This window comes from Streptomyces sp. NPDC005533, assembly GCF_042871845.1.
GTDB lineage: Bacteria > Actinomycetota > Actinomycetes > Streptomycetales > Streptomycetaceae > Streptomyces.
On record NZ_JBIAJH010000018.1, the window covers coordinates 100,125 to 157,795 of the forward strand.

The window sequence follows — 57,671 nt, forward strand, 5'->3', positions numbered from 1 at the left end:
GGGGGGGTGGGTGGGGGGGGGAGCCCCGCGGGGGTGCAACGCCCCGCCCGCGGCGGGGGCCCCCCCCCCCCCCGGGGCGGCGCCGGCGGCCCCCCCCGGGCGCGCGCCCGCCCCCACCACTCCCACCGCCCCCGCCGAAGCCGCCCCCGACCGGTCCCCCGAGGCGGTCATGCAGGTCGTCCTGGAGATCGTCCACACCCGGACCGGCTATCCCCTGGACATGCTCGACCCCGGCCTGGACCTGGAGGCGGACCTCTCCATCGACTCCATCAAGCGCGTGGAGATCATCGGCGCCCTGGCCGACCGGATCGGCCTCCCCCAGGACCCGGGCGGCTCGGCCGAGTCCGCGGTCGAGGAGCTGTCCCGGATCAAGACCCTGCGCGCCATAGTCGACTGGATCACCGCGCACACCACCCCTCAGCCGGCCCCACACGCGCACCCGCACCCGACCCCCGAACCCCCGACACCCACACCCACACCCACACCCCCACCGTCACTCACCCGCCTCCGTGTGGAGACGGCACCCGCCCCCGTACCCACCCCCGCCCCCGACCCGGAGGCCCTCCACGGCCTGCGGATCGGTGTGGTCGACGACGGCCAGGGCCTCGCGGGAGCGCTGTCCACGGCGCTGCGGGCGTACGGGGCCGCGCCGCAGCCCCTCACCGAACCCGAGCCCGGATTCGACGGCATCGTCGACCTGACCGCCCTGCGGGCCGGCTCGGAGCCCGTCCTGCCCCAGCTCTTCCCCGCCCTGCGCCGCACCCTGACGGGCGGGACGCCCCGGCTGCTGCTCGTCACCGCACCCGGCACCCCCGCTGCCGGCCTGCACGGATTCGCCCGCAGCGCCGCCCTCGAATTCCCCGGCGCACTCGTCCGCGCGGTGGACGTCCACCCCAAGGAGGCTCCCGAGCAGATCGCCGCGCAGCTCCTGGCGGAACTGTGCTGCGACACATCCCACTCGTCCGTCGGCTACACCCCCGAGGGCGCCCGCACCACCCGCACACCGGTCCCGGCCCCGCTCCCGGCGACCGAGGGCACCGCGCGGCCCCTCGGCGCCGACTCCGTGGTCCTGCTCACCGGTGGAGCCCGCGGCATCACCGCCCGCACCGCCCTGGCCCTGGCCCGGACCACGGGATGCCACATCGAACTCGTGGGCCGCACCCCCGAACCCGACCCCGCCCCGGACGAGTTCGCCCAGGCCCAGGACCGCGTCGCCCTCCGCGCCGCCCTGATCGCCGCGGGGCTCCGTACCCCGGCCGAGATCGAGGCCGCGGCCTCGCGGATCCTCGCCGGGCGCGAGGTGCGCGCCACCCTGTCCGCGCTCACCGCGGCGGCCGCCTCCGTCCGCTACCACTGCGCGGACGTCACCGACGAGCGGGCCGTCCGGGCCGTCGTGGCCGACGTACGGGAGCGCCACGGCCGGCTCGACGGCATCGTGCACGGCGCCGGCGTCCTGCGCGACGGGCTGCTGGCCGACAAGCAACCGGCCGACTTCACGGACGTGTTCACCACGAAGGTGTCCGGAGCCCGGCACCTGGCCGCCGCGGCTGCCGAGCACGGCCCGGTGCCCGCCCCCCGCTTCCTGGCCCTGTTCGGGAGCGTGGCCGGGGTCTACGGCAACCGCGGCCAGACCGACTACGCCGCCGCCAACGACGCCCTCGACGGCCTCGCGCACACCTGGGCGGAGTCCTTCCCGGGCCGGGTGCTGTCGGTCGACTGGGGCCCCTGGGCCGCGGAGGCGGGCGGGATGGTCACCCCCGAACTGGAGCGTGCGTACGCCCGGCGGGGCATCCCGCTGATCGATCCGGCGGCCGGCACCGCCGCGTTCCTGGCCGAACTGTCGCACGGGACCGACGTACAGGTGGTCCTCATGGCAGCGGAACCGACCGGAACGGCGGGGACGGCTGAGACGGCGACGGCACGGGAGGACGGAGGCGATGAGTAGCCGCCGCGACACCGCCCCCCGCCCCACCGACGCCGCCATCGTCGGCATGGGCGCGGTCTTCCCGGGCGCCCCCGACCTGGCCGCGTACCGCCGCAACCTCCTCGCCGGTACGGACTCCATCGGCGAGGTGCCGCCGGGCCGCTGGGACCCCGAGGTGTACTACGACCCCGCTGCCGGGGGACCCGCCGGCGGACCTCCCGCCGGTGACCGCTTCTACTGCCGCAGGGGCGGCTTCGTCGACGGCCTCGCCGCCTTCGACCCGACCCGTTTCGGGATCATGCCGGCCGCCGTGGAGGGCGCCGAGCCGGATCAGATGCTGGCCCTGCACGCCACGGCGGAGGCGATCGCCGACGCGGGCGGCGAGGACCGGCTGCCGGCCGACCGTTCGCGGATCGGGGTGGTGCTGGGGCGCGGCGGCTTCATGGGCGTGGCCACCGCACGCCTCGACCAGCGGGTGCGCACCGCACACCAGTTGGCGCAGACCCTGCGGGAGCTGGCGCCGGAGCTGGACGAGCGGCGGATCGCGGCGGTGCGCTCGGCCTTCCAGGACGCGCTGGGGCCGGAGCGGCCGGACGCCTCGATCGGGCTGGTGCCGAGCTTCACGGCCGCCCGGACCGCGAACCGGCTGGACTTCCGCGGCCCCGCCTACACGCTCGACGCGGCCTGCGCCTCCTCCCTGCTGGCGGTGGACCAGGCGGTGGGGCTGCTGGCGACGGACCGCTGCGACGCGGTGGTCGCGGGGGCGGTGCACCACTGCCACATCGCGACGCTGTGGAGCGTGTTCACGCAGCTGCGGGCGCTCAGCCCGAGCGAGCGGATCCGGCCCTTCGACCGCCGGGCCGACGGGACCCTGCTGTCCGAGGGGACCGGGGTGGTGCTGCTGAAGCGGCTGGCGGACGCGCAGCGGGACGGCGACCGCGTGTACGCGGTGATCCGCGGGACGGGCGTGGCCGGCGACGGCCGGGCGGCGAGCCTGATGAGCCCCCTGGTCGCGGGCCAGGTGCAGGCCCTGGAGCGGGCCTGGCGCGAGGCGGGGCTGGATCCGCGGGCGCCGGGAGCGCTGGGCCTGCTGGAGGCGCACGGGACGGGCACCCCGGTCGGCGACGCGGCCGAACTGGACACCCTGGCACAGGTGTTCGGGCCGCCGCGGCCGGGCGGCGGGCGCGGCATCGGCTTCGGTTCGGTGAAGTCGATGCTCGGGCACACCATGCAGGCCTCGGGCATGGCCGGGCTGATCAAGGCCGCGCTGGCCGTGCACGAAGGGGTGCTGCCGCCGACGCTGCACCTGGAAGAGCCGCACGCGGACCTGGCCCGGACCCGGATGCGGCCGGTGCGGGAGGCGGAGCCGTGGGAGCGCGGGCCGCAGCCGCGCCGGGCCGGGGTCAACGCGTTCGGGTTCGGCGGGATCAACGCGCACGTGGTCCTGGAGGAGGCTCCGGCGGCCGCGCGCCCGCCGCTTCCGGTGCGGCGGTTCCTGCCGCTGGGGGCCGCGGCCGCGCCGGTGGGGCCGGCCGCGCGCGCCGACGTACTGCTGATCGGCGCGGACACACCGGCGGAGCTGTCGGCCCGGCTGGCGTCCGCTTCGGCGGCCTCCGCTTCCCCGGCCTCGGGCGGCGACGGCCCCTGCCGGGTCGCGGTGGTCGGGCCGACGCCGCAGCGGCTCGCGCTCGCCGCGAAGGTGGTCGCGCGGGGCCGGCCGTGGCGGGGGCGCGGCGACGTGTGGTTCACACCGGAGCCGCTGGGCGGCCGGGTGGCGTTCCTGTTCCCGGGCCTGGAGCCGGAGTTCGCGCCCGTGGTCGACGACGTGGCGGACCGGCTCGCGCTGGAGCCGCCCCGGCTCACCCGGGGCGCGACCCTCGTGGAACGGGCCCTGGACGCGATCGCGACGGGCCGCTTCTTCGCCGAGGTGCTGCCCGGGCTCGGCATCGAGGCCGATGTGCTGGCGGGCCACAGCCTGGGCGAGTGGGCGGCGATGGTGGCCGCCGGAATGTATCCGCAGGAGGCCGCCGACGCCTTTCTCGACTCGCTGCGCCCGGACGACCTACGGGTGCCGGACCTCGTGTACGCGGCGCTGGGCTGCGGTGCCCGGCGGGCCGAGGCCGCGCTGCACGGCCTGGACGCGGTGGTGGTCAGCCACGACAACTGCCCGCACCAGTCGGTGGTCTGCGGCGATCCGGACCAGGTGGCCGCGGTGGTGGAGCGGTTGCGCTCCGACGGGGTGCTCGGCCAGGAGCTGCCGTTCCGTTCGGGCTTCCACACCCCCATGTGGGAGCCGTACCTCGGCCAGGTCCGCGCCGCCTTCGGCCGGCTGCCGCTGCGGGCCGGCTCCCTCCCCGTGTGGTCGGCGACGACGTGCGCGCCGTTCCCGTCCGCGCCGCGGGAGGTGCGGGAGCTGGTGGTCCGGCACCTGCTGGAGCCGGTCCGATTCCGCGAGTTGACGCTGCGGCTGTACGAGGACGAGGGCGTGCGCACCTTCGTCACGCTGGGGCCGGGCAGCCTGCCCGGCTTCGTCGAGGACACCCTGCGCGAGCGTCCCCATCTCTCGGTCTCCACCTCCTCCCCCCGCCTGGCCGGCCTGGCGGCGCTGAGCCGCACCTGCGCGGCGCTCTGGGCCGAGGGCCACGCCCCCCGCTGGGGGCTCCTGGCCGACGCGGCCCCGGCGGCCGGTTCGACGCCGCGCCCCGGCCGGGCCGCGCCGCGGCCGGCAGCCGCCGGACCGGGGCTCCGCGTGCCGCTGGACCTCGGGTCCGCGCTGGTCCGCCTGGGCGAGGCGGCCCGTACCTCGCTGACCGGCCTCCTCACCCCGACCGTCGCCCCGGCCGTCACCCCGGGCGCCGCCCCGGCGCCGCCCGCCGGCCCGGCGGCGGGAGCGGTCCGGCCGGTGCTGCTGTCCGCCCTGGACGCGGTGCTGGCCGATGCCGGCTCGGCCGCCAGGGCCGTCACCGACGCCTGGTCGTCCCGTGCCGAGGCGCCCGGCCACGGCGCTCCGGGTCCGGGAGGGGCCACGGGCAAGGAGCTCCTGCGGCTCTCGCTCGCCGCGCTGCCCTCCGTACGCGACCACTGCGTGTACCTGCAGCCCGACGGGTGGCCGGAGGACTCCGACCGGTTCCCCGTCGTGCCCATGACCACCATGCTGGAGCTGGCCGCCGACGCCGCGCTGCGGCACGCCCCGCCGGGTCTCGCCGTCGTCGGCTACGAGGACGTACGGGCCCTGCGGTGGCTCGCCGTCGAGCCGGCCGTCGACGTCGAGGTCCGCGTGCGCGGCGACGGGCCCGGCCGCTCGCACGTCGCCCTCGGCGCGTACGCCTCGGTGGTCGTGCTGCTCGGCGAGCGGTACGGGGAGCCGCCCGCACCCGACGACACTCCGCTGCGCGACCCCGGGCCCGCGCCCGTCAGCGCCGCGGCCCTCTACCGGGACCGGTGGATGTTCCACGGGCCGCGCTTCGCCGGGGTGCACGAGGTGCGGACGGTCGGCTCGGACGGCATCCACGGCGTGCTGCGCGCCCTGCCCGACCAGGGGGCGCTCCTCGACGCCGCCGGGCAGCTCTTCGGGCATTGGATGCAGCTGCGGCTCCCCGTGGACCGGCTGGTCTTCCCGGCCACCGTGGACCGCGTCCGGTTCTTCGGGCCGCCGCCGCAGCCGCGGGAGCTGGTCACCGCCACCGCCCGGATCCGCGAGGTGCGCGACGTCACCGTGCGCGGTGACCTCGAACTGCGCCGGGCCTCCGGCGGGGTGTGGGCCCGGATCGACGGGTGGACGTACCGCCGGTTCGGCGCCGACGAGCGGGTCTGGCCGATGAAGTTCACCCCGGAGGTCTGCGGGATCGGCGAACCCCGACCCGAGGGCTGGTGCCTGGCCCGGCGCCGCTGGACGGACCCCGCCTCGCAGGAGCTGGTGATGCGCCGCTACCTGGGCGCCGCCGAGCGGGCCGCCTACGAGCGGCTCTCGCCGCGGGCCCGCGCGCCCTGGCTGCTGGGCCGGATCGCCGCCAAGGACGCGCTGCGCGGGCTCCTGTGGGACGGCGGAGCCGGGCCGGTGTTCCCGGCGGAGGTGCCCATCGGGAACGACGCGGCCGGCCGGCCCCTCGCCGAGGGCCCGCTGGCCCGGGGACACCGGCTGTCGATCGCCCACAAGGACCGGATCGCGGTCGCCCTCGCCGACCCGGCGCGGGAGGTCGGCATCGACGTGGAGCCGGTGACCGCCGACCCGGACGCGCTGCTCCGGATCGCCCTCCGGCCGGAGGAACTCCGCCTCGCCGAAGGGCTGGCCGCCCGCGGAGGCGCGGGGCTGCCGGCCGCGCTGACCGCCCTGTGGTGCGCCAAGGAGGCCGCCGCCAAGGCCGAGGGCAGCGGGCTGGGCGGCCGGCCGCGGGACTGGCGGGTGGCCGGCGACCCGGATTCCGGCGGCCTGCTCGTGACGTCCCCGGACGGGCGCGCGTACCCGGTCCGTACGACCCTGCTCGGCCCCGCGTTCACCGGCATCCCGTCGGCCGACCCGTCCGCCGGGCCGCCGCCCGACCACGTCGTCGCCTGGACCGCCCACCCGACCGCCCCCTCCCCCGTCCCCTTCCACCTCACGGAGAACCGTCATGGCAACTGACATCCTCGCCGAGATCACGGGCATGCTCGTGGAGATCGTCGGCGACGAACACCTCCTCGCGGAGGAGGTCACGATGAAGACGACGTTCAACGAGGACCTGGCCCTGGAGAGCATCGAGTTCGTGGCCCTCGCCGAGCTGCTCCACCACCGCTACGGCGCCGAGGTGGACCTGATGGGCTTCCTGGCGGAGAAGGACATGGACGCGATCCTGGCCATGTCCGTGGGTGAGCTCGTCACCCACATCGGCCGGATCACGCACGCCTCCCTGGCCCGGGCCTCGGCGGGGACCTCGCCCGCGTCGGCCGGCTGAGCCCGCCATGGCCGTCGTCCTCGCCAACTCCCTGCGCTTCCACGTCCAGCGGCTCCCGGCCGCCGACGGAGCCGACGCCCCGGACCGCCCCGTCGTGGTGTTCCTGCACGGGCTGGTCGTCGACAACCTCTCCTCCTTCTACTGCCCGCTGGCCGTACCGGTGGCCCGGTCCGGGCACGAGGCCGTCCTCTACGACCTGCGCGGCCACGGCCGGACCGAGCGCCCGGCCGCCGGCTACGACAGCCGCACCGCCGTACGGGACCTCTTCGCGCTGCTCGGCGCGCTGGGCCTCGGGCAGCGCCCGGTCCATCTGGTCGGCAACAGCTACGGCGGGACCCTGGCCCTGCACGCCGCCCTGGCCCGGCCCGACCTCGTCGCCGGGCTCACCCTCCTCGAACCGCCGCTCGGCGGGGCGTGGGTGGAGAACATGGTCGACACCCTGTCGGCGGCCGCGCTCGGCCTGGAGGACAGCCCGGTCCCCGCCGAACTGCTCACCCTGCGCCTGCGCAAGGCCGCCAACCTGACGGCCATCGCCGACGCCCTCCTCAACCGCACCTCGCTCATCGACGACATCGCCGCGAGCCGCACCTTCACCCCGGCCGACTACGCCCGGCTGCGCTGCCCGGTCCTGACCGTCTGCGGCGAGCACTCCGAACTGGTGCCGGGCGCGCGGGAGCTGGCCCGCCACGCCCCGCGGGGCTCGCTGCGGATCCTGCCGGGCCTGGGACACGACGTGCTCAAGGAGAGCAGCGGGGTCCTGCGGGAGTCCGTCCTGACCCATCTCGACGCGACGGCAGCGCAGGCCGCGCAGGCCACGGCAGCGGAGGCTGCGGCGCCGCCGCGGGCGGGAGCGCTGGTCCGGTGAAGGTGCTGTTCACCGTGCCCCCGCTGGCCGGGCACGTCAATCCGACCGTGGCCGTCGGGGCCGAACTGGCCGCCCGCGGGCACGAGATCGCCTGGGCGGGGCCGGCCTCGGCGCTGACCCGGCTGCTGCCGGCGCAGGCCCGGATCCTGCCGGCCGGCGAGGAGGCGGGCGGCGGGTACGCGGCGCTGCACGAGCGCTGGCGCGACCTGCGCGGGGTGGGGGCGCTGCGGTTCCTGTGGGAGGAGGCGCTGGTGCCGCTGGCCCGGGCGATGGTGCCGGGGGTGGAACGGGCCGTCCGCGCCTTCGGGCCGGACGTGCTGGTCGCCGACCAGCAGGCGCTGGCCGGCCCCCTGGTCGCCCGGCGGCTCGGCGTCCCGTGGGTGACCTCCGCGAGCACCTCGGCCGAACTCACCAGACCCTTCGCGGACTTCCCGAAGATCGGTGAGTGGGTGGCCGGGCAGATCTCCGGCCTGCTCGCGGAGTTCGGTGACGCGGCGACGGAGTCGGCCGGCTGGGACCCGCGGTTCTCGGAGCGGCTGGTCCTGGTCTTCTCCACGCCCGAACTCGTGGGAACGGCCGGGGACTTCCCGGCGCACCACGCCTACGTCGGGCCGGCCTTCGGGGCCCGGCCGGCCTCCCCCGGATTCCCCTGGCAGCGGCTGGACCCGGCGCGGCGGCGGGTGCTGGTGTCGCTGGGCACCCTCAACCAGGAGGCCGGCGCCCGCTTCTACGGCGCGGTGCTGGGAGCCGCCGAACGGCTCGCCGAGGAGGTCCAGTTCGTGCTGGCGGCGCCTGCGGCGCTGATCGGGCCGGTGCCCGGCCACGTGCTGCTCCAGGAGAGCGTCCCGCAGCTGGAGCTGCTGCCGCACCTGGACGCGGTCGTCTGCCACGCCGGTCACAACACCGTCTGCGAGGCCCTGGCGCACGGGCTGCCGCTCGTCGTCGCCCCGATCCGGGACGACCAGCCGATCGTGGCCGAGCAGGTGGTCGGTGCCGGAGCCGGAATCCGGGTGCGGTTCGGCAGGACCCGGGCCGAGGAACTGCGCGACGCCCTCACGGCCGTGCTGGACGACCCCGGCCCCCGCCGGGCCGCCCGGCGGATCCAGGCCTCATTCGCCGCGGCGGGCGGGGCCGCCGCCGCGGCCGACCGGTTGGAGAAGCTGCCATGACGCCACCCCCGATCCCCCGGGTCCGGTGGACCTCCGCGCTGTTGCTGACCGCGCTTGCCGCCGGCACCGTGCGCGCCGGGCGCCGATTGCGGGCCATCCCGGTGCTGCCCGTGACCCCGCCCGCGGCGGCCGGCATACCGCGGCCCGCCGGGTGGCGGCTGCTCACCGCCCGCGGTGTCGAGCCCGACGCGGCCACCTTCCTCGCCGCCTGCGCCCACGCCGAAGCGGAGGGTCTGCGGGTGCTGGACCTGCTGCCCGCGGACCTGCCCGCCGAGCGGGCCCTGGGGCTGCTGCGGCTGGTCGACCCCGCCCGGTACCGGTGGGACCGGCTCGGCGAGGGGCGAGGGGCCGGCTTCGCCGTGCTCGTCGCCGAGGACGTGCTGGCGCGGGCCGAGGTGGATCCGGTCGGGCCGCGCCCGGATCCGGCGGAACTCCTGGCTCTGACGCGCCGGTTGAAGGAGTACGCCGCCGACGCGACGGGCCTGGCCATCGCCCCCGGCCTGAGCTGCGGCGGACCCGCTGAGCCCGGGGGGCCCGCGCGGGTCGCCGAGCTGCGGGCCCAGGGGCTGCCGCCGGGGGCGCTGGCCGCCGCGCAGCTCGGCGGGCTGGCCCTGCTGGCGGGGGCCGCGCTGCGCCAGGGCCGGTGGGGGGCGGCCGCGGCCGGGCTGTACTGGCTCCAGCCGTACCTCGCCCTGGGCGGTCCCGGCTCCCCGCTGCGGCCCGCCGGTCTGGCCCGGGCCACCGCGGCCCGGCCGTTGCGCTCCCTCGGCGCGGCCCTGCGTACGGCAGCGGCCGCCGGCGGGGGCGGATCGGGCGAGGACCGCGCGCGGGACACCGCCCGCGCCGCCGCCTACCGGGCCGAACTGGCCTCGGGTGCGGCGCGGTTCCTCGAACCGCGCCGCCCGGACTGCCCGTGGTGCGGCTCCGGCCGCCTCACCGTCCGGGTCAGGGTGCCCGACCTGCTCCAGGGCAAGCCCGGCCTGTTCACGCTGGAGCAGTGCGGGGCCTGCGGGCACGTCTTCCAGAACCCCCGACTGACCCTGGAAGGGCTGGACTTCTACTACCGCGACTTCTACGACGGGCGCGGCGGCGAGGGCGCGGGCACGGTCTTCGGAAGGCTGGGCGCCGCCTACCGGGGGCGCGCCGAGATGCTCCTCCCGCACGCCGATCCGGAGTCCTGGCTCGATGTCGGCACCGGGCACGGGCACTTCTGCAACGCGGCGCGGGCCGTCTGGCCGCGGACCCGGTTCGACGGACTGGACATGGGCGACGGGGTCCGCGGGGCGGAGCGCCGCGGCTGGATGGAGACCGGATACCAGGGGCAGTTCCCGGAGTTCGCGGCGAAGCTGGCGGGCCAGTACGAGGTGGTCAGCATGTACCACTACCTGGAGCACACCCGGGATCCGCTCGCGGAACTGGACGCGGCGGCCGCCGTGCTGGCCCCCGGCGGATTCCTGACCATCGAGCTGCCCGACCCGGAGTCACGGATGGCGCGGCTGCTCGGCCCGCTGTGGCTGCCCTGGTTCCAGCCCCAGCACCAGCACCTGATGCCCGCCGCGAACCTGCGCGAGGCGCTGGCCGACCGGGGGTTCACCGTCCTCGCCGAGGAGCACGGACCGGCCCACCAGGGGAACGACTTCTTCGGCGCGGTGGCGCTCGCGGCGACGGGGCTGGCCCCGGACCCGGACCGGCCGTGGGGTCCCCCGGCCACGGCCGGCGCGCGGGCCCGCGCCCACGCCGTTCGGCTGGCCGCCCTGCCGGCCTTCGCGGGCGCGGCGGTACTCGACGCCCTGCGCACGGCGGCGGCCCACCGCACGGACGGCGGCAACGCCTTCCGGATGCTGGCCCGCAAGGACGTGTCGTGAAGCGCGCGGAGGCGCCGGGGCCGCGCACCGGGGCGGGCGAGCCGGACACCGGGCCCGGCACGGACCGGGCCGCAGTCAATTCCGTCGGCCCCGCCAGCGGGGAGCCCGTCGGCCCCGCGGGAGGCGACCTGGCTCGGCGGGCCACCGTGGATCCGTTGTTCCGGCTCGTCGCGTACGCCTTGGAGGCCGCGCACGGCCGGCCGCCCGGCGCCGTGTGGAGCGCCCCGTACGCCTTCCACCTGGGCTCCCCCGGGCTCGTCGCGGCGGCCGGCTGGCCGACGGCCGCCGCCGCGGCCCCGCGCTCCGACGGCCTGGTGCGGCTCAGCTCCCTCGCCCACCCGGCGGAGAGCTGCGATCTGCCGCTGACGCTGTCCGGGCCGCCGCCCGCCGCCCCCGACTGGGCGGTGCGGCCGTACGCGGTGCTGCGGGCGCTGGCCCGCGCCGGCCACGGCCGCGGCGGGTCGGACCTGCACGTGCAGGGCTCGCTCACGGGGGCCGCCGGGCTGGCCACGGCGGAACCCGTCGAGTGCGCGGTGGCGCTGGCGGTGGCCGACGTACACACGGCGGCGGGTGTGGGCCCGGACCGTGCGGAACTGGCCGGGATGCTGGCCGGCGCGCTGCCGGACGGGGACGACGGGCTGCGCCGGGCGGTGCTCTTCGCCCGGCCCGGCCGGGCCCTGCATGTGGGTCCGGAGCCCCGCCGGCGGCAGCGGTACGTGACCTTCGACCCGGCGGCGTCGGGAGACCGGCTGGTGCTGGTCGCCGTGCGCGGCGAGGCCGCGGACCGGCCGCGGGAGCTGGCCCGGGCCGTGGCCTGCGCCCGGCGGGCCGGTGCGCTCAGCGCGTGGCAGCCCGGGCCGCGCCCGGGGCGGAGCGTGCTGGTCCTGCTGCCCCGGGCACGACTGACGGCGGTACGGGCCGCGGTCGCGGAGGACTTCCGCGCCCGCGGCATGCCCGTACCGCGCTTCCTGAACATCGCCGTGGCCGGTGCGGCGCGGCGCGAGGAATGACACCGGGTCGCCGGACCCACGACAGGGAGGAACACCCATGCCCACCCCCTCACCCTCACCCAGGGCCGAGCTCAGACGCCGGGCCCGCTGGTCGGCGCTCGTGGCCGGGCTCGGCGCGCTCGGCCTGCTGGGTGCCTTCACCGTGGCCAACTCCCAGGCCGCGGAGAGCGGTGCGGCCGCTCCTGCGGCGGCGGCCGCGGCCGCGCTGCCGACCTACGACCACGTGGTCGTCGTCGTGTACGAGAACAAGCAGTACGGGGAGATCATCGGCAGCGCGAACGCCCCGTACGTCAACCAGCTGGCCGACGGCGGCGCGAGCCTGACCGGCATGAAGGCGCTCACCCACCCCAGCCAGCCGAACTACTTCAACCTCTTCTCCGGTGCCACGCAGGGCATCACGGGCGACGGCTGCTACACCCCGCAGTCGATGACGGCGCCCAACCTCGGCCAGGAGCTGATCGCCGCGGGCAAGACCTTCGCGACGTACAACGAGGACCTGCCGAGCGAGGGGTCCACGGCCTGCACGAACGGCCAGTACGCGCAGAAGCACAACCCGTGGTTCGCCTTCAAGAACGTGCCGCTGAACACCGGGAAGACCTGGACGCAGTTCCCGCAGAACAACTTCGCGGCGCTGCCGCACCTCTCCTTCGTGGTCCCCAACCAGTGCAACGACATGCACTCGTGCTCGGTGAGCACCGGGGACACCTGGACGCGGAACAACATCGACGCCTACGCGCAGTGGGCGAAGGCCAACAACAGCCTGCTGGTGCTCACTTGGGACGAGGACAACTACCTCGGCTCGAACCAGATCGCCACCGTCTTCCACGGCGCGAAGGTCAAGACCGGCAAATACGCCACGGCCTTCAACCACCACCACCTGCTGCGGACCTTCGAGGACCTCTTCGGCACGGCGACGCACGCGGGCAACGCGGCCAACGTGCAACCGATCAGCGAGGTGTTCGACACCTCGACGGAGCCCACCCCGACGCCCACTCCCACCCCGACCCCGACCCCGACGCCGACCCCCACTCCCACACCCACCCCGACCCCGACCCCCACGCCGGGTGATCTGAAGCTGGCCAACCCCGGCCCGCAGACCTGCAAGTTCAACCAGTCCTGCACCATCCAGCTGACCGCCACCGGCGGCAAGCCCGCCTACCGGTACGCGGCCACCGGCCTCCCCTGGGGCCTGTCCGTCGACGCCGGCTCGGGACGCGTCTCCGGCAAGCCCTGGGGCAGCGGCACGGTCCAGATCACGGCGACGGCCACCGACTCCACCGGCGCCACCGTCACGGCCGCGTTCCCGCTCACCGTCAACTGGTTCTAGGCCGGGGCAGACGACCCGGCCGCTCCCTAGGAGGCATGCGTGTACCTGTCGACCAGCCGGGCCGCGGACATCGCCGGGGACACCCCGGCGCCGAAGGGCCCCCTGCGGGCCGTCCCCGGCACGGTGTTCGCGCTCGGACTGGTCAGCCTGGTCACGGACGTCTCCGCGGAGATGGTCACGGCCGTCCTGCCGCTGTACCTGATGGCCGGGCTCGGCATGTCGCCGCTCGCTTTCGGCGCCCTGGACGGGCTCCACCAGGGCGCCACCGCGCTGCTGCGCCTCGTCGGCGGCCGGATCGCCGACCGCACCCACCGCCGCAAGCTCGTCGCGGGCACCGGCTACGCGCTCTCCGCCGTCTGCAAGGCGGCCCTGCTCGCCGTCACCACCCCCTGGTCGGTCGCGGCGGTGCTGGCCGCCGACCGGACCGGCAAGGGGCTGCGCACCGCCCCGCGCGACGCGCTGATCTCGCTGTCCGTTCCGCCGCAGGAGCAGGGGCGTGCCTTCGGGGTGCACCGCGCGCTGGACACGGCGGGCGCGCTGCTGGGGCCGCTGGCCGCGTTCGGGGTGCTGTGGGTGGCGGTGGACGGGTACGAGGCCGTGTTCACCGTGAGCTGCTGCACCGCCGTGCTGGGGGTGGTGATGCTGGCGCTCTTCGTACGGGAGGCCCCCGCGCCCGCCCCCGTCCCGGCCGCGGCTTCACCCCGGGCTCCGCTGCCCCCCGTACGCACCCTGCTGCGCCTCCCCGGCCTGCGGCGGCTGTGCCTGACCGCCGCCGTGCTCGGCCTGTTCACCGTCGGCGACGCCTTCCTCTACCTGCTCCTCCAGCGCCGGCTCGACCTGTCGGCCGCGTACTTCCCGCTGCTGCCCGTGGGCACGGCCGCCGTGTTCCTGCTGGCCGCGCTGCCCGTGGGCCGGCTCGCCGACCGGCTGGGCCGCCGCCGGGTCTTCCTCGGCGGGCACGCGCTGCTGCTCGGCGCCTGCCTGCTGCTCCTCGCCCCGGTGCCGGCCGGGGCGCCGCTGGTCGTCGGCGTGCTCGCCCTGCTGGGTCTGTTCTACGCGGCCACCGACGGCGTACTGATGGCCGCCGCCGGGCCGCTGCTGCCGGCCGAGCTGCGCACCACGGGGCTCGCGGCGCTGCAGACCGCGCAGGCGCTGGCCCGGTTCGCGGGTTCCCTGCTCTTCGGCGCGGCCTGGACCCTGTGGGGGCCGGGCCGGGCCCTGGGCCTCGCGGCGGGCGGGCTGCTGGTGTCCCTGGCGGCGGTCGCCGTGTCCGGCGGGCTGAGGGCGGGGCGGTCGTCGTAGGGTCGGTCCATGCCGGGAACACAGCGGACTCTCGAAGGCAGGGTGGCCCTCGTGGCCGGGGCGACACGGGGAGCGGGCCGCGGCGTCGCGGTCCAACTGGGCGCCCGGGGCGCGACGGTGTACGTGTCCGGGCGGAGCACCCGTGGCAGGCGCTCGGAGTACGACCGGCCCGAGACCATCGAGGAGACCGCCGAGCTGGTGACCGCGGCGGGCGGCCGCGGGATCGCCGTGGTGGCGGACCACCTGGTGCCGGCCGAGGTCGAGGCCCTGGTGGGCCGGATCGACGCCGAGCAGGGGCGTCTCGACGTCCTGGTGAACGACATCTGGGGCGGCGAGCGGCTCTTCGAGTGGGACGGCACGGTCTGGGAGCACGACCTGGACAAGGGACTGCGACTGCTGCGCCTCGCGGTGGAGACCCATGCCGTCACCAGCCATTTCGCGCTGCCGTTGATGCTGCGGGAACCGGGCGGCCTGGTGGTGGAGATGACGGACGGCACCGCCGAGTACAACGCGTCCCACTACCGGGTCTCGTTCTTCTACGACATCGCCAAGTCGGCGGTCCTGCGCATGGCGTTCGCGCTGGGGCACGAGCTGGGACCGCGCGGGGCGACGGCGGTGGCGCTGACGCCGGGCTGGCTGCGCTCGGAGATGATGCTCGACAACTTCGGGGTGACGGAGGAGAACTGGCGGGACGCGCTGGCGAAGGTCCCGCACTTCGCCATCTCCGAGACCCCGTCGTACGTGGGCCGGGCCGTCGCGGCCCTCGCCGCGGACCCGGAGGTCGCGCGCTGGAACGGCCGGTCCCTGTCCAGCGGGCAGCTCGCCCGGGAGTACGGCTTCACCGACCTCGACGGCAGCCGGCCGGACTGCTGGCGCTACATGGTCGAGGTCCAGGACCCCGGCCGCCCCGCGGACACCACCGGCTACCGCTAGAAGTGTCCTGCCGGTCCGGGGGCCGGTATGGCGTCGGCCCACACCTCACCGCGGTCCACTGTGGTGAGCGTGGACATGGGATGTCCGGCGGGGCGTCTCTAGCGTTCCGGCCATGACGAGCCAATCTCACGCAGCTCCCGGATCCTTCGCGCACGGCGCCGGCGGCGTGGACCTTTCGGGGCGCACGGCGATGGTGACCGGTGGCGGCAGCGGTATCGGACGGGCCTGCGCGCGGGCGCTGGCGGACGCCGGCGCCCTGGTGCACGTGGTGGACCTCGACTCGGCGGCGGCCGGCGCCGTGGCCGAGTCGGTCGGCGGCCGCCCGCACGGCGTGGACCTCGCCGACGCCGAGGCGGTGCGCACGCTCCCGGACGAGGTAGACATCCTCGTCAACAGTGCCGGGCTGCAGCACGTGGCGGCCCTCGAGGACTTCCCGCCGGCGCGCTTCGAACTGATCCAGAAGGTGATGGTGACCGCGCCGTTCCTGCTGATCCGGCAGTGCCTGCCGTACATGTACGGGGCCGGCTGGGGGCGCGTGGTGAACATCTCCAGCGTGCACGGCCTGCGCGCCAGCCCCTTCAAGTCCGCCTACGTCGCGGCCAAGCACGGCCTGGAGGGACTGAGCAAGGTGGCCGCCCTCGAAGGCGCCCCGCACGGGGTCACCAGCAACTGCGTCAACCCCGGCTACGTACGCACCCCTCTGGTCGAGCACCAGATCACCTCGCAGGCCGCCGCCCACGGCATCGCGCCCGAGGACGTGGTCACGGACGTACTGCTGGAACGGGCCGCGATCAAGCGGCTGATCGAGCCGGAGGAGGTGGCAGCGGTGGCGGTGTGGCTCTGCGGTCCGCTCACCGGTTACGTCACGGGCGCGTCGATCCCGGTCGACGGCGGCTGGGGCGCCCACTGAGCAACCGCCCCTCCCGCACCGTCTATAACAAATCTTGACCGTCCAGTAACGGGGAAAATATCCGGTTTGTCAAAAAGCGCGGGTGCTTTAATGATCTAGCTGTCATGAAGCGAAATCGCTTCTGCCGATTGACCGTCGGCACGGGGGGCAGCGATGAATACCGCGCGTTCAGGGGGAGTTCGGACCTCGGTCCGAAGACTTTGGGGTGACGTGCTTCGCCATGCCGCTTGAGCGGCCGTCTCGGCGAGCGCGTCCGACGCTTTTGTCATGCGTCAATTCCTCTCGGTCCCATACGGGTTGCCGCTTCCACTGAATGCGTCCAGGGGGCAGATCAGTGACGTCTCACCCGCGGGCGATTCCCGTCCCGTGCTTGACGACGCCCCCTTCTTCGAGGCTCCCCGGTACGGCTCGAAACCGCTCAACGAACATTCGGGGACCCCTCTCTTGAAACACGCAAGACGAACACGCTCGTCCCTGGCGGCCGTCGTGGCCTGCGCCGCCCTGACGGGCGGACTGCTCCAGGCCACACCCGCGATCGCCGCACCGAAGCCGAAACCCGGCTCCACCGCGCCACCGGCGGCTCCCGGCCCCGTAGAGGATCCGGGCAAGAAGCTCGGCAACGACTGGAAGGCCAGTCCCGACCGCGCGGTGACCGCCGCGGCGGACACCGCGGGCCTGCGCGTCCTCGTCGCCGACAGCAACCAGGCGTACGCCTGGAAGACCGTGGCCACCCTGTCCGAACCGGCCGTGCCTGCGGATTCGTGGATCGGCAACCAGTGCGTGATGGACCACGAGCACGCCGCCGTCGTCTACGCGCCCCGTGGCTTCACGAACAAGCCCGACCTGATGCAGGGCGGCGCGTTCACCGCCATCGTCAACCTGGCCACGGGGCAGGTGACGAAGCTGCCGTTCACCGCGTCACTCGCCTACTTCGACCCGTCCTGCAACACGACGACCCACACGGCCGCGTTCACCGCCTTCCGGGACATGAACGACCCCGAGAGCACCCGCACGCGCGTGCTCACCGTGGACACCTCCGGGAAGACCACGGCCACGACCGCGGCGAAGGGGCAGATAACCAGCGCGGTTCCGGTGCAGGACGGCACGGTCGCCGCACTCGGCAGCCACCTGGTCCACCTCGACGGCTCGGGCACGGTGAAGAACCTCGCCGACGCGGACAGCGTCCCGTTCGACATCCGGCCCGCCGCCGACGGGAAGATCGCCTTCGTCGACCGCAAGGACGACTCCACGCTGAGCGCCAAGGTGTTCACCGGTCAGGGCAAGCCGGCCGCCATCGCCTCGGGCAAGCTCGGCGACCTCGACCTCATGCAGGGCGAGGCGGGCCGGGTGTTCCTCACCGGCCATCCCACCGACACCCCCGCCACGGCCGGCACCGGGGTCACCCGCGTCGACGCCCCGGCCGACACCGACGTGTCCTCCCACGGCCGGCTGGCCGTCGAACCGGTCCTGACCGCCGGCATCCGTGCCGGCCTGGACCGCGTCAAGAACGCCGGCAAGGACTTCACCAAGGCCGAGGAACCCCTTCCGCACACCGCCGCGACCCCCGGCGACCAGCCGGTGACGGTCACCAGTACCGCGACCGCCACGGGGACGAAGCTCACGCAGAGCGTGCGCCAGGAGTCCGCCGACGGTTCGGGGACCACGTCGTCCCCGTCCCTCGGCGCAGCCGCCGGCGCGCCGGCCAAGGCCGCCGCGTCCCCCGGTACCGCCGGCGGGGCCCAGAGCCAGTCGGCGCGCGATGCCGCGGCCGCGGCGGGGGGAGCGAACGACCCCACGGACGGCGACCGCTGGTGCTCGGTCTCCCGCAACGACGTGAAGGTGCAGGCGCTGCAGCCGACCCCGAACCAGGTCGAATGGGCCGTCGACATGGCCGTGCGCGGCAACCTGCGCGCGAACTACATCCGACAGGGCGGCTACCGCAACCAGGCCGGCCTGCTCAGCGTCGACCCGCAGGGCCTGTTCCCGCCGCCGGCGCTGAACGGCGGGGGCAAGATCCCCGCCAACGTGCTCCTCGGCATCATGGCCCAGGAGTCGAACCTGTGGCAGGCCGAGTCGGGTGCGATCCCCGGCCAGATGGGCAGCCCGCTGGCCGCGGTGGACGGCTACTACGGCCACAAGGCCGACCCGAACAACCCGGCCGCGTACTGGCAGATCAACTGGGACAAGTCGGACTGCGGCTACGGCGTCGGCCAGGTCACCGACGGCATGCGGCTGCCCGACCACCCGAAGGACAAGGAGACCAGCCTCTCCCCGGCCCTCCAGAAGCTCGTCGCGGTCGACTACGCGTCCAACGTGGCCGCCTCGATGAAGATCCTCGCCGACAAGTGGAACGAGGTCCACACGGACGGACAGAGGGTCACCGTCAACAATGACGACCCGTCCCTGGTGGAGAACTGGTTCACGGCCGTGTGGAACTACAACCTCGGCTTCAACCCGCCGTCGGAAGCGTCGAAGCACGGCGGCCACTGGGGCCTCGGCTGGTACAACAACCCGGCCAACCCGCTCTACAAGAAGAGCTGGGGCCACCCGTTCATGAACACCGACGTGGACGGTACGGAGGCGAACAAGGACGCGGCGCATCCACAGGACTGGCCGTACGAGGCGAAGGTGATGGGCTGGGCCGCCTGGTCCGTCGACACCGGCTTCTCCTACGCCACCTCGGGCCGTCAGGACTGGCCCGGCGAGTCCGGGTTCTCCTCGGCCGGATTCCGGCCGGCCTGGTGGAACAGCATCCTGAGCCGCGCCGCCGTCTCGCCGCCGCTCGACACCTTCTGCAACAGCAAGAACAACTGCAACCCGAACACCCCGCCCAACTGCCCGGACGCGGAGTGCTACGCGCAGTACTGGTGGAACCAGCCCAACACGACGTGGAAGGACGACTGCGCCACCAGTTGCGGCCACGAGTCCATCAAGTACCAGACCCTCGTCACGGAGCCGGGGCGCGGCTACCGTCTCAAGTCCGTTCAGCCGGTCTGCGACCAGGCTCCGTCCGGAGCCAAGATCGTCGCCTCCGTCCCCGACGGCACCGAATCGTGGGGAGACTGCGGGAAGATCTCGTCGGCGGGCAGCTTCCGGTTCGGGTTCAACCCCGGCACGGAGGGCCGCTACCAGGCGAAGGCCGACCTGCACCAGGTGGGCGGCGGCTACGGCGGCCACTACTGGTACACCCACACCCGTGACGCGGCCCATTTCGGGGGTCCCGGCGGTTACATGACCATCAACGGCACGTGGACCCTCGGCCAGAGCCTCAACTGGGCGCGCGTCCTGGTCCACCTGCCCGACACCGGCGCCCAGACCCGGCAGGCCACCTACACGGTGCAGGGCTCGGACAGCACCAGCAAGCAGCGGGTCGTGCTCCAGCGGGCCGGTGGATGGGTCAGCCTCGGCGTGTTCCACTTCACCGGGACCCCGCAGGTCGAACTGTCGAACACGACGTCGGACGGCAAGGCCGACGAGGACATCGCCTGGGGCGCGGTCGCCTTCCAGCCCCTCGGGGGCAAGCCGGCCAACTCGGTCACCGCGATGGGCGACTCCTACTCCTCGGGTGAAGGGGCCACCGCGCCGGGCGGCGCGGACCTGTACCCGGAGACCGACCGCTTCGACAAGCTGAACGCGAACGGCATCGACAAGTGCCACCGGTCCAAGCTGGCATGGTCGCGGCAGGCGAAGCTCCCGGGGTACGCGAGCTCGATCGGAGCCATGGCCGACGGGCTCGACGCGCAGATGGACTACCACTTCGTCGCGTGTTCCGGAGCGCGCACCTTCAACATCCTCTCCGACGGCCAGTCCAGCGAGGTGGCACAGATCAACGCCGGTTACCTGGACCAGAACACCAGCCTGGTGACCCTGAGCATCGGCGGCAACGACGCTCGCTTCGTCGACATCATGAAGAAGTGCATCGACATCCCGGTCCCGGCCCTGTCCACGTGCCCGGCCGCGGAACTGGAGAACATCGATCCCGCCACCGGAGCCAAGACGGGCGGTTCCACGGGTGCTCTGCGGGCCTGGGCACCGAAGTGGCTGCACGACTCGGTGCGTCCGCAGATCGTCAGGACGCTGAACGCCATTCACAGCAAGGCTCCGAACGCGAAGGTCGTCCTCATGGGCTACCCGCGCCTGGTGGAGAAGGACCACGGCTGTCTTCCCGGTGCCTACGAGGACGGCGAAGCCGACTGGATCCGCACGGTGGCCGACACCCTCGCGGACGAGATGAAGGGGGCGACCCAGGACGCCGGAACGTGGACGGTCTTCTCCGACCCGCGGAAGAACTTCGACACCAAGGCCATCTGCGGTAGCCCCGAGACCATTCACGGGATCGTGGCGACCGGCCGGGAGCAGGCGGACGCCGACCTCCCCAACCCGTCCATGCAGTCCTTCCACCCCAAGCCCGCGGGTGCTCGCATCTACGCGGACACCCTGGAACAGACCCTCAACGGAAAGTGACACGTAACTGATACGGGGGCCTGAGTACGTGTACTCAGGCCCCCGGCCGTCCATGAGGAAAGGCTGTCGGCATGAACACACACACCACGGAGCCCCGGCCCGTCGTACCGGGAGCGCCGGCAGCGGCCGTCACCGGGGCGGTTCTGGCCTACGGCGCCGTGCGCTTCTTCTCCTGGGTCGAGCGGCAGAACGCCCGGGCGTGCGCGACGTCGGACGGCCTCTGCTGGACCTGGTGGGACTGGGCGGCCGTCCCCCTCGCCGTGACCACCGCCCTGATCGTCCTGATGGCCGTCTACAAACGGCTGGGCATCGGCCACCGGGCCGCCATCGTCACGCCGACGGTCCTGCTCGCGGTGTTCCCGCTGGCCGCCGCCCGGGCCGACTTCGGCTGGTGGGCCTCCGCCCTCGCGGGCGGGGCGTGGGCGGGCAGCCTCGCACTGACCGCGTGGGGCCGCTACCGGGCCCCCGGGCTCGCGGCCGCGGCCGTACTCCTCCTCGCCTCGCTCGTCGTGCTGTACCGCTGACCTCCGCGGCGGCGGCCCGGCGTCAGCGTCCCGCCGTGGGGTGCGGGCATCCCGGGAGCTGCGGCCGGTCCTTCGTGCGGACGACGGGCAGCCAGGCCGTGGGAGGTTGGGACCCGCGCGGCAGGCGGACCCGGAACCAGCGGGTCGACTGCAGGTCCTCCTCGTTGACGACGGGCTGCCCGTCGGGCAGCTGACACTCGGCGGCGAGGACGTCGCCGTGCCACACCCGGGTCGGTACGACGTTGTCCGCCGCGTACGGCCGCAGGGGATCGACCGCCAGCCCCAGGCTGCACTGCGGGTCGCGGTCGACCCGCTCCTGGCAGCCCCGTTCCGCGTTGAACACCCGGACCGTGCCCGCGGTCGCCCCCGCCCGGCCGAGCAGGGCGGACGAGCCCTCCCGTACCGCGTCCGACCACAAGGTCGCGCCGGCGATCGCGCACAGCGCGGTGGCGAGGACGACGGCGCGCGCCCGGCGGCCCCGCGGCCGCCCCGCCCCCGTTGCCCCTGGCGTGTCCTGTGCGGCGGCGATGCGGGCGAGCAGGCTCTCGGCGGTGTGCGGGGCGCGCGCCGCGTGGGTCGGGGCGAGGCAGTCGGCGGCCAGCTCCCGCCAGAACGGCGGCACGGCGTGGTCCATGCGCAGCGGCGCGCGCCCCTCGCCGTACTCCTGGACGGCGGCTCCCCGCGCCGTGGGGGTGGCCCCGACGAAGGGGGAGGCACCGGAGGCGAAGACCTCGTGGATGACGATGCCCAGGGCCCAGATGTCGGCGCTCGGCCGGATCTGCACGCCGAGTTCCCCGAGGGGCGCCCGCCAGCGCTCGGGCGGGAGGTAGTCCAGGGTGCCCATGGGGGGCGCGTAGCCGTGCGTGCCGGTCATCTCGGTGGCGAGCCCGAAGTCCGAGAGCCGCACGGAGCGGTCGGCGCCCAGCAGGACGTTCTCCGGCTTGAGATCGGCGTGGACCCATCCCGACCGGTGGAGATGGGCGAGTCCCTCGCAGATGCCGGTGATCAGCCGGGCCCGGTCGGCCTCGGCCACCCCCGCGTCGAGGAGTTCCCGCAGGCTGCCCGCGGCCCGCTCCATGACCAGCACGATCGCGCCGTCCAGGGAGGGTCGGTCCGGTGCGGCGAGGACGAAGGAGTCCAGCAGGCCGATCAGCCGGGGATGGCCCGCCCTGCGTCCGAGTTCGACCTCGCGGCGGGCCGATTCCACGATCCTGCGTGCCTGGCGCGGTGCGAACCCGGCGGTCGGCATGATCTTGAGCGCGACCTCGGCGGGTCCCGCGGCCCGGCCCGCGGGGTCTCCGCCGCCGCGGTCCGAGCGGCCGTCGGCCGGCCGTGCCGCGTAGACCGTGGACCAGCCTCCGGCGCCGATCACGTCGGTGATCGTCCAGCCCCGCACCCGGTAGCCGGGCGGGAGCAGCTCCCCGCGTTCGCACGCGGTGCTGTCGCGCAGGCCGTGCGGCGGCGTCATCGCGCGCTCTGCCGCTCCCGCCCGCCGGCCCCCGTCAGGGGCGGCAGCAGCGTGAGGTGCTCCTCCCGTACGAGCCCGAACCGCAGCGCGAGCCCGACGATCTCCTCCCGTTTGCCGTTGCGGCGGTCGCTCTTCCCGGGTTCGCGGAGGTCCGGTCCCCCGATGCGCAGTTTCTCCTCGGCTAGGTAGTCGATGTGGGAGCTGATCGCCCGCGCGGTCAGCGTGCCGCCGGTGACGTGCCCCCTGAGCCGCTCGACGATCTGGGGCGTCGTGGGGACCGCGACGCGGGACTGGTCGCGCAGGCGCGGTTCGCAGAGCGCGACGAGGACGAGGAAGTACGCGGCCGTCTCGTCCAGGGAGTACGCGGTGACCGTGAGGCGGCCCCAGGGGGCGCCGACGGCGTCCGGGTCCAGGTAGACGTGGTCGGGCGCGAACACCTGGAAGGACACGCCGACGTCGCCGCGGGTGGGCAGCACCACGCGCGAGAACTCGAACGGGACCGGCGCGCCGACCCGTCTCGGCGCGACCCTCAGGTACTCCCCCGCTCCCTCCGGGTTCTCCACCAGGTAGCTGTGGGTGGTGCTGTGGTTCGTCAACTGCCAGTGGTCGTCGGTCACGCGGATCTCCCCGGCGAGCCGGGAGATCGCCGGGTCGGCGAGGCGGAGCTCGACGGGGGTCGTCGCCGAACCCCGTCCGAAGCGGGCGACCCCGCCCGGTCCGAGGCGCAACGTCACCGCCTCCCCGTACGGTTCGCCGCCGTCGGTGCCACCACATCCCTGCGGCAGATGGACGACTACGCCGCTCACCGCGCCCCCTGTTCCACGCGTCTACCGGTCCGACGAGTGGAACAATACTCATCTCCCGAGGGAGTTCAGCGGTGCACTTCGGCCACTTCGGGCGGGGTCGCCCTGGCGAGATCCGCACCCCGTTCAGAGAGCGGGAGCGCCCGGCACCACGGGGGCGACCGGGCGGTCGCCGAAGGCCGTCCACGGCCGCCACCCGCCGCTCGGCCGGTCCTGGACGCGGGTGCGCACGCGGCCTTCGGCCGTGACGGCGAAGACGTGCGTGCGCCCGGTGGAGTCGAGCGCGGCCGTGGCCGGGCCGGCGAGTCTGACGCCCGGCTCGCCGAACTCCCCGCCGGGAGCCCAGCCTCCGCCCGGGGTGGTCTGCCAGCGGTGGCTGAGCCGGGCGCCGCCGGGCGAGAGGGAGAACGCCTCCAGCCGGCCGTCGGCGTTGGCCGCGAACGCCGGGGCGGCGGCGCTCCAGCCGAACAGGGGCAGCCACTCGTCCCAGCCGCCGTTCGGCACCGACTGCCGCCGGGAGAAGGTCCCCGTGCCCGAGGGTCCGATCGCGGCGACGGTGAGCCGGCCGCTGCCGTCCACGGCGACCCGCGGTGCGGCGCCGGCCGCGGTACCGAAGCGCTGCCAGCCGGCGGTCCAGGCACCGCCCGGGCTCTCCTGCCACCGGTGGTGGATCCCCGCGCCGCCGGGCGAGAGGGCGAACACCTCCAGCCGGCCGTCGGCGTTGGCCGCGACCACCGGCGGAGCCCCCGCGGCCGGGCCGAAGCGGGGCTCCCACGGGTCCCAGGCCAGGGATCCCGGTGCACCCTGCCGGCGCCGGGCGAAGGAGGCGCCGCCGGGGCTGAGGGCGAACGCCTCCAGTCGGCCGCCGGCGTCGCGGGCGACGGCGGGTGCCGCGCCGGCCGGGCCGCCGAACTCCTCCCAGTCGTACCAGCCTCCATCCGGCCGCTGCACCCGGTGGTGCAGGTTGACGCCCTCCGGGGCGAGCGAGAAGACCTCCAGCCTGCCGCCCGCGTTGCGGCCGAGCGTGGGGACCGTGCCGGCCGGCCCTCCGAAGGCCTCCCACGGCGACCAGGTGTCGGTGTCCGGGTCGAGCTGGACGCGCCGCAGCATCGAGCGGTCGGCGGCGTCGAGCGCGAACACCGTGAGGCGGCCGCCGACGTCGAGTGCGGCCACCGGGTTGTCCGGGCTCTGCCACGGCGGCGGGGTGTCGCGCCAGTGCAGGGGCGCCACGTGCAGGCCGTTGCGGAACCAGCCCGCGGCGCTGGCGTACCACGCCTCGCCGTCGGCGACCACCTCCACGGCGTGACCGGCCACGTGGCCCGCGTAGCCGGCGAGGTCGAAGCGGAAGGGGTCCCGGGACGCCAGCACGTCCGTGCCCTCGTAGCCGTTGCGGGGCCCGATGAACAGGTAGTACCAGCCGTCCCGTTCGACGACGTACGGCGATTCGGTGACCGAGACGGTCGTGTCCGTCGTCGCGTCGGTGAAGGCGACGCCCGGCTCGCTCCAGTGCAGCAGGTCGGCGGACCGCCGGTGGGCCACGACGTGGTGGCCGCCCGCGCCCGACAGTTCGGTGTAGTACATGACCCACTCGTCGCCGACCCGCAGCACCATCGGGTCGCGCGCCGCGAGCCCGCGGAACAGTGGGCCGGACGGCTCGCGCGTCCAGGTGAACAGGTCGAAGGAGGTGGCCAGACAGATCGCGGCGCCGGTGCGGCCGCCCGCCGCGTAGAACATCCAGAACCTGCCGCCCGCCTCGACGACGTGGGGCGCCCACAGGTGATCCTCGCCGAAGTAGGACGGGTCGAGGGTGAGCGCGTCGGCGTGGGTGGTCCACGGCCCGTTCGGGCTCGGCGCGGAGGCGTGCGCGAAGGAGGTCTCCCCCGCGCTGTCCGGGGACTCGCCGCGCGGCGCGCTGTCCCCGACGATGCTGAACAGGTGCCAGCGGCCGCGGGCGTTGATCAGGGTGTGGTCGTTGAGGTAGCGCGGGCCGTCGGCGGTGGACGGGTCGTAGACGTACGCGAAGGGCCCCGCGCCGACCCACCGAGCGGGCGGCGGCGCGTCGGCGGCGCCGGCCGCGGCCCGGCCGGCGCCCAGGAACGGGAGCGCGCCCGCCCCGGCGGCACCTTTCAGCAGGTTCCGTCGGCTGATCGGAGGCATGGGTCTCTCCAGAGGGGACCGTGGCGCCGGCCGTGCCCCTGCGGGCACGGCCGACCACGGATCGGGTGGGGGCGGTCGGGAGGCGGGTCAGTCGAGGCCGGGTCCGGCGGTGTCGCTCAGCCAGCCCCACTCGGACCAGGTGGAGAAACCGGTCTGCCACTTGTGGTGGACGCCGGCGCGGCTCGTGCCGAAGATCTCGATGCGCCCGTCGGCGTTGGCGGTCGCGGTGACCTCGGTCCCGCCACCGCCGAAGGCGGACCATTCGCCGTAGGGCGCGTTGACGGCGCGCTGCCACATGTGCATCGCCGTGGTGCCGTTGACGGCGAAGACCTCGACCCGGCCGTCCGGGGTGTGCTCGCTGGTGAGCTGCGCGTCCGCGGGCCCGCCGGTCGGTTCCCACTCGGACCAGCTGCCGGGACCGGTCTGGTACTTGTGGAACACACCGGCCGGGCCGGATGCGAAGACCTCCAGGCGGCCGTCGGCGTTGTGGGCGGCGGTGAGGTCACGGCCGCCCCCGCCGAAGGTGTCCCACGGGGACCAGCCGCCGTTGGGGTCCGTCTGGTATTTGTGCTGGAAGCCGTCCCGGCCGAGGGCGAAGACCTCCAGGCGTCCGTCAGGCGACTTCTCCATCTCCACGCGGCTGTCGGCGGGGCCGCCGCCGGTGGGTACCCATGGCGACCACCCGCCGCTGGGGGCGATCTGGTAGCGGTGGAAGAGGCCGGCCGGGCCGGAGGCGTACACCTCGATGCGGCCGTCGGCGTTCACACCGGCCGCGGTGTCGCGCCCGCCGCCGCCGAAGTCCTCCCAGTTCGACCAGCCGCCGGAGGGCGAGAGCTGCCAGCGGTGCTGGAAGGTGGCGCCGCTCAGGGCGAACATCTCCAGCCGGCCGTCGGCGTTGGGTGCGATCGCCAGCTCGGCGTTGCCCGGACCGCCGAGCGGTTCCCAGGCGGACCAGTTGCCGTTCACCTCCTGCTGCCAGGCGTGGTGCACGCCGTCGGCGCCGCCTGCGAACACCTCCAGGCGTCCGTCCGCGGACCGGGCCGACACCACCCGGCCCGACTCCGCCGGATACACCGGCGGCTTGGGCCGCGGACCGCTGCCCGGGACGCAGGGCAGCACGACGCCGCGCTCCGCGAGATAGGCCTCGGGGTCGATGCCGTACGAGGTGGACCGGTCCCCCCAGATCCGCAGATGGAGGTGGGGGCCGGTGGAGTTGCCCTCGGCGCCCATGAGGGCGATCTGCTGGCCGGCCGCGACGTGGTCGCCGACGACGACGTCCCGCCGGGACATGTGCCCGTATTCGGAGATCCTGCCGTCGGGGTGCAGGACACGGATCCACTGGCCGTAGTCGCCGGTGTACCCGGAGATCGTCACCTCGCCGTCGCCGACGGCGTAGATCGGCGTACCGACGGCGTTGGCGATGTCCACGCCGTTGTGGCCGCTGTGGAAGTGCTGCGACACGATGCCGCCGGCCGGGCACGCGGCGGGCGGGAGGCCCGTGGTCCGGGCCGCGGCGGGCATCGGGGCCGCCAGGGACGCCAGCAGGGCGGCCGTGGCGGCGAGGACGCAGGTCAGCGCGCGTCGGGAGAGTCGGGGGAGCACGCCGCTCACGCCTTGCGCAGCCGGTCGACGATGCCGTCGATGTCGCGCTGCATCATGTCGTGGCGGATGAAGTGGCCGCCGGGCAGCTCGTACCACTCGTGCGGGATCCCCGCGTTCCCGAGGAGGGAACGGAACTCCCGCTGGCCCGCGAGCACCTGCGTCTCGTTGGCCCGGTCGAACCAGTTGACGGGATCGGGGCTGGTGCCGGCGACGAGGAAGACCCGCTTGTTGCGGTAGCTCTCGATGCGCTGCACCGGGTTGTCCGCGTTCACCCGGGCCTCGTCCCACAGCGGCGCCCCGTAGACGGTGCCGCCGTTCAGGTCCAGGAGGGCGGAGGAGGCGTTGGCCCAGTGGACCACGAGGCCGTTGTCGCGGCGCAGGCTCGCCGGGCCGGAGTGGGCGCTGACCGAGGCGAAGTGGCCCCAGTACTTGGCGGCGTACTTCAGGGCGCCGAAGCCGCCCATCGAGAATCCGGACACGGCCCGGCCGTCGTACTCCGCGTACGTGCGGAAGTTCGCGTCGACCCACGGGATCAGCTGCTCGATGTGGAAGTGCTCCCAGTTGCGCGGGCCGGCGTTGGAGTTCACCGGGTTGGAGTACCAGCCCGCGTGGCCGCCGTCGGGCATCACGACGATGAGCGGCTTGCCCGCCGTCCAGGCGCGGATCCCCTCCCGGTCGAAGGTGATGAAGTCCTGGTCGGTGCCGCCCCCGTGGAAGAGGTAGAGCACCGGGTACGTGCGTCCGCTCCAGTGGTAGTCGTCGGGGAGCAGCACGTTGACGGCCGGATTCCAGCCGATCGCACCCGTCTGGAACCGGTAGTACCACATGCGGGCGTCGACCTCGCCGCGCTCGACGATGTGCAGGCCGAAGCCGTCGCCGACGGCCGAGGCGGGCGACGCGGCGGCGAGGACACCTGCGCCGCCCACGGCCAGCGCGGCCGAGAGGCCTCCGGCGGTCTTGAGGATGCTCCTGCGGCTGGGGTGCTGCGCGCTCAATGTGACCTCCTGGTCGGGAGTCTGACGATGCGTCGGCGATCTCGGACCGGCCTGCCGGTCCGGCCGACACCGTCGTCACGTTAGGACCGGGTCCACCGGGCAGGGCATCCGGAACGATCCGGAGTGACATGCCGGTTCCGTCGCCCTTTCATCGAAGTGCTCCACGACAGAAGGGAAGACAATGGCGATGGATGGTTTACGTCGCGCGTTCGCAAGACTGGCTTTCGTGGCCGGTACATGGGCGTTGGTCATCGGCATGACCGCCCCGGTCGCCCTCGCCGCGCACCCGCCCGTTCCGGGCCCGGGCGACGACCGGTTCGGCGTCTCCCACTACTTCGGCGGCCCGCAGGGTCTCGCCATCCCCACCGTGCCGTGTGATCCGGCCGGGCCGTCGGCCGCCGACGCCATCATGGCCGACCAGCTCAACCCGCAGTTGCACGCGAAGATGGCCGGCTACATGAACGCGTACAAGGTGTCGTGCGCGCGGATGGTCACCCAGGCGGTGAAGGACCGGGGGCTCAACCAGCGGGCCGCGGCCATCGCCATCGCCACGGTCATCGTGGAGACCAGCCTCAACAACTACTCCCAGGCCGTCGACCACACCAGCCTCGGACTGTTCCAGCAGCAGGACTGGTGGGGCAGCCGGGAGCAGCGGCTGAACCCGACCTACGCCACCAACGCCTTCTTCGACCGGGTGGACCAGCTGTATCCGGGCGGCTCGTGGAACAACGAGGCGATCGGCGAGGTGTGCTGGCACGTCCAGCAGCCGAGGGAGGACCTGCGCGGTCTGTACGCGGTCGAGGCCGACGACGCGTTCGTCATCGCCAACGCGCTGTGGTCCGGTACGGGGCGGCGGCCCCAGGCATCCGTACGGCTCGGGCCGGGTGGTGTCGGGGCGGTCCGCGGACGGGCGGCTGGAGGCCTTCGCGGCCGGCTCCGAGGGCGTGTACCACTCGTGGCAGACGGCGGTGAACGGCGGCTGGTCGTCGTGGCGGTTCGAGGGCGGGCCGCGCGACGCGCAGCTGGCCGTGGCGTCCAACGCGGACGGCCGGCTGGAGGTGTTCGCGCTGTCGGGCAGCACCTTCGACCACATGTGGCAGACCGCGCCCGCCGGGAGCTGGTCCGCCTGGGCGAACTTCGGCGGCGGCGGGTACCGGCTGGCCGCGGGGAACAACGCCGACGGGCGCATCGAGGTGTTCGCGTCCAACGCCGACGGCGTGTTCCACCGCTGGCAGACCGCGCCCAGCGGCGGCTGGGCCGAGTGGGAGGGGGCCGGCGGCGGGCCGGCCAACGCCCGGCTCGCCATGGAGAGCGCACCCGACGGGCGCCTCGAGGTGTTCGCGCTGTCGGACGCGACGTTCGAGCACCTGTACCAGACGGGGGTCAACGGCGGCTGGTCCGCCTGGGAGAACTTCGGCGGGGGTGGACGCGACCTGGCCACCGGCCACAACCAGGACGGCAGGCTGGAGGTGTTCGCGTCGAACGCCAACGGGGTCTTCCACCGCTGGCAGACCAGTCCGAGCTCGTGGTCGGAATGGGCCGGCATGGGCGGGATCCCCAACGCCGAACTGAGCGTCTCGCGTTCGGCCGACGGGCGGGTCGAGGTGTTCGCGATCAACGCCAACGCCGCGAGCCACGCCTGGCAGACCCGTCCGAACGCGCCGTACTCGGAGTGGGAGACCTTCGGCGGCGGCGGCACCGAGATAGGGGCCGGCAACAACGCCGACGGCCGCATCGAGGTGTTCGCCACCAGCCGCGCCGGCGTCTTCCACCGGTGGCAGACCGGCTTCGCCACCTGGTCGGAGTGGGGCTGGCTGAACGATTCCGGCCCCGCGGTCAACTAGGCCGTCCCTTCCGGATCGTGCCCCTCGGGCCCGGCAGTGCCGTCGACCGACGGCACTGCCGGGCGCCGCGGGCCGTGGGCGCCCCCCGCTGTTTGGAGCGGGGGTCCCGGGGCACACGGCGTAGCACCACACGGTCACACCAGGAGGGCTCATGTCCGGACTACTGGCAAAGATCAAGCAGTTCAGCCGCACACCGCAGGGGCAGCGGACGATCGCATCGGTGCGGCGCGCGGCTTCCGACCCGCGCAAGCGGGAGCAGGCCCGAGGAATGCTGAGGCGCCTTCGAGGCAACCGCTGACCCGGACGAGGGCGGGTGGGTGTCAGTCCGCAGACAGGTGGGTGTCAGTGCGCTGAAGTATCCTTCCGGCCACCGCACACCGCCTCGAAGGACCAGAGAATTGACCGGCCTGTCTGCTTTCCCGCTGCCTTTTCACGCATCCCGTTCCATAGCGTTCGCGACACCCCGAACGCTCCGGGAGCTCCAGATGATGCAGTGCAGCGCGCACATCCGGGCGAAGCCCGGGTGGTTCGACAAGATGAACGACGCCGAGATCGTCGCCCGGTGGACGCGCGAAGCGCTCGCGCAGGGGCTCACCGAAGCGCAAGTGCGTTACGTACTCGCCGAGCTCGTGCACTACGCCGCGCTGCGGGACGGGCGCACCGGCGTCGAGGTGTCCGCCGTCGACGGGGTGTGGCAGTCGGACACGCTGGTCGACGACAAGCTCAGGTCCCGGCTGCGTGAAGCGGTCCAGGTCCTGGAGCAGGTCCCCGAAGCAGAACAGGACTGGCACCCCGGATCCGACGGCCAGGTGCTGGATCTGGTTCATCCCTCGCTGTTCTGCCTGGTGAGAGAGGTCAGTGGCGCGCCCGAGCGGGCGTGGCAGAACCCGACGGACCGCTATTCGAGGTACGAGTTCTCGGAGAGGTTCCAGTGGCTGCCCACGGACGTCGACGTCACTGACGACGGCGACGTCACCTTCCTGTCGTACGTCAACAACGTCCGCCCCGACCTGCACCACGAACTGCTCTCCGTCCTCCCGGACGTGTTCGCGCGCATGCGCCCGCTGCTGGAGAACGTGCTCACCGACCTGCGTCATCCGCGGCCCCTGCGGATCGAGGCCGATCCCTACGGGTGGTACGACGCGCAGCCGGAGTATCCGCGCAAGTCCTCGTACGGCGATTCCGAGGCCTACGCGGCAGCCCTTCGTACGTGGGAACGGGCACAGGACGACTGGTGGGAGAACCGCCGGCCGGTCGTCCCGGACGCCCCGGCCTTCACCCCGCCCGAGTCGCCCGGTCCGTCCGACCGCGTCGACCTGCGCGGCCGCCGCCTCCAGGTCATCGTCAAGCTCGCCACCATTCACCTCACGCCGGACAAGCCCGAGTACCCGGGCGGTTCCTGGCACGTGGAGGGGATGCTGAACGAGCGGATCGTCTCGACCGGCATCTACTACTGGGACAGCGAGAACATCACCGACAGCCGGCTGAGTTTCCGGGCGGCGCTCGACGACCCGGACTACGAGCAGAACGACGACAACGGCCTGCGCGAGGTCTACGGCCTGGAGGACGAGAACGCGCTGAACCAGGTGCTGGGATCGACATCGACCCCGGCGGGCCGCTGCCTGGCGTTCCCGAACATCCTCCAGCACCGCGTCAGCCCGTTCGGCCTCGCGGACGCCACCCGCCCGGGACATCGCAAGATCCTCGCGTTCTTCCTGGTCGATCCGTCGGAACGGATCGTCTCGACCTCCGATGTGCCGCCCCAGCAGCCGTGGTCCGACACCTCGACGATGACGCTCGAACAGGCACAGGAGCACCGCGAACAACTGATGCGGGAGCGGAAGTTCTTCGTCGACGAACACAACGAGCAGCTCTACGAGCGGGAGTTCTCCCTCTGCGAGCACTGAGCCGCGGGCGTCCTGGGCCGACGGGCGGGTCGCTCCCGCTCGTGTGGCGGCAGCGCACATGAAACGGCGCCCGAATGTGTCGGGCTGCCACATATGCCGCTGACCTGGGGACTTCTACGTTGTGGCGACACCGATCGTCCCCGCAGACCCCCTGGAAGTGGTGTTCATGGCCTCCCCCGAGACCGCTCCCCCGACCGCCGGATCCATCAAGAGAGTCGTCGCCGCCAGCCTCGTCGGAACCACCGTCGAGTGGTACGACTTCTTCCTCTACGGCTCGGCCGCCGCGCTGGTGTTCAACACGCTCTTCTTCCCCTCCAGCGACCCGCTGGTGGGAACCCTGCTGGCCTTCCTGACGTACGCGGTCGGGTTCGCGGCCCGGCCGCTGGGCGGTGTCGTCTTCGGGCACTTCGGTGACCGGATCGGCCGCAAGAAGCTGCTGGTGCTCAGCCTGCTGATGATGGGCGGAGCGACCTTCGCGATGGGTCTGCTGCCGACCCATGCCTCCATCGGGGTCGGCGCGCCCGTCCTGCTGACCGTGCTGCGGCTGGTCCAGGGCTTCGCCCTGGGCGGCGAGTGGGGCGGCGCGGTCCTGCTGGTGTCCGAGCACGGCGGCGCCGAGAGCCGCGGTTTCTGGGCCTCCTGGCCGCAGGCCGGCGCTCCCGGCGGCAACCTGCTCGCCACCGGTGTCCTGGCGCTGCTCGCCGCGGTCCAGTCCGACGAGGCCTTCCTCGCCTGGGGCTGGCGCGTCCCCTTCCTGCTCTCCGGCGTCCTGGTCGTCGTCGGCCTGTGGATCCGCATCTCGGTCACCGAGTCCCCGGTCTTCCTCGAAGCCCGCGAGAAGGCCGCCGAGCAGGCGGCGGACGGCCTCAAGGACGAACCGCCGGTCGTCGAGGTGTTCCGCAGGAGTGGGCGGGAGGTGCTCACCGCGATGGGCACGCGCTTCGGCGAGAACATCTCGTACTACGTCCTCACGGCGTTCCTGCTGGTCTACGTCACCGTCCACCTCCAGCTCCCGAAGAGCGACGCGCTCAACGCGGTGCTGATCGGCTCGGCGGTCCACTTCGTCACCATCCCGATGTGGGGGGCGCTCTCGGACCGGCTCGGCCGCCGCCCGGTGACCCTGATCGGCGCGCTCGGCATGGCCGGCTGGGCGTTCGCCTTCTTCGCCCTGCTGGACTCCCGGTCCTTCCCCGCCATCGCGTTCGCGGTCACCGTCGGCCTGCTGTTCCACGGTGCGATGTACGGCCCGCAGGCCGCCTTCATCTCCGAGATGTTCGACACCAGGGTCCGCTACTCCGGTGCCTCGATGGGCTCCCAGCTCGCCTCCATCGTCGGCGGCGCACTCGCCCCGATCATCGCGGTGGAGCTGCTGAAGGAGTACGGGACCTCCACACCGGTCTCCCTCTACCTCTGCCTCGCGGCGCTCGTCACCGCCCTGACCGTCTGGACGGCCCGGGAGACCCGCGGCCGCGACCTGACCGTGGACGGAAGGCCGTCGTCCGCCGCCGCCGAACCGGCACGCGGTCTGCGGGACTCCGAGCCGCTCGGCAGGTGATCCCCGTATGCTCCCCGCCGTGACACCACCAGGCACCCAGCACGCCCACACCGCCCTGCGCCGGCTGCTCGACCTGCTGGCCGAGGGAGCGCCGGCCGAGGACTACGCCCGTCCCGCCGCCGAGGCGCGGGACGCCGACGCCCCGGCGGGCGAGCTGGCCGACATCGCCGAGGCCACCGACGTGGCGCTGCGGATCCGGCGGACGCTCGGTCAGCACCGGCGGCGCGAGGCCGAGCTGACGGCGTTGTTCGACACGGCGAGTGACCTGGCGGCGTTGCGCGAGCTGGACGCGGTGCTCCGGGCGATCGTCCACCGGGCCAAGCTGCTGCTCGGCACCGACGTCACGTACCTCTCCCTCAACGACGAAGCCGCCGGCGATACGTACATGAGGGTCACGGACGGGTCGGTCGCCGCCGCGTTCCAGCAGGTCAGGCTCGGCATGGGCGAGGGGCTCGGCGGCCTGGTGGCCCAGACCGCCCGTCCGTACGCCACGGGCGACTACCAGGCCGACTCCCGCTTCCACCACACGTCCGCCATCGACGGCGCGGTCGGGCAGGAGGGGCTGCGGGCGATCCTCGGCGTGCCCCTGCGCGTCGGCGCGCGGATCATCGGCGTGCTGTACGCGGCGGACCGCGCTCCCCGGGAGTTCTCCCCGGAGGAGGTGGCGCTGCTGTCCTCGCTGGCCGACCACGCGGCCATCGCGATCGACGGCGCCCGGCTGCTGGAGGAGACCCGGGCCGCCCTGGCCGATCTCAACTCCGCCTCCGAGACGATCCGGGCGCACAGCGAGGACGTGCGCCGGGCGGAGCGGGCCCACGACCAGCTGACCGACCTCGTCCTGCGCGGCGGCGGAGCCGAGGAGGTGGCCGCCGCCATCGCCGCCATCCTGGACGGAGCCCTCGTCATCCACGACGCCCACGGAGCCGAGCTGGCCCGTGCCGGAGCCGGCCCGGTGCCCCCGCCCGCGCGGGCCGTGGAGGCCTCCCGGGCCAGCGGACGGGCCGTCCCGCAGGACGGCACCTGGGTGTGCGCGGTGCTGGCCGGGCCGGAACTGCTCGGCAGCCTCGCCCTGACCGGCCGCACGGCCCTGTCGGACACCGACCGGCTGCTGTTCGAGCGGGCGGGCGTCGTCACCGCGCTGCTGCTGTTGCTGCGCCGGTCCGTGGCGGAGACCGAGGACCGGGTGCGCGGAGAGCTCCTCACCGACCTCCTGACCGACCTCCTCGCCCTGACCACGGACCCGGGCGCGCTGGCGGCCCGGGCCCGGCGCCTCGGCGTGGACCTGTCCCGGCCGCACTGCGTCTTCGTCATGCACGGCGACGTGGCCTCACGCCACCGCCTCCTCGCGGCGGCCGCCCGCAGCGGTCCGGCGCGGGGCGCTCTCGCCGGGATCCACCACGACCACGTGGTGCTCGTCGCGCCGGTCGGAACGCCCGGCCCGACCGCCAAGGCGCTGGCGGCGGAGCTGAGTCAGGCCGTGGGTTCCCCGGTCACCGTCGGCGCCGCGGGCCCGGGCGCGGGGCCGGCGGCACTGTCCGCCGCGCACGGCGAGGCGCACCGCTGCCTGTCCGCGCTGCGCGCCCTGGGCCACACCGGGCGGGGCGGGGCCCTGCCCGAGCTCGGTTTCGTCGGCGTGCTCCTCGGCGACCAGGCCGATCTGGTCGGGTACGTACGGAGCACGCTCGGTCCCCTGCTCGACTACGACGACCGGCGCGGCACGGACCTGGTCCACACCCTGGACGCGTACTTCGCGCAGGGCACGAGCCTGACCAGGACGAGGGCGGCGCTGCACGTCCACGTCAACACCGTCGTGCAGCGCCTGGACCGGGTCGGCCGGCTCCTCGGCGAGGACTGGAACTCCCCGGCGCGCACCCTGGAGATACAACTCGCACTGCGGCTGCACCGCCTCACGCACGGCCTCTGAGCTTGCCGATGCCGCCACCCGCCCCCGACGGACCGGCCCCGCCCCCCAGCGATTCGGTTTCCGCTTCGCTCCGCGCTTGCGGGACCTGGCCGACCAGCGGTTCGGGCGCGCGGACGTGCCCGCGGGCGACGGCTGACCGGGTGCTCGTGGGCCGGCGGGGCCTGGGACGTCAGTGGCCGGCGTGTCCGTCGTTGTGCGGCGGGAGGGTGGCGGCGGGCTTGGGTGGGGCGGAGGGGCCCGGGGCGGGGGTGGTCGTCGGTGGCGGGTTCTTCGGCGGTGCCGTGGCTGTGACCGCGGCCGGGCGCGGTCTCCATGGACGCCGCGACTTCGCGCAGGCCGAAGAAGGCGAGGGCCCCCACGGTGACCACGGTCAGGCCGAGGAGGCTGACGATGCGGTGGTTCGGGGTGTCGGCGTCCTTGATGACGTACGCGACGAAGGAGACGACGATGCCGGCGGGGACGAGGACGGCGCCGCGGGCGGGGAAGTCGTCGAAGTGCTGCAGGCCCCCGCTGAGCATGCCGATGCCGAACGACAGCAGCAGCGAGGAGCCGATCACGGTGAGCATGCGCGGAAGGCCGGGCCGCTCGCGGGTGAGGAGGAACTCGTTGAGGACGGTTGCGGTGAGGAAGACGAGCGCGCCGTAGGCGGCGATGCGGGTGTAGCGGTCGGGGTCGAGGGGGTGGTGGACGACGGCGCCGCTGATGAGGCCGGCACCGACGAAGTAGCCGACGTATCCGAGGTAGCGGGCGGCCAGTGACCGCTTGCGGGAGGAGCGGGCCTTGCGCCGGGAGGCCCGCCCGCCGGCGGGCGGATTCGCAGCGGTCTGCGGGGTGCGGGCGTCGAGGAGCTGGGTCATGTGGGTGGGTTCCTTGGGTGCGTGCGCGGCTCATCACCCGACGTGCCGTCGTGGCGGCGGTACGGGTGGGCGATGAGAAGTCAGGGCAGATCGGGACAGAAGGCCCGGATCTATACCTGTTGCACCACGGAGCCGAGGGAACTGTGCGACGGAGGAAGGCCGCAGGGCAGGAGCTGGGTCCACTGCTGCGGCGTCATCGCGGCGAAGGCGGGAGTACGCACCGCGACGGCGGCCAGGGGCGGGCCGGGCAGGCCGCTGTCCTGCTGCGGGTGTGCGGAGGCGCACGCCTCCGCAGGATGCGAGTGAGCTCCGCCGGCGTCGTCGTCATGACGGTCGGGCCGCTGGTCGTCGTGGTGAGGGTCGCCGCCCGTGTCGGCGGGCGCCAGGCGTGGGTGTAGAGGAACGCGAACAGCAGCGCGGTCAGCCACAGCAACCGCAGCGGGCCCGCCGGGTGGCGGGTCCGCGTCGTGCCGAGAGCAGGGCGGGCCGTGATCACACCGTGACCCTATCCGGCACCCGGAGGGCGTCGCCCGGCGACCCCGTCGTCGCCGTGGTCGAGGAGGGCGGCGAGTGATCGTCCCGTTCAGCGCCGCCTGTCTGCTGACCGGCCTCCTGATCACCGGGGTGGCGACCGTTCTGCTGCGGGTGCTGCTCACGGCGGCCGCGCTGTCGGTGTTCAAGCCGCGTGGGGTGACCCGCTACGGACGCCGTCGACGCGAGCAGGCCGCGCGGACGTGGCGACCCGGGCCCGGCCGCGTCAGCCGAGGGCGCCGAGGAGCTCGTTGCACGCCTGCTCGCAGGAGCGGCAGGCCTCGGCGCAGATGCGGCAGTGCTCGTGCATGTCCGCGTGCCGTCCGCATTCGTCGGCGCACGCCTTGCAGACCATGGCGCACGCCTCCAGGACCGCGGCGGTGATGTGGGCGTCGTAGCCGGTGTGCCGGGAGAGGACCGCGGCGGTGGCCGTGCAGATGTCGGCGCAGTCCATGTCGGTACGGATGCACTTGGCGAGGTCGCCCACCATGCCCTCGGACAGGCAGGCGTCCGCGCACGCCGTACACGCCTGCGCACAGGCGATGCACTCCTCGATGCACTTGGTGAGCTTGGCCTGGTCGATGTCGCCTAGGTCGGCCGGGTAGGTGGCGAGCATGTCTTGCACGGTGCTGGACATCTTCGGTGCCTCCGATCCCCGCGGGGCCGGGCGGATCCGGGATGGCCGCCGTCGAGGCCCCCGTACCTCCAGCTAACGCCCTCCCACGTCAACGCGCCCGGCCGGAGTCAGTGGTGGGCGTGGACGACGGCGTGGCCCTTGCCGCGGCCGATCATCCACTTGTTCACCGGCGTCGTCAGCAGGAACGCGACGACGAATCCGCCGAGCAGCGACGTCCAGAACAGGGTGTCGGAGAGGTGGGCGTCCATCGCGCCGGGAACCAGCGCGATGATGCCGTTGTCCACGAGTTCCATCACCGCGATCGAGACGGTGTCCGCGGCCAGCGCGACCTTGACGGCGGTCTTGAAGTCGAGGCCTGCCTTGCGGACTGCGAACAGCGTGAACGAGTAGCCGAACAGGAACGCCAGCGCGATCGCCAGGATCATGGTGGGGACGTTGCCCCACATCAGGGCCGTGCCGATGATCATGCCGAGGATCTCACCGATCGCGCATCCGGTCAGGCAGTGCAGCGTCGCCTTCGCGGCCGCCCCCCAGGTCACGACGCCCTTCTGATGCCCGGCGTGACCCGCGTGCGCCTGGTGGGCGCTGTGGTCGTGCGCGGCCGCTGTGTGGTGTGCGCTGTGATCCATGACCGTCATCCCCAATCCCGTCCAGTGTGACCCGCTCCCGCGGACCCACACCAGAACCATATACCCCCAGGGGGTATATGGCGAGGGGTGATGGACCCGGAAACGGCGAAGGGGTGCGCCGGACCGTGACGGCCCGGCGCACCCCTCCACCGAAGTGGGTCAGCTCTTGCCGAGGAGGTTGTTCATCCTGGCGATTTCGGCGGTCTGCGAGGTGATGATGGCGTCGGCCACGGTCTTGGCGTCTGGGAAGGAGCCGTCGGCCTTCTCCGTCTTGGCCATCGCCACGGCGCCTTCGTGGTGCTTGATCATCATTTGCATGAAGGTGGTGTCGAACGCCTTGCCCGAGGAGCTCTTCAGCGCGTCCATCTCCTCGGCCGTCATCATCCCGCCGCCCGCTCCGTGCATGGAGTGGTCCATGGCTCCCTCGGCGGGAACCTGCTCACCCCACGAGGTCAGCCAGCCCGACAGCGTCTTGATCTCCGGGTCCTGCGCCTTCTTGATCTCTTCGGCGAGCTTCTTGACCTCGGCGGACTCCGCGCGGGTGGGAGCGAGGTCGGCCATCTCCACGGCCTGACGGTGGTGGGGGATCATCCCCTTGGCGAACGCGACGTCCGCGGCGTTCTGCCGGCCCTGCGTAACCGGGGCCGAAGCCGGCGCCGAAGCCGGGGCGGTCGGCGACGGCGAGGCGTGGCCGGCGTGGCCGGCGTGGCCGGCCGAGCTGTCGTCGCTCGACCCGCAGGCGGCGAGGACGAGAGCGGCTGCGGCTGCGGCCGCGACAGCGGCGCCCCGGCGGATGAGGGAACGGTGGGTGTTCATGAGGGTGCGACTCCTTGATGCGCCACCCGAGCGGGCGGGCGCCGATGCGGGATGAGGACGTACCGGAGCACGGCATCCCCCGCCGGCACTGGGCCGGGGCGAGGTGGTGCCGTGCGGGCGTTCCTATATCCGCAGAAGTTGCAGCTCAGCGAGGTCGGGCGGCGCCCGGCCGGCCTCAGGCGTCCCGGCCGCGCTGCCGGGCAGCGCCGCGAGCACGGGGGCCGGACCGAAAGCCTCGGCCAGGGCGGGAGGAGCGTACGGGGCTGCGACACCGGCCGCCGCGCACGTGGCATCCGCGTGATGCGCATGGCCCGTTCCGCCATCGGTGTGCGAGCAGCCGTGCGCCGCCACCTGCTGGGCGGCTCCCGCGTGGACCATCGCCCTCATGTGACCGCCGGCAGCCGCCGACGGCTTCGCGGGAGCAGGAGCAGGCCCCGGCCCCAGGCCGTGCATCGCCAGCACACCGGTCAGCACCGCCAACACCAGCAGCACGAAGCCGCGCCCCACAGGGCGAAAGCTCGACTGCTTCGTGCTGGTCATGCGGTCATCGTACGATTCAGCCCGACAGCCCCGCCGCATCCCCCTGCCGGCCACGATCCACCACACGGGTGGCGGGACTGCCGACGATTCCCCCGGAGCCCTGTCGGTTCAGGGGAACTGGAGCTCGCCCCGTGGGAACGCGTGTCGAGAACGCCGTACGCGTCACGCGTACGGCGTTCGCAGGTGCGTTAGGGTGGCGGCATGCCAGCCGACGAGAAGCAGCAGAGTCCCGGCGCGCCCGCCGCCTCCCCGGTCCCCTCCGTCTGGACCCGTCCGCGCCGCAAGGAGCAGCAGCCGGCGCTCAGCCGGGACCAGATCGTCGTGGCGGCCGTGCGCATGCTCGACGCCGACGGCATCGAGGCGCTGAGCATGCGCAAGCTGGGCACCGGGATGGGCGCCGCCGCCACCTCGCTCTACCGGCACGTCGCCAACAAGGACGAGCTCATCGAGCTGGTCGTGGACGAGGTCTACGGCGAGCTGGAGGTGCCGGAGATCACCGACCCGGGGGCGTGGCGCGAGGCCCTCGCGCGCAGCGGTCACAGCCTGCGCGACATGGTCCTGCGCCACCCCTGGGTGGCCTCCGTCCTCGGCCAGGTCGGGCTGGCGTACCTCGGCCCGAACCTGATGCGCCTGTCGGAGCGGATGCTGAGGCTGGCCCGGACGGCCGGCTTCCCGCCCGGCGAGGCGGAGCTCGCAATGAAGGCCGTCATCTCCTACGTCATCGGCGCCACCACGAGCGAGGCCTCCTACCTCTCCCTCCTCGCCCGCAGCGGGAAGAGCGAGGCGGAGTGGCTGGAGTCGCTGCTGCCCGCGGCCCAGGAGGCCCTGGAGGAGCACCCGCTGACGCACGACCACGCCGCGGCGAAGCACGGCGTGGACCCGGCGCGGATGCGCGAGGAGAACTTCGACTACGGCCTCCAGCGGGTCCTTGACGGCCTGGAGGTCCGGCTCAGCCGCGGCTGAGACCGCCCTCGGGCAGGAGCAGTTCGCGGCCCTCCCCCAGCGGGGCGAAGAACCGCTCCACGTCCGCGTCGGACACGTCCGCCAGGTCGGCCGCCGACCAGCGCGGCCTGCGGTCCTTGTCGACGACCTGGGCCCGGATGCCCTCGACCAGGTCGGGCGAGCGCAGGGCGTGGCAGGACACGCGGAACTCCTGCGCGAGGACCGGCTCCAGGGAGCCGAGGGCCGCGGCCCGGCGCAGCGAGGCGAGGGTGACCTTGAGCGCGGTCGGGGACTTGGCCAGGATCGCCTCGGCGGCCTCCTTGGCGGCGGGCACGCCCTGGGCGAGCAGGCGGTCCACGATCTCCTCGACGGTGTCCGCCGCGTAGCAGCGGTCGATCCAGGCGCGCCGCTCGGCGAGTTCGCCGGGCGGCGGCTCCTCGACGTACCGGGGCAGCACCTCGTCCGCGGGGGCCGCCGCGAGGGCGGCGGTCAGATCCGGCAGGCGGTCGGCCGGTACGAAGTGGTCGGCGAGGCCGCACAGCAGCGCGTCGGCGGCGCCCACGGCGGCGGCCGTGAGCGCGAGGTGGGTGCCGAGCTCACCGGGGGCCCGGGACAGCAGGTGGGTGCCGCCGACGTCGGGGACGAAGCCGATGCCGGTCTCGGGCATGGCGACGCGGGAGCGTTCGGTGACGATGCGGACGGTGCCGTGGGCCGAGACGCCGACGCCGCCGCCCATCACGATGCCGTCCATGAGGGCCGCGTACGGCTTGGGGTAGCGGGCGATGCGGGCGTTGAGCCGGTACTCGTCGCGCCAGAAGTCCGCCGACGCGGTGGCGCCGGCCTTGGCGTCGTCGTGGATGGCGCGGATGTCCCCGCCCGCGCACAGGCCGCGCTCCCCCGCCCCGCGGATCAGAACCTGGTGGACGGCGGGATCCTCCGCCCATGCGGCGAGCGCCTCGTCGATCCGCAGCACCATGGGGTGGGTGAGGGAATTGAGGGCCTTGGGGCGGTTGAGGGTGACCACGCCGGTCCGGCCCTCGACGTGGAGCAGGACCGTGCTGTCGGTGTTGCCAGAGATGCCGGAGATGCCGGAGGCGCCGGGGTTGCCGGAGGCGCCGGGGATGCCGGAATTCCCGGCCGTGTCGTCTTCGCTCTTCACAGCGCTCAGTATGTCCGCCGGGCTCTGGCGCTCCCTCCGGGAGGCCGACCGGAACACGACGGCGGTGCGGGGCGTCCGGTCAGTCGCGGGGGCGGGCCCGGTGGGCCCGCCAGGCGGCCAGGGCTTCGGCGCGGGTCCCGTCGGGATGCCGGGCGTGCCAGTCGCGCAGGAACCGGTTGAACTCGAACGGGGCCTCCACCTCCTGGGGTTCGGCCGCCCGAGCGCGGGTGGCGTGCCAGTGGGCGACGGCCTCGGCGAGGGTGCGCCCCGCCTGCCGGGCGACGTACTCCCGCATGAAGGCGTCGAAGTGGAAGGCGGGACCGATCTCCCGCACGAAGTACTCCCGCAGCACCTGGCTGCACCGCTGCCCCTGCGGGATGACGGTCGAACCGTCCACGGGAGCGGCGAGCTGGCGCCCGGCTCGGCGGGGCGCGGGGGCCGCCGGTGCGGGGAGGCCGTCGAGCGCGGCGGCGAGCCGGGCCGTGACGGCGGCCTTGCCGCCGCCGGCGGACAGGCCCATCCGGCGGGCCAGCGCGCTCAGTTCGGCGAGCGTCCAGTACCAGCGCAGCAGTTCCGCCCCGGTCAACGCCACCGTCAGGGCAGGCCGGGATTCCCCTGTATTCGCACTCACGTTCCCATCATACGGGGCGCGGAGCGGGTGTCGGACACGGCGGCGTATCCACGGTTCCCGTCCTCGGGCTCCCCTTGATGTCGCTTATCTTCGGACATGTCCAGTCCGCTTACCGCGACGGAGGCCCCATGACCGACGACTCGAACCGCCTCACCCTGGGCGGCGACACGGCCCTGGTCCTCATCGACCTCCAGACGGGCATCCTGGGCATGCCCATCGCCCGGCCGGCCCCCGAGATCCTCGCGAAGGGCATCGCGCTGGCCGCGGCGTTCCGCGCCCACCGGCTGCCCGTGGTCCTCGTCAAGGTGGCCTGGTCGCCCGACGGCGGCGATCTGCCCACCTCCAACGTGGACCGCCCGGGTCCGGCCGCCGCCCCGCCCCCGGCGTTCTCCGAGATCCCCGCGGAGCTCGCCGCCCTCGGCGACGCGGTCGTCACGAAACGGCACTGGGGCGCCTTCACCGGCACCGAGCTCGACCTCCAGCTGCGCCGCCGCGGCATCCACCGCATCGTGCTGGCCGGCATCTCCACCAGCGCCGGGGTCGAGTCCACCGCCCGTACGGCGTGGGAGCTCAGCTACGACCTGGTCTTCGCGGAGGACGCCACCGCCGACACCGACCCCGACTCCCACGCCCACACCTTCGGCAAGATCTTCCCCCGCATCGGCAAGGTCAGCAGCACCGACGAGGTCATCGCGGCCCTGCGGTCCCCTTCCTAGCCCCGGTCAGCCGCAGGCGGCGGTGACCTGCGGACGATGCCCGCCGACACGGTGGCGCTCGGCGGCTGCCTCCAGGGCCCGTTGGGCCGCCGCGTGCTCGGCGCCGTGGCCGACGGCGGGCAGCAGCCCCGCCGGGTCCGTCGGACGAAGGCGGTCGGGGAGGGTTCACCCGTAACCGGGCGGACTCCCGTGGGTTAGCAGCGCGGAAGACGAGGGAGCCCGCATGGCACAGCAGCACACGAACCCCCTACGGCTGCGCCTGCGGTACCGGTTCGACCATCTGGTGGCAGGGGGGACCGCCACGCTCATCGGCTGGCTCGCCCTGGCCTGCCTCGCCGTCGTGATCCCGGCAAGCACGGTGCTCGTCTGGGCCGACCGCCGTGCTCCCACGAGCCTTTCCGGCCGGGTCACGGCCGTGTGGGTCAGCGTCGGGCAGACCCTGAAGCTCGGCGGCGCGGTCGGTTCCCCCGTGTACGTCCTGGCCTCGGTGACGCTCGCGCTGGTCGCGCTGCTGTTCGTGTCGACGCTGGTCAGTCTGATCACCACCGGCATCAACGGGCGGATCATGGCGCTGCGCCGCGGGCACTCCACCGTGGTGGAGGCGGGGCACACCGTCGTCCTCGGCTGGTCCGACCAGATCTTCCCGGTGATCGGGGAGCTGGTGACCGCCAACGCCAACCAGCGCAGGTCGGCCATCGCGGTCCTGGCGCCGATGGACAAGGTGGAGATGGAGGACGAGATCTCCACCTCCGTCGCGCGGACCGGTACGACCAGGATCATCTGCCGCAGCGGCCGCACCACGGACCCCGCGGTGCTGGCCCGGGTGAGCCCGCAGACCGCGAAGGCCGTGCTCGTGCTGCCGCCCGCCGGGGAGGCCGGCGACGCCCACGTGGTGAAGACCCTGCTCGCCCTCGACGCGGCCGTCCCCGGACCCGGTGCCGCGGTGGTGGTCGCCGCCGTCCGCGACACCCGCAACCACCTCACCGCCCGGCTGGCGGCGGGGCCCGGCGGCCACGTCCTGTGCGTCGACGACATCATCGCGCGGCTCCTCGTACAGACCGCCCGCCAGCCCGGACTCTCCCTCGTCTACCAGGAGTTACTGGACTTCGCGGGCGACGAGTTCTACACCGCGGCCGCCGGGGACCTCGCCGGACGCACCTTCGGCGAGGCCCTTCTGGCGTTCACCACGTCCTCGGTGGTCGGCCTGTTGCGCGCTGACGGCGGCGTCGTCCTCAACCCGGACCCCGGTACGGCGATCACCGCCGGCGACCGGATCGTCCTCATCTCCGAGGACGACGACACGGCCGTGCCGCAGGACGCGGCGGGCCGGGTCGAGGAGGACGCGATCGTGACGGCCCGCCCGCGGACCGCGCTGCCCGAACGCCTGCTCCTCCTGGGCTGGAACCGCCGCGCCCCGCTCGTCCTGGAACAGCTCGACCAGTTCGTGAGCCCTGGAACCACCCTCGACGTGGTGGCCCTCGGCGGCGAAACGACCCTGCACAGCCGCCCCGAGGCCGCCGCGCCGCGCAGCCGCCTCGAAGTGTCCTTCCACGACGGGGACATCACCGATCCCCGGGTCCTGGCGAAGCTGGACGTGCCGTCGTATGACAGCGTGATCGTCATCGGTGAGCCGGCGCCCGGGACGGAAGCGGCCACCGGCACCGGCACCGGCACCGAGGCCGGCACAGACCCCGACACCGCCACCGGTACGGACGACCGCACACTGGTGACGCTGCTGCACCTGCGCGCGATCGGCGAGGCCGCACAGCGGGAACTCTCCCTCACCACCGAGATGTCGGACGACGGCAACCGGCTGCTGGCCCCCGCCCGGGAGGGCGCCGACTTCATCGTCAGTGGCCGGCTCATCAGTCTCCTCATGACCCAGATCTCGGAAAGCCGCTACCTGGCCGACGTGTTCGAGGAGCTCTTCCGGGCGGAGGGGAACGAGCTCCACCTGAAGCCGGTCTCCGACTACGTCCGCACCGGCCGCGAGGTGGCGTTCGCCACCCTCGTCGAGTCGGCGCGCCGCCGCGGTGAGTGCGCGGTCGGCTACCGGCTGCGCGCCCGGGCGGCCACGGGCCCCGACTTGGGGGTGCGGCTCAATCCCGACAAGCGGGAGCGGGTCCGCTTCGGCGAGCACGACTGGCTGATCGTGCTCGCCGAGAGCTGAGGCGGGCCTGGCGAGGTCCGCGGACCGGAAGGGGGCTACTGCGGGCCGGCGATGCCCAGGTGCGCCGCGAGGGTCATGAAGGCCGCGGTCAGGGCGGGAACGCCGGCCTGGGTCAGGTAGCCCACGAAGCCGCCCATGAGCTGCTGGAGCCGTGAGGGCGAGGGCTCGTTCCCAGCCGCCTCGCCCTGCAACTCGTGCAGGGTCCGCCGCGCACCGGCCTCCTGCTCGGAGGACAGGCCGAGCCGGGGAACGAGGCCCAGCATCAGCTCCACGAACGGGGCCACGGCTGCCGTTCCGGAGTCGGCCGAAATGGTGGTGGAGGTCTGTTTGCCGCGGTCACCGCTCTGGAACTGGCCGGTGGCCGAGCCGTGAATGGTGATGTTCCGGGTTCCCTGGTCGTCGGCCATCTTCCCGCCCCTGTCTCGCGTCTCGCGTCTCGTGTGTCGTGTCAGCCGTTGGAGGGTTTGCCGAGGCACTCGATTCCTTCCGGGCCGCCGGCGGACGAGCAGGGGACGCGCTGCAGCGGCGGCTCCTGCGGCTTGGGCATGCCGGTCACACCGGGAGCGAGGTGGACCCGGGGGAACTGGGCGAAGGCGCCGGCCAGGGCGCCGGTCGCGCCGCCGTCGCTCACATCGGTGCTGGACAGGCCCACGTACCGCCCGGTCGTGAGGTTGAGCGTGCAGGTCGCGGTGCCGTTCGCGTACCTCTCCTGGCGGCCGCCGTCCTCGTCGATGCCCCTGCTGTTCGGGTCGAACGGGCTGGGAGAGGCGGGCCCTTCGTCGCAGCCGAACCACTCGGCCTCCCCGTTGAAGGGACGGGAGAAGCCCGGGGTGTTGCCCGTGATCTTGCCGGAGAGGCTCATCTTCGTATGGAGGGGTACGAGGAACTCGCAGGCGCGTGGCGGCGCCGGCTCCGCGCCTCGGGTCGCGTTCTGGGCCGACTGCAGGGGCGGTTGGACGCAGGGCTTCGTACCCGGCGTGTCGGGGGTGACGGTGACCTCGAAGGGCGTCGCTCCCAACTCGACGTGCACCAGGACGGTTCGCGGCCCGTCGGTGGTCCGGTCACCGGTCCGCCGGAGGCACTCCCGTCTGGCGGGCTCGTCGTCGGGGCTGGTCGTCGTGGCGCACACGGTGCGTTCCCTGTCGGCCTTGACGGTGCACGCCGCGGAGGAAGGGCCTTCCTCGCACCCCCAGTAGACGACGCTCACGCCCTGCGGGAGCGGTCGGGCGGGAATGACCTCCACGGGTCCCCGCTCGCCCTTGACCACCCGCGAGACCTTCGTGCAGCTGGTCGTGCCGGTCCCGACCGGGCACGGGCCTTCCGGGACGCCGGGCATGTCCCTGACCTCGAAGAGGCTGGTCGCGACGTGCACGTGCAGGGGCACCGTGGGAGGGGCGGCGGAACCGCCGCCCCTGTTCAGGACCGTCACGGCGCCGCCCGCCACCGCGAGCAGCGACGCTCCGATCACCACCTTGGCGAACAACGAGAGGCCGACCGGATCCACGGGTGGGACGGGGGCTCCCGTGCCCGGCGGCGGACCGTGCGTCGGCGTAGGGGGGCCTGCGGGAGGGTGCGGCGGCGGCATCCGGCTCGCCGCCGACGGGTCCGAGCCCGCGCCGGGGTCGGAGCCCGCGCCCGCGTCCGAACCCGCCCCGTGGTCCGAGCCCGATCCCGCGTCCGAACCAGCGCCCTGGTCCGAGCCAGCGCCCTGGTCCGAGCCCGTGTCCGTGCCCGGGCTGGAGTCGGAGCCCGGCAACGGCGCGGTGCCGGGCGTGGTCAGGGCCTGGGCGCCTTCGGCGACGCCGGCGCTGGTGTGGTCACCGAGGGCGTACCAGGCGGCCGCCGCCGCGCCGAACGCAGCGGCGGCGGCGACCCGCCGGCCCGTCAGCCACGAGCGCACGCCGGATTCGTACGTGAAGTAGGCCTGGGCGCCTTCGTCACCGGCCGCGCGGGCCGAGGCCAGCCCCCGGGTCAGGATCCGGCCCCATGCGCCCCAGCGAAGGGAGCACGCCAGCAGGGGGGCCGCGGCCCTGCTGAGAGCGACGCCCAGGTCCGGCCGGCCCGCCCGGCCGACGGCGTCGGTGAGCCCGGCGATCAGAAGGCTGTGGTCCGCCAGTGCCACGGGCTCGGTCCGCCGGGCGGACACCCACGCGGTGAGCCGGGCCACGGCCTCCGCGAGCTGCCGGGGGCCGAGCTCGAAACCCTCCGGCAGCGTGCTGCCGGGATCGCCGGCCAGGCGGACGTGCGGCCCGGTGACGCTCAGCACCCCCAGCCCGGCCAGCAGGCCGACGGCCTCCTCGACGGCGGTGGGCGTGGCGTCCGGTAGCAGCGCCGTGAGCACCTCGACGGTGGTGTGCGCGTCCGGCACCGTCGCGAGGAGCGCCAGGACCTGCCGGGGCACGCCGCCGAGCCCGGCCACGGCCCGCCGCAGCAGTCCGGGGATCTCGGCGGGCGCCGGCAGCAGCGCCGTTCCCCCGTCCGCACCGGGGCGTGCCAGGGCGGCCGCCCTGATCAGCGCGTACGGATTGCCCTCGGTCGCCTGCCACAACGAGGCGGCCGTGTCCGCCTCGGCCGGCAGCAGCGGACGTCCCAACTCCCGGGCCAGCAGCTGCAGCCCGGCCGACGCGGAGAGACCGGCAAGGGCCACGTCCTTGCCCTCCCCCCACAGCAGGCGCTCGCGCGAGCTGAAGGCCACGGTGCCGGACGGCATCGCGTCCTGGAGCCGGGTCAGCTCCCCGGCCGGTACGTCGAGGTGGTCGACGACGACGCAGAGTCGGAGCCCGGCGAGGAGGCGGTGCAGTTCGCCGTCGCCGGGACGGTATCCCGGGGCGTCGTAGCAGGCCTCGAAGACGCTCTGGGTCAGGTCGTCGACGTCCTTGCCGTGCCCGTCGAGGAACACGACGCCGTCGCGGTGGTCGACCTCGAACACCGCCTGCCGGATCAAGGTGCTCTTGCCGACCCCCGCGGGTCCGTGCACCCCGGCCGGTTCGTCGTCGGTGATGCTCCGCACCAGCGAGGCCAGCTCGGTGTCCCTGCCGAGCGGCGGCCGGCTCGCACGGCGCGGGAGGCGTTCGATGCGTGCGCGGCGTACCGGCTTGGGCCGTTGGGCGGGGCCCACCACCGTCACGGCGGAATGCGTCGCGTTCACCGTGACGCTCAGGACGTCGTTGTTGTCACCGGTGACGAATTGGCCGAGGGCGTTGCCGCTCACCGACAGGTTCCGGTCTCCACCCGCCATCATCCCTCCCGCTTTGGCGTACGGAACGTCTCGGCCAGCATTCCGCGTCCGTGCACGCCGCGATACCGGAATGGCGTACTCCTTGTCGCCACCCAGGAGATGTATCGTTTCGCCCCCGCCGAACCGCCGGACCGCCGTGCGGGCGGCGCCGGGAACGGCCCCGTCGTCTCGACGGGGCCGCCCCCCGGGGGCAGAGCCGGAGGGCGGCTCCGGACGCCCGATCAGGGCGCCGAGTGGACCTCCATGGCGGTCCGCACCGCGGATTCCAGGGCTCCTTCGATCCACGCCGGCTTGACGGAGGTGTGGCAGCCCGCGAAGTGCAGGTTCCCCTCGGCCTTGCGGACGTGGGGGAAGAGCTCGGTGTGCTGCCCGGGCAGCAGGACGGAGGCCTCGCCGTACGCGTAGGGGTCCCGCATCCAGGACTGGGTGCGTCCGACGCCGGTGTAGAACACCTCGATCCGCTGCCCGAACACCTCCTGGACGCCGGCGAGCGCCCTCGGATAGCGCTCCGCGTCGTCCAGGGAGTCCCACTTCAGGGCGTCGTCCGACCAGCTGTAGGAGGCGAGCACCACGCCGCCCGGGCTGCCCTCGACGGGGTAGGACGGCTGGAACATGAACCGGTTGGGGTTGTCGGTGGCCGACCCGCCGCCGATGACGTGGGCCGCCTCGGGCTGGTCGCGGGTGGCGGCGCGGCAGGCGGCGTAATGGGCGCGCTGGGCTGCGGAGATGTGGCCCTCGGGTACGGAGGGGTGGGCGCCCAGCAGGATCCCGTCCGCCGGGGTCCGCCCGACCTGGTAGTTCCGATAGAGGCCCGGCTTCACCGCCTCCAGCTCGCGCTTCCAGTCGGCCTCGTCGAACTCCCACCAGCGGCGGCTGAACTCCAGCAGCACCTTGGTGGCCGCGTCGTAGTGCAGTTCGGTGATCGCGCGCCGCTTGCCGTAGGAGAGGGCGGGGGCGATCGGGATGTGCCGCAGTCCTGAGAACGGGACGGTGACGATGGCGGCGTCAGCGGTGAAGCTCTCGCGCCGCACGGCGCCGTCGCGGCCCTCGGAGACGGTGTCGACGGTGACCTCGCCCTCCCCGTGCGTGATGCGGGTGGCACGGCGGTCGAGCCGTACGACGTCCTCGACCCGGGCGTAGAGCGCGTCGGCCAAGGTGGCGGTGCCGCCGGGCAGTTCGAAGAAGGCGGTGTCGGGGCTGATCAGGGAGGCCCCGATGAAGCTGTGGATGAAGGCGAGGTGCAGCCGGGAGGTGAGGTTCTCGACCGTGCCGATCAGGTCGATCGTGCGCTCGTCGAGACCCGCTTCCTCGGTCAGGTAGCGGTACATCGACATGTGGCCGTAGCGCTGGACGACGTGGGCCCAGCCCTCGACGAGCGCCTTGTCCTTCTTGCCCTCGATCTCCTTGCGCACGGGGGCAAAGGCGTCGCGCACGATCTGCGCGGCGGGCCGGGACTCGTAGGCCGCGGGGACCCCGAAGGAGCGGTTGAGGGCCTGCGGGCTGCGCGCGTAGTCGGCGCGGCGGACCCGAATGCCGTTGACGAAGATCCACGTACGGTGGGCGGGGCGGCCGGAGCCGTCGACGTCGACCAGGTGGAAGCGCCGGCGCTGCAGGCCGAGGCTGTCGATCAGCCCGGTGACCAGCGGGTGGCTGTCGGGGATGCGCATGGCGCCGGCCTCGGCGTACTGCTTGGGGTCGGCGAAGGCGGCTTCGGACCTCTCGTGGCCGCCGGTGCGGAAGGTCTTGATCCGGCCGCCCACGCGGTTGCCGTTGGCCTCGATGACGGTGACCTGGTGGCCGGCCTCGCGCAGCAGGTGGGCGGCGGTGAGCCCGGCCGGTCCGGCGCCCACGATCAGGACCTTCTTGCGGTTGCGGGACCGGGGCAGGCCGGTCTTCAGGAGGACGTCCGCGTAACGGGGCACCAGAGGCTGGTCGTCCTCGTCCCGTACGAGAATCGCCCGGGCGATGGTCAGGCAGGTGTCCCAGTCGGGGCGCGCGGAGCCGGAAGGGGCCTGCGGGGTACCGGCGTTCGCGGCGGCGACCGACAGCGCGCCGGCGCCCGCGACGGCGGCGGCGCCCGCGATGACGGTACGGCGGGAGGGGCGCCGGGCGGACGCGGGCGGCGCGGGTGCCGGCGAGCCGGGGGCGGGAGTGTGGGGGTCCGCGGGCTCTGGCGTGGGGGAAGAGTCCATGATCATGGACCAACTCTCGTGGCTCGCCCTTCGCCCGGACGCCGAAAGCGGCCCGGGCGGGAAATGATCACCCGGACGTGCGGGGTGGTCAACCCCACGCTGACGAACGGGATTTCGAGCCCGGGACGGCGGTCCGGGACGGCGGTCCGGGGCCGGGGCCGGGTCAGCCGATCCGGCGCACCAGCTGGTTCGTGAGTTCGTAGCGGGCCCCGACGACGGCGAGCTTCCCGGCCGCGACCCTGGCCGCCAGCTCGGGTTCGACCCCCAGCCGGGCCCGCACCCGGCGCACGTTCGCGGTGATCGCCGCGTCGATCCGGGCCGCTCCCCGGAGCGTACGGTCGATCGCGGGGTGGATCTGGTCGACGAGGTACTGCATGTGACCCGGGAGCGGCGGTCCCCCCTCGTCGGCCCGGACGGCGGCGGCGACGGCCCCGCACGACTGGTGCCCGAGGACGACGATCAGCGGGATGCCGAGCTCCAGGACCCCGTACGTGATGCTCCCGAGCACCGCTTCGTCCAGGACCTCGCCCGCCGACCGCACCGTCAGCAGGTCGCCGAGGCCCTGGTCGAAGACCAGCTCCGGGGGAACGCGGGAGTCGACGCAGCCGAGGACGACGGCGAACGGATGCTGCCCCGCGACCAGGGTCCGGCGCATCGTCCGCGTCTGGTCGGGATGGCGCTCGTGGTAGGTCCGCCAGCGCGCGTTGCCCGCCACCAGGGCGCCGAGCGCGGTCTCGGGGGAAGTGGGCCGCGCCGCCACCGGCCCCGCGGCGCGGACGACGCCCGGGGTCCCGCGGGAACCGGACCCCAGCCCGGCGCCGACCGCCACCACACCGGTCAGTACCGCCCGCATCACCCGGCGCCTGCCCGGGGCCTCGTGTCGTGGGGACATGCCGGATCCCGTCGTCCGCCGTTCCTGACCCTTCACACGCGGGTCCAGTCTCGGCGCGCCCCCGCGGTGCCGCAATCGGGGGCCGGGCGTTCGTCCGTGTGGCTCAGTCGTCACGGAACGGCGGGAGCCGATGCAGGCCGGCACAGGGCAGTGCAGGTCAGTGCGCGTCGGACCGCGCGGTGGTGTCGTCGAGGAAGCCGCCCGACTGGTGCTGCCACAGCTTCGCGTAGGCGCCCTCCGAGGCGAGCAGTTCCCGGTGGGTGCCCTGCTCGATGATCCGGCCGCCGTCGAGGACCACGAGCCGGTCCATGCCGGCGACGGTGCTCAGCCGGTGCGCGACCACGAGCGCCGTCCGTCCTTCCATGAGCCGCCACAGGGCTTCCTGTACGAGGATCTCGCTCGCGGAGTCCAGGGCGCTGGTCGCCTCGTCGAGCAGCAGGATCGGCGCGTCGCGCAGGATCGCCCGGGCGAGGGCGACCCGCTGGCGCTGTCCGCCCGACAGTTTGACCCCGCGCTCGCCGACCATGGTGTCGAAACCGTCCACGAGCCCCTCGGCGAACTCCGTGACGTGCGCCGCCTCCGCCGCGCGGCGGATCTCGGCCTCGGTGGCGTCCGGCCGGGCGAACGCGATGTTCTCCCGCAGCGTGCGGTGGAACATGGCCGGGTCCTGGGGCACGTACGCGATCCGGCCGCGCAGGTCGGCCTGGGACAGCCGGCTGATGTCCTGGCCGCCGATCAGGATCCGGCCGGCGTCGACGTCCGTCATCCGCAGCAGCAGCCGGGTGAGGGTGGTCTTGCCGCCGCCGGAGCGGCCGACGAGCCCGATCTTCGAGCCGCTGGGCACGGCCAGGTCGAGGCAGTCGAAGAGCGGCTTGCCGCCCCCGTGGGCGAAGGTGACCCGTTCGAAGCGGACGTCGGCGGCCCCGGCGGGCCGCAGCGGCTCCGGGGACACCGGGTCGAGCACGGTCGGCGGCGTCAGCAGCAGCTCGGTGAACTGCGCGGCCTCCGTCATCGAGCTCTCCAGACGGCGGTAGATCTGGTTGAACTCGAACATGATGCGCGTGGCGCTGGAGTAGTACGCGAAGGCGACCACGACCGCCTCCACGCCGCGGCCGCTGCCCGCGAGCGCAATGGCCAGCAGCAGGCCCAGCGCGTTGGTCAGCACGGACATCGGCGCGACGATGGTGTCGATGCGCAGGTTGCCGTAGTCCCACGAGCGCAGGGTGAGCCGCCGCGACTCGGCGACCCGTGACCGGTGTTCGGCGGCCTCGCGGTCCTCGGCGGCGAAGGCCCGTACCGTGTCGATGTTCATCAGGCTGTCGGCGACGTGGCCCGAGACCCGGGCGATGGCCGCCTCCCGCTGGACGACGAGCGCCTGGCGGCGCCGGATCAGGGGAGCCACGCACAGCGCCGTCAGGACGATCGGCACCAACAGGGCCACCACGAGCAGGGGTTCGTAGTGCCACAGCACCACCGATCCGAAGATCAGCGGTACGAACCTGCCCACGAGCGAGAACGTCAGCGTGTCGACGAACTCCTCGAAGCGGGAGGCGAAGCTCAGCACCCGCTTGGTCAGGGATCCGGCGAAGTTGTCGTGGAAGAAGGCGGCGTCCTTGGCGAACAGCTCGTCCATCCCGATCACGTACAGCCGCTCGATGCCGCGGGCGTCGAGACGGTTGAGGCAGTGCAGTCCGAGGCGCCACAGGCCTTCCGCGAGCAGCAGGAGCGCGGCGAAGCCGAGGACGTAGGGGAGCAGCGGGCCGATGTCGAATCCGGTACCCCCGGTGGCGCCGGCGTCCTTCCCGCCGCTCTCGGCGATGCGTGCGACGAGCTTGGCGACGACCAGCGGCGCGATGTAGTCGATGCCGATGTTGCCCAGCGCCGGGAGCAGCATCGCGGGAACCGTAAGCCACTTGAGGCGGGCGAGCTCCCGTCCGTAATAACGAAGGGCGAGGAGCACCGGGCCCCTGCCCGGCGAACCTTTGCGCGATTCAGGCAATCCCATGCCAACCCTGCTTTGTCGGACCTACAAGACAGGATTGGCAGTCTCCCGCGACGGCAGCCGCGCAGTCCAAGCGTTTTTCGCTAACCGGCCACGAGCACCGCGGGGGTGGGGCCGTCGGGGCGGACGGTGAGGCCGTACGCGGCCCGGGCGGGGAGCGAGCGGAAGCGCGGGACGTGCGCCGGGAGCAGCCGTTCCAGGAGGACGGTCGCCTCGCGGAGGGCGAACTGCAGGCCGAGGCAGGCCCGGGGCCCGATGCCGAAGGGGAGGTAGCTCCCCGGATGGGCGGGGCGCCGACCGGGGGTGGTGAAGCGCCCCGGATCGAACCGGGCGGGGTCCTCCCACAGTCCGGGGTCCCGGTGCGTGAGGTAGGGGCAGACGATGACGTCGGTGCCGGCCTCGACCTCGTACCCGGCGAGGACGTCGTCCTGCGCCGCGCAGCGCGGCAGGATCCACGCGGAGGGGTAGAAGCGCAGCGTTTCGTTGACGAGCGCCTGGACGGCCCGCCGCCGCTCGGGGGTCCCTTCGGCGCCCGCGGCGAGGGCCTGCTCCCGCGCCCGCGGGTTCCGGTCCAGCAGGAGGTGGAGCCAGGTCAGGGTGGTGGCGGTGGTCTCGTGGCCGGCGACCAGCAGGGTGACGAGCTCGTCGCGGATCAGCCGGTCGGTGTACTCGGGGTGCGTTCCGGCCGCCTCCAGCAGGACGTGCAGCAGGCCGGGGCCGTCGGGTCCGGCCCCGCCCGTGCGGGCGGCCGCGATGGCGCGGCTCGCCACCGCGTCGATCGCGGCCAGCTCGGCGGCGACGGCCTGCCGGGCGGCGGCGCCGTCGGCGGGCAGCTGGGGCAGTGCGGCCACCACGGTGGGTACGGCGGCCAGTTCACGCTCCGTGGCGGGATCGAGGGGGTGTCCGGTCAGGGAACGCCAGATGGTGTCCAGGGCGAAGCGGCGCATCTCCTCGCCGACGTCGAGGACCTCCCCCCTGCGGGCGTACGCGGCCCAGCGCGCCGCGGTGGTCCGGGCGGCCCCGGCGATCCGCTGCTCGTACCGGCGCATGCCCGGGCCGGTGAACTGCGACTGCAGGAGCTTGCGTTGCCGCTGCCACGCCTCGCCCGTCGCGGCCAGGACGCCGTCGCCGATCAGCAGCCGGGCGCGGTGCGAGCGCTTCACGTACCGGTCCGGATGGAGCGCGAGCACGTGCTGCACGGCTTGGGCGCCGGTGACCAGCACGGTCGGGCGCGGCCCGAGCCGGAAACCCGGCGACTCCGCCGAGGCGTTGGCGTGCCTGGGTGAAGAGGTCGATCAGCTCCCCTCCCCCGTCCCGCCACTCCCCGACGAGGCCGGGATCCAGCTCGGGGACCGGGCGGCCGGTGGAGGACGGACTCGGAAGGGGACCGGGGCGGGCGGGGGTGGCCACGGGCGTGCTCCTGTTCGGCGGCACCGGGTGCGGTCATCACGCACTGTAGGGGAGCCACCGCACCGGGCGACACCCCGCCCGGGCCGCGGACCGGGGCCCACGGAGGCGGGTGGCGAAGGCGTAGACAAGGGAGACGGAGGCCGGGGAGGCGGAAGCTGGGGCGGCCGAGGCTGAGGCGGCGGAAGCCGAGGCGGCGGAAGCCGAGGCGGCGGAGGCCGGGGCGGCCGAGGCGGCCAAGGCCGGGGCGGCCGAGGCGGCGACGGCCGGGGAGGCCGAGGCCGAGGAGACGGAAGCCGAGGCGACCGAAGCCGAGGCGACCGAAGCCGAGGCGGCGGAAGCCGGGGAGGCGGAGGCCGGGCGGTCGCCGTACCGGAGCGCGCCGGTCCGCGCGTGGGCTCGGAGCGTCGGCCCGCCCCGCCGGGTCACCCGTCCCGACCGGCGGGTTCCGGCCGAACTCTGCCGGAATCCGACCGCCGTTCGCCTGGCGTATGCGCCGCCGTCACGCCAGGCTCCCCCTCCGGTACCCCGGGCGCGCTCTGCTGAGGGCGCTCAACCACCCCTCAACCGCAGAGGTCGTTCCCGCCATGGCAGAACTCAACCGCCGCCGCTTCCTGCAGCTCGCCGGCGGCGCCACCGCGCTGACGATGCTGAACGACAGCATCGCCCGCGCCGCCGCCATCCCCGCACAGGGCACCACCGGCACCATCGCCGACGTCGAGCACATCGTGGTGCTCATGCAGGAGAACCGTTCGTTCGACCACTACTTCGGCGCCCTCCGCGGCGTCCGCGGCTTCGGCGACCCGCGCCCGGTGACTCTGCCCAGCGGCAAGTCCGTCTTCCACCAGTCCGACGGCTCGAAGGTGACCCTGCCCTTCCGTCCGCCGTCCGACGACCTCGGCATGGAGTTCCTGCAGGGCCTGAACCACGACTGGGCGGGCGGACAGAGCGCCTTCAACAAGGGCAAGTACGACAACTGGGTCCCCGCCAAGACGGCCACGACCATGGCCCACCTGACGCGGGAGGACATCCCCTTCCACTACGCCCTGGCGGACGCCTTCACCATCTGCGACGCGTACCACTGCTCGTTCATCGGCTCCACCGACCCCAACCGCTACTACCTCTGGTCCGGCCACACGGGCAACGACGGCCAGGGCGGCGGCCCGGTCCTCAACAACGCCGAGGCGGGCTACGGCTGGACCACCTACCCGGAGCGGCTGGAGACGGCCGGTATCTCCTGGAAGGTCTACCAGGACATCGGCGACGGCCTCGACGCCGCCGGCTCCTGGGGCTGGATCAACGACGCCTACCGCGGCAACTACGGCGACAACTCGCTGCTCTACTTCAACGCCTACCGCGACGCCAAGCCGGGCGACGCTCTGTACGAGAAAGCCCGCACCGGCACGAACGCCAAGGCCGGCGAAGGCTACTTCGACCAGCTGCGCGCCGACGTCGCGGCCGGCACCCTCCCCCAGGTCTCCTGGATCGCCGCCCCCGAGGCCTTCAGCGAGCACTCCAACTGGCCGTCGAACTACGGCGCCTGGTACATCTCGCAGGTCCTGGACGCCCTCACCGCCAACCCGGACGTGTGGGCCCGTACCGCGCTGTTCATCACCTACGACGAGAACGACGGCTTCTTCGACCACGTCGTCCCCCCGTACGCCCCCGCCAGTGCGGCGCAGGGCCTGTCGACCGCGCCCACCGCCCTCGACGTCTTCCCCGGCAAGCCCGGCTACGTCGCCGGACCGTACGGCCTGGGCCCGCGCGTGCCGATGCTCGTGGTCTCCCCGTGGAGCACCGGCGGCTACTCCTGCTCCGAGACCTTCGACCACACCTCCGTCATCCGTTTCATGGAGCAGCGGTTCGGGGTGACCGAGCCCAACATCTCGCCCTGGCGCCGCGCCGTCTGCGGTGACCTTACCTCCGCCTTCGACTTCGCCCGCAAGGACACGGGCACGGCCCCGCTGCCCGACACCGCCCTGTGGTTCCCGCCGGACCGCGAGCGCCACCCCGACTTCCGGGCCACCCCGCCGGCGGTGGGCGTCATGCCCCGCCAGGAGAAGGGCCCGCGTCCCACACGTGCGCTGAAGTACGCCCCGTACGTGGACGGCGCGGCGCTCGTCGCGGAGGGCAGGTTCCGCCTGACGTTCAGCGGCGGCCCGGACCTGGGCGCGCAGTTCTACGTCACCTCCGGCAACCGCACCGACGCCCCCTGGACGTACACCACCGAGGCCGGCAAGTCGATCGGCGACACCTGGAACACCGCGTACTCGGGCGGGGTCACGGACCTGACCGTGCACGGCCCCAACGGTTTCCTGCGCGCCTTCCGCAACCCGGGCACCACCCCGGGCCCCGAGGTCACGGCCCGCCACAACGCCGCCACCGGGAACCTGGACCTCACCGCCACCAACGCCGGGGCGTCGACCGCCACCCTGACGGTCACCAACTCGTACGGCGGGGGGCCGAAGCGCCTGACGGTCGCCAAGGGCGCGACCGTCACGTACAGCGTCCCGCTGAAGAACACGCGGCGCTGGTACGACGTGACGGTCACCGCCTCGCAGATCCCGGACTTCGCCCGCCGCTTCGCGGGCAAGGTCGAAACGGGCGCGGCCGGCCTCTCGGACCCGGCGATCCGCACGCACGAGTCCTCCTGACCCACCGGCCGGGGGCCCCTGTCAGGGACCCCGGCCGGTCAGGGGCCGTTGCGGACCGATGCGAAGCGCAGCGGCCCCGCCCGCGTCAGTCGACGGTCACCACGACCGGGCCGCCGGTGGGGTCGATGCGGGAGGTCCAGTACGGGGGCAGTCGCAGGGAGCGGGACGGGGACGCCCGG

The 57,671-nt window shown here is 73.8% G+C and carries 39 protein-coding genes and 1 pseudogene (1 of these 40 only partly in view); 22 read left to right on the forward strand and 18 right to left on the reverse strand.

The features are described from left to right. The first annotated feature begins 169 nt into the window (after positions 1-169). From ACFYP3_RS19885 to ACFYP3_RS19945, 13 genes are all read left to right on the forward strand, one after another. Positions 170-1,945: an SDR family NAD(P)-dependent oxidoreductase gene (locus ACFYP3_RS19885; RefSeq protein WP_388834014.1), complete on the forward strand. Its 1,776-nt coding sequence runs from the start codon at positions 170-172 to the stop codon at positions 1,943-1,945. After that, positions 1,938-6,545 (forward strand): beta-ketoacyl synthase N-terminal-like domain-containing protein, encoded by a 4,608-nt coding sequence (locus tag ACFYP3_RS19890; RefSeq protein ID WP_388834016.1) that lies wholly within the window; start codon positions 1,938-1,940, stop codon positions 6,543-6,545. The genes ACFYP3_RS19885 and ACFYP3_RS19890 overlap by 8 nt, the downstream gene beginning before the upstream one ends. After that, entirely contained in the window at positions 6,535-6,855 is a 321-nt protein-coding gene (locus tag ACFYP3_RS19895; protein WP_388834017.1) for an acyl carrier protein, read from the forward strand. The genes ACFYP3_RS19890 and ACFYP3_RS19895 overlap by 11 nt, the downstream gene beginning before the upstream one ends. Positions 6,856-6,862: 7 nt before the next feature. Beyond that, the gene (locus ACFYP3_RS19900) at positions 6,863-7,720 is read left to right on the forward strand and encodes an alpha/beta fold hydrolase (RefSeq protein ID WP_388834020.1); all 858 of its coding nucleotides are present in this window, start codon (positions 6,863-6,865) and stop codon (positions 7,718-7,720) included. A gap of 2 nt (positions 7,721-7,722) precedes the next feature. Beyond that, positions 7,723-8,889, forward strand: a complete 1,167-nt coding sequence (locus ACFYP3_RS19905) for a glycosyltransferase (protein WP_388834129.1) — start codon at positions 7,723-7,725, stop codon at positions 8,887-8,889. Next, positions 8,886-10,754 carry a methyltransferase domain-containing protein gene (locus ACFYP3_RS19910; protein WP_388834022.1) on the forward strand — a complete coding sequence of 623 codons (1,869 nt, stop codon included), beginning with the start codon at positions 8,886-8,888 and terminating at the stop codon, positions 10,752-10,754. Before ACFYP3_RS19905 ends, ACFYP3_RS19910 begins: the two co-directional genes overlap by 4 nt. Further along, positions 10,751-11,764: a galactokinase gene (locus ACFYP3_RS19915; RefSeq protein WP_388834024.1), complete on the forward strand. Its 1,014-nt coding sequence runs from the start codon at positions 10,751-10,753 to the stop codon at positions 11,762-11,764. The genes ACFYP3_RS19910 and ACFYP3_RS19915 overlap by 4 nt, the downstream gene beginning before the upstream one ends. A gap of 37 nt (positions 11,765-11,801) precedes the next feature. Beyond that, on the forward strand, positions 11,802-13,091 hold the full coding sequence (locus tag ACFYP3_RS19920; RefSeq protein WP_388834026.1) for an alkaline phosphatase family protein: 1,290 nt from the start codon (positions 11,802-11,804) through the stop codon (positions 13,089-13,091). Positions 13,092-13,130: 39 nt separating this feature from the next. Further along, positions 13,131-14,393, forward strand: a complete 1,263-nt coding sequence (locus ACFYP3_RS19925) for an MFS transporter (RefSeq protein ID WP_388834029.1) — start codon at positions 13,131-13,133, stop codon at positions 14,391-14,393. A 9-nt stretch (positions 14,394-14,402) separates the two neighbouring features. Then, on the forward strand, positions 14,403-15,326 hold the full coding sequence (locus ACFYP3_RS19930) for an SDR family oxidoreductase (protein WP_388834032.1): 924 nt from the start codon (positions 14,403-14,405) through the stop codon (positions 15,324-15,326). 112 nt (positions 15,327-15,438) lie between these two features. Further along, the gene (locus ACFYP3_RS19935) at positions 15,439-16,236 is read left to right on the forward strand and encodes a 3-hydroxybutyrate dehydrogenase (protein ID WP_388834035.1); all 798 of its coding nucleotides are present in this window, start codon (positions 15,439-15,441) and stop codon (positions 16,234-16,236) included. A 444-nt stretch (positions 16,237-16,680) separates the two neighbouring features. Then, on the forward strand, positions 16,681-20,700 hold the full coding sequence (locus tag ACFYP3_RS19940; RefSeq protein WP_388834038.1) for an SGNH/GDSL hydrolase family protein: 4,020 nt from the start codon (positions 16,681-16,683) through the stop codon (positions 20,698-20,700). Positions 20,701-20,771: 71 nt separating this feature from the next. Further along, entirely contained in the window at positions 20,772-21,224 is a 453-nt protein-coding gene (locus tag ACFYP3_RS19945; protein ID WP_388834041.1) for a hypothetical protein, read from the forward strand. A 22-nt stretch (positions 21,225-21,246) separates the two neighbouring features. Here ACFYP3_RS19945 and ACFYP3_RS19950 read toward each other — a convergent pair whose 3' ends face one another. From ACFYP3_RS19950 to ACFYP3_RS19970, 5 genes are all read right to left on the reverse strand, one after another. Continuing rightward, positions 21,247-22,692, reverse strand: coding sequence for a serine/threonine-protein kinase (locus tag ACFYP3_RS19950; protein ID WP_388834044.1), 1,446 nt, complete (start codon positions 22,690-22,692; stop codon positions 21,247-21,249). Continuing rightward, on the reverse strand, positions 22,689-23,498 hold the full coding sequence (locus ACFYP3_RS19955; protein ID WP_388834047.1) for a serine/threonine protein kinase: 810 nt from the start codon (positions 23,496-23,498) through the stop codon (positions 22,689-22,691). Before ACFYP3_RS19955 ends, ACFYP3_RS19950 begins: the two co-directional genes overlap by 4 nt. A gap of 123 nt (positions 23,499-23,621) precedes the next feature. Further along, positions 23,622-25,652: a family 43 glycosylhydrolase gene (locus ACFYP3_RS19960; RefSeq protein WP_388834050.1), complete on the reverse strand. Its 2,031-nt coding sequence runs from the start codon at positions 25,650-25,652 to the stop codon at positions 23,622-23,624. Positions 25,653-25,739: 87 nt separating this feature from the next. Continuing rightward, positions 25,740-27,254, reverse strand: coding sequence for a peptidoglycan DD-metalloendopeptidase family protein (locus ACFYP3_RS19965; RefSeq protein WP_388834053.1), 1,515 nt, complete (start codon positions 27,252-27,254; stop codon positions 25,740-25,742). Between the two features lie 5 nt (positions 27,255-27,259). Beyond that, positions 27,260-28,249, reverse strand: a complete 990-nt coding sequence (locus ACFYP3_RS19970) for an alpha/beta hydrolase-fold protein (protein WP_388834056.1) — start codon at positions 28,247-28,249, stop codon at positions 27,260-27,262. 181 nt (positions 28,250-28,430) lie between these two features. On the opposite strand from ACFYP3_RS19970, the pseudogene ACFYP3_RS19975 reads away from it, so the two are divergent. The 5 genes and pseudogenes from ACFYP3_RS19975 to ACFYP3_RS19995 all read left to right on the forward strand — a co-directional run bounded on the left by ACFYP3_RS19975 (position 28,431) and on the right by ACFYP3_RS19995 (position 36,237). Continuing rightward, positions 28,431-30,093: pseudogene (locus ACFYP3_RS19975) on the forward strand (peptidase M23). Positions 30,094-30,491: 398 nt separating this feature from the next. After that, entirely contained in the window at positions 30,492-32,000 is a 1,509-nt protein-coding gene (locus ACFYP3_RS19980) for a DUF4246 domain-containing protein (protein WP_388834059.1), read from the forward strand. 166 nt (positions 32,001-32,166) lie between these two features. Continuing rightward, positions 32,167-33,555 (forward strand): MFS transporter, encoded by a 1,389-nt coding sequence (locus ACFYP3_RS19985; protein ID WP_388834132.1) that lies wholly within the window; start codon positions 32,167-32,169, stop codon positions 33,553-33,555. 7 nt (positions 33,556-33,562) lie between these two features. Further along, positions 33,563-35,479 carry a helix-turn-helix domain-containing protein gene (locus ACFYP3_RS19990; protein WP_388834061.1) on the forward strand — a complete coding sequence of 639 codons (1,917 nt, stop codon included), beginning with the start codon at positions 33,563-33,565 and terminating at the stop codon, positions 35,477-35,479. A 248-nt stretch (positions 35,480-35,727) separates the two neighbouring features. Beyond that, a complete protein-coding gene (locus ACFYP3_RS19995; protein ID WP_388834064.1) occupies positions 35,728-36,237 on the forward strand; it encodes a hypothetical protein in 510 nt (169 codons plus the stop codon). An 856-nt stretch (positions 36,238-37,093) separates the two neighbouring features. Here ACFYP3_RS19995 and ACFYP3_RS20000 read toward each other — a convergent pair. From ACFYP3_RS20000 to ACFYP3_RS20015, 4 genes are all read right to left on the reverse strand, one after another. Further along, positions 37,094-37,504, reverse strand: coding sequence for a four-helix bundle copper-binding protein (locus ACFYP3_RS20000; RefSeq protein WP_388834067.1), 411 nt, complete (start codon positions 37,502-37,504; stop codon positions 37,094-37,096). A gap of 107 nt (positions 37,505-37,611) precedes the next feature. Then, positions 37,612-38,133, reverse strand: a complete 522-nt coding sequence (locus ACFYP3_RS20005; protein WP_388834069.1) for a DUF4396 domain-containing protein — start codon at positions 38,131-38,133, stop codon at positions 37,612-37,614. A 159-nt stretch (positions 38,134-38,292) separates the two neighbouring features. After that, a complete protein-coding gene (locus ACFYP3_RS20010; RefSeq protein ID WP_388834072.1) occupies positions 38,293-38,949 on the reverse strand; it encodes a DUF305 domain-containing protein in 657 nt (218 codons plus the stop codon). Between the two features lie 123 nt (positions 38,950-39,072). Continuing rightward, the gene (locus ACFYP3_RS20015) at positions 39,073-39,489 is read right to left on the reverse strand and encodes a DUF6153 family protein (RefSeq protein WP_388834075.1); all 417 of its coding nucleotides are present in this window, start codon (positions 39,487-39,489) and stop codon (positions 39,073-39,075) included. A 201-nt stretch (positions 39,490-39,690) separates the two neighbouring features. Between ACFYP3_RS20015 and ACFYP3_RS20020 the strand changes: the two genes are divergently transcribed. After that, a complete protein-coding gene (locus tag ACFYP3_RS20020; RefSeq protein ID WP_388834078.1) occupies positions 39,691-40,452 on the forward strand; it encodes a TetR/AcrR family transcriptional regulator in 762 nt (253 codons plus the stop codon). Here the strand turns inward: ACFYP3_RS20020 and ACFYP3_RS20025 are convergent. After that, positions 40,439-41,509: an enoyl-CoA hydratase/isomerase family protein gene (locus ACFYP3_RS20025; RefSeq protein ID WP_388834134.1), complete on the reverse strand. Its 1,071-nt coding sequence runs from the start codon at positions 41,507-41,509 to the stop codon at positions 40,439-40,441. The genes ACFYP3_RS20020 and ACFYP3_RS20025 overlap by 14 nt on opposite strands. 160 nt (positions 41,510-41,669) lie before the next feature. Beyond that, positions 41,670-42,221 (reverse strand): DUF6434 domain-containing protein, encoded by a 552-nt coding sequence (locus ACFYP3_RS20030; protein WP_388834081.1) that lies wholly within the window; start codon positions 42,219-42,221, stop codon positions 41,670-41,672. 128 nt (positions 42,222-42,349) lie between these two features. On the opposite strand from ACFYP3_RS20030, the gene ACFYP3_RS20035 reads away from it, so the two are divergent. Beyond that, positions 42,350-42,937 carry an isochorismatase family protein gene (locus ACFYP3_RS20035; protein ID WP_388834084.1) on the forward strand — a complete coding sequence of 196 codons (588 nt, stop codon included), beginning with the start codon at positions 42,350-42,352 and terminating at the stop codon, positions 42,935-42,937. A gap of 223 nt (positions 42,938-43,160) precedes the next feature. After that, the gene (locus ACFYP3_RS20040) at positions 43,161-45,107 is read left to right on the forward strand and encodes an NAD-binding lipoprotein (RefSeq protein ID WP_388834087.1); all 1,947 of its coding nucleotides are present in this window, start codon (positions 43,161-43,163) and stop codon (positions 45,105-45,107) included. 35 nt (positions 45,108-45,142) lie between these two features. On the opposite strand, the gene ACFYP3_RS20045 is transcribed toward ACFYP3_RS20040, so the two are convergent. The 6 genes from ACFYP3_RS20045 to ACFYP3_RS20070 form a co-directional block, all read right to left on the reverse strand. Beyond that, positions 45,143-45,514: a hypothetical protein gene (locus tag ACFYP3_RS20045; protein WP_388834090.1), complete on the reverse strand. Its 372-nt coding sequence runs from the start codon at positions 45,512-45,514 to the stop codon at positions 45,143-45,145. A 41-nt stretch (positions 45,515-45,555) separates the two neighbouring features. Next, the gene (locus ACFYP3_RS20050; protein WP_388834093.1) at positions 45,556-48,345 is read right to left on the reverse strand and encodes a hypothetical protein; all 2,790 of its coding nucleotides are present in this window, start codon (positions 48,343-48,345) and stop codon (positions 45,556-45,558) included. A gap of 221 nt (positions 48,346-48,566) precedes the next feature. Continuing rightward, complete coding sequence (locus ACFYP3_RS20055; protein WP_388834136.1) at positions 48,567-50,537, reverse strand: flavin monoamine oxidase family protein; 1,971 nt, start codon at positions 50,535-50,537, stop codon at positions 48,567-48,569. Positions 50,538-50,700: 163 nt separating this feature from the next. Beyond that, positions 50,701-51,429: a carbonic anhydrase gene (locus tag ACFYP3_RS20060; protein WP_388834096.1), complete on the reverse strand. Its 729-nt coding sequence runs from the start codon at positions 51,427-51,429 to the stop codon at positions 50,701-50,703. Positions 51,430-51,586: 157 nt separating this feature from the next. Next, the gene (locus tag ACFYP3_RS20065; RefSeq protein WP_388834099.1) at positions 51,587-53,434 is read right to left on the reverse strand and encodes an ABC transporter ATP-binding protein; all 1,848 of its coding nucleotides are present in this window, start codon (positions 53,432-53,434) and stop codon (positions 51,587-51,589) included. 80 nt (positions 53,435-53,514) lie between these two features. Then, a complete protein-coding gene (locus tag ACFYP3_RS20070) occupies positions 53,515-54,630 on the reverse strand; it encodes a cytochrome P450 (protein WP_388834102.1) in 1,116 nt (371 codons plus the stop codon). Between the two features lie 795 nt (positions 54,631-55,425). Here ACFYP3_RS20070 and ACFYP3_RS20075 point away from each other — a divergent pair. After that, the gene (locus tag ACFYP3_RS20075; protein WP_388834105.1) at positions 55,426-57,492 is read left to right on the forward strand and encodes a phosphocholine-specific phospholipase C; all 2,067 of its coding nucleotides are present in this window, start codon (positions 55,426-55,428) and stop codon (positions 57,490-57,492) included. Positions 57,493-57,577: 85 nt separating this feature from the next. Here the strand turns inward: ACFYP3_RS20075 and ACFYP3_RS20080 are convergent, their stop codons facing one another. Then, positions 57,578-57,671: the 3' end of an NAD(P)/FAD-dependent oxidoreductase gene (locus ACFYP3_RS20080; RefSeq protein ID WP_388834108.1), read on the reverse strand. It continues 1,097 nt past the right edge of the window; the window shows 94 of its 1,191 coding nt (coding positions 1,098-1,191); the start codon falls outside the window, past its right edge; it ends in the stop codon at positions 57,578-57,580.

Excerpts from the sequence above, each read along its gene's own strand:
- ACFYP3_RS20075 (WP_388834105.1), top strand. The coding sequence starts at position 55,426 with ATGGCAGAACTCAACCGCCGCCGCTTCCTGCAGCTCGCCGGCGGCGCC.
- ACFYP3_RS20060 (WP_388834096.1), bottom strand. The coding sequence starts at position 51,429 with ATGTCCCCACGACACGAGGCCCCGGGCAGGCGCCGGGTGATGCGGGCG.
- ACFYP3_RS20015 (WP_388834075.1), bottom strand. The coding sequence starts at position 39,489 with ATGACCAGCACGAAGCAGTCGAGCTTTCGCCCTGTGGGGCGCGGCTTC.
- ACFYP3_RS20000 (WP_388834067.1), bottom strand. The coding sequence starts at position 37,504 with ATGTCCAGCACCGTGCAAGACATGCTCGCCACCTACCCGGCCGACCTA.
- ACFYP3_RS19950 (WP_388834044.1), bottom strand. The coding sequence starts at position 22,692 with ATGACGCCGCCGCACGGCCTGCGCGACAGCACCGCGTGCGAACGCGGG.
- ACFYP3_RS20035 (WP_388834084.1), top strand. The coding sequence starts at position 42,350 with ATGACCGACGACTCGAACCGCCTCACCCTGGGCGGCGACACGGCCCTG.
- ACFYP3_RS19920 (WP_388834026.1), top strand. The coding sequence starts at position 11,802 with ATGCCCACCCCCTCACCCTCACCCAGGGCCGAGCTCAGACGCCGGGCC.
- ACFYP3_RS19885 (WP_388834014.1), top strand. The coding sequence starts at position 170 with ATGCAGGTCGTCCTGGAGATCGTCCACACCCGGACCGGCTATCCCCTG.
- ACFYP3_RS20055 (WP_388834136.1), bottom strand. The coding sequence starts at position 50,537 with ATGGACTCTTCCCCCACGCCAGAGCCCGCGGACCCCCACACTCCCGCC.
- ACFYP3_RS20020 (WP_388834078.1), top strand. The coding sequence starts at position 39,691 with ATGCCAGCCGACGAGAAGCAGCAGAGTCCCGGCGCGCCCGCCGCCTCC.
- ACFYP3_RS19900 (WP_388834020.1), top strand. The coding sequence starts at position 6,863 with ATGGCCGTCGTCCTCGCCAACTCCCTGCGCTTCCACGTCCAGCGGCTC.
- ACFYP3_RS19945 (WP_388834041.1), top strand. The coding sequence starts at position 20,772 with ATGAACACACACACCACGGAGCCCCGGCCCGTCGTACCGGGAGCGCCG.
- ACFYP3_RS19895 (WP_388834017.1), top strand. The coding sequence starts at position 6,535 with ATGGCAACTGACATCCTCGCCGAGATCACGGGCATGCTCGTGGAGATC.
- ACFYP3_RS20010 (WP_388834072.1), bottom strand. The coding sequence starts at position 38,949 with ATGAACACCCACCGTTCCCTCATCCGCCGGGGCGCCGCTGTCGCGGCC.
- ACFYP3_RS20040 (WP_388834087.1), top strand. The coding sequence starts at position 43,161 with ATGGCACAGCAGCACACGAACCCCCTACGGCTGCGCCTGCGGTACCGG.
- ACFYP3_RS20050 (WP_388834093.1), bottom strand. The coding sequence starts at position 48,345 with ATGGCGGGTGGAGACCGGAACCTGTCGGTGAGCGGCAACGCCCTCGGC.
- ACFYP3_RS19990 (WP_388834061.1), top strand. The coding sequence starts at position 33,563 with ATGCTCCCCGCCGTGACACCACCAGGCACCCAGCACGCCCACACCGCC.
- ACFYP3_RS20065 (WP_388834099.1), bottom strand. The coding sequence starts at position 53,434 with ATGGGATTGCCTGAATCGCGCAAAGGTTCGCCGGGCAGGGGCCCGGTG.
- ACFYP3_RS19935 (WP_388834035.1), top strand. The coding sequence starts at position 15,439 with ATGACGAGCCAATCTCACGCAGCTCCCGGATCCTTCGCGCACGGCGCC.
- ACFYP3_RS19890 (WP_388834016.1), top strand. The coding sequence starts at position 1,938 with ATGAGTAGCCGCCGCGACACCGCCCCCCGCCCCACCGACGCCGCCATC.
- ACFYP3_RS19930 (WP_388834032.1), top strand. The coding sequence starts at position 14,403 with ATGCCGGGAACACAGCGGACTCTCGAAGGCAGGGTGGCCCTCGTGGCC.
- ACFYP3_RS19985 (WP_388834132.1), top strand. The coding sequence starts at position 32,167 with ATGGCCTCCCCCGAGACCGCTCCCCCGACCGCCGGATCCATCAAGAGA.
- ACFYP3_RS20005 (WP_388834069.1), bottom strand. The coding sequence starts at position 38,133 with ATGGATCACAGCGCACACCACACAGCGGCCGCGCACGACCACAGCGCC.
- ACFYP3_RS20045 (WP_388834090.1), bottom strand. The coding sequence starts at position 45,514 with ATGGCCGACGACCAGGGAACCCGGAACATCACCATTCACGGCTCGGCC.
- ACFYP3_RS19910 (WP_388834022.1), top strand. The coding sequence starts at position 8,886 with ATGACGCCACCCCCGATCCCCCGGGTCCGGTGGACCTCCGCGCTGTTG.
- ACFYP3_RS19960 (WP_388834050.1), bottom strand. The coding sequence starts at position 25,652 with ATGCCTCCGATCAGCCGACGGAACCTGCTGAAAGGTGCCGCCGGGGCG.